Source organism: Pseudomonas sp. GW823-FHT06B06 (assembly GCF_058795195.1).
Map to the genome: position 1 here is coordinate 55,580 of NZ_JBXAHO010000017.1, position 54,813 is coordinate 110,392.

Below are 54,813 nucleotides of genomic sequence, written 5' to 3' on the forward strand. Positions count from 1 at the left end.
GGCCAGTAGCTGCACTACAAATCCCGGACATCTACACTTTACGGATGACGGTTGCGCACTAAACCCGCAAAATGCAACGATTCCGGCAACTATCGACGACATTGCCCGCGGGCGCCGTCGATTAAGCCATCGTTCCAATCAGACTGGGCCTGCTGACTCTATGCGAATGCGCCTTATGTTACTGGGCGGCGGAAATGCCCTTGGGCAGGCGCTGATTCGCCTCGGTGCGGAGGAAGACATCGGTTTCCTCGCCCCCCGCCCACCTCAAGACGGCTGGGATGCCGCGAGCCTGACGCAACTGCTCGACGACACCCGTCCGGACGCGTTGATCAACCTCGCCTACTACTTTGACTGGTTCCAGGCGGAGGCGGTCAGCGAACAGCGCCTGGCCGGGCAGGAGCGGGCGATCGAGCGCCTGGCCGAACTGTGCCAGCATCACAACATCGTCTTGCTGCAACCCTCGAGTTATCGCGTGTTCGACGGCTCCCGGGCGACAGCCTACAGCGAAAAAGACGAGCCGCAGCCGCTGGGCCTGCGTGGCCAGGCGTTGTGGCGAATCGAACAAAGCGTGCGCGCCACCTGCCCGCAACACGTGCTGTTGCGTTTCGGTTGGCTGCTCGATGACAGTCCCGACGGCACCCTCGGGCGCTTCCTCAGCCGCGCCGAGCAGTCACAGGAGCTGTTGATGGCCGACGATCGCCGTGGCAATCCGACACCGGTGGACGACGCGGCCCGCGTGATCATTTCGGTGCTCAAGCAACTGGACTGTGGCGCGCCGCTTTGGGGCACCTACCACTACGCCGGGCATGAGGCGACCACGCCACTAGCCTTGGGGCAGGCGATTCTCACCGAAGCACGCGCCCTGCATCCGCTGGCCGTCGAAGCTCCGACCGCCCAGGCTCACGCCGCGCGACCGGACGCCGCCGAAGAACCGCAGCACGCGGTACTGGCCTGCAAGAAAATTCTGCACACCTTCGGAATCAAGCCGCGCGCCTGGCGTGCGGCCCTTCCGGGTCTTTTGGACAGGTTCTATCGTCATGGCTGATCGCCCCGTTTTGATTACCGGAGGGGCCGGTTTCATCGGCTCCCATCTCACCGATGCCTTGCTCGCCAAGGGCTATTCGGTTCGGATTCTCGATGATCTGTCTTCCGGTAAACGCAGCAACCTGCCGCTGGACAATCCCAAGGTCGAGCTGATTGTCGGCGACGTGGCCGATGCCGCCCTGGTCGCCCGTGCGATGGCCGGTTGCGGTGCCGTGGCGCACCTGGCGGCAGTGGCATCGGTACAGGCGTCGGTGGACGATCCGGTGAAGACCCACCAGAGCAACTTCATCGGCTCGCTAAATGTTTGCGAAGCCATGCGCCAGTCCGGGGTCAAGCGCGTGCTTTTTGCCTCCAGTGCCGCGGTGTATGGCAACAATGGCGAAGGCGAGTCGATCGGTGAAGACACGCCCAAGGCACCGTTGACGCCCTACGCATCGGACAAGCTGGCGAGCGAGCAATACTTCGATTTCTACCGGCGCGAGCATGGGCTGGAACCGGTGATTTTTCGCTTCTTCAACATCTTCGGCCCGCGCCAGGATCCGTCCTCGCCGTATTCCGGGGTGATCAGCATTTTCAGCGAGCGCGCACAGAAAGGCCTGCCGATCACCGTGTTTGGCGACGGTGAGCAAACGCGGGATTTTCTCTACGTCGAAGACCTGGTCGATTTGCTGGTGCAGGCTATCGAGAAACCCCAGGTGGAAGACGGCGCGGTAAACGTCGGCTGGAACCAGGCGACGAGTCTCAAGCAAATGCTTGCAGCCCTCGAGGTGGTCGTTGGCAAGCTGCCCCCGGTGAGCTACGCCCCGGCACGCTCCGGCGATATTCGTCATTCACGGGCCAACAACCAGCGTTTGCTGGAACGCTTCAGAGCGCCCGAGCCGACGCCGTTGAGTGTCGGGTTGGCGCGGTTGCTGGGACAATAGAAAAAGGCGCCGGTTGAGGCGCCTTTTTTGTTGCCGATCGTTCTCACGCTCTGCTTGGGAATGCCTCAATGGACGCTCTGCGTCTGCTCTTGGGACGCGGAGCGTCCCTGGCTGCATCCCACGCTGAGCGGGGGAACGATCATCACCACCACGTGAATGTTTAGAACTTGTAACCCAGGCCGACCATGTAGATAAACGGATCCGCATCCACGTTCACCCGTGCCCGGGTGCCCGGCGCGATGGCGTTGTTTTCCACGGTCGCACGCGTGTCGATGTCGATGTAGCGCATCTGCGCGTTGAACAGGATGTTGTCAGTCAGCATGTAATCGGCACCTACCTGCCAGGCCACGCCCCAGGAGTTTTCGGTCTTGAAGTTGCTGAAACCATTGGCGCGCGCTTCGCTGCTCAGGTGTTCGTCATACATCCAGGTGTAGTTGACGCCTGCACCGACATAGGGCTGGAACGCGGACTTGGGGTCGAGCGGGTAGTACACCAGGCTCAAGGTCGGCGGCAGTTGATTAAAACTGCCGAGTTTGCCGTTGGCTGCGCTCAGGGCAGTGCCCTTGAGTTTTACGTCATGCTCGAACGGCGTGGCCGCCAGCAATTCGATGCCAAGGTGATCGGTGATCATATAGGCGAAGTTAAGGCCCAGTTGTGTGTCGCTGCTCAGCGTCGCCTCGCCGCCCAGGTCGGCACCGCTCAATGGGCCCTGATCGACCTTGACGCTGGAACTGTCGGTATTCGGATCGACGGTGATCGCGCCTGCACGCAAGAGGATGTCGCCTTTTTCGTGAGCGTGGGCGAGCGGGGCCGCGAGCGCGAGGGCAAACAGCGAGGCGCCGAGCAAGGACTTGTTCATGGGGGCTCCAGAGGACGTTAAAAATGTTCGATGTCCAATGGTAAGTCGGCTAACGATTTGGTCTTTTGATGCAGCTCAATGAAAGTGAGATGAGATTGTTTTTTGGGGAACCTGTGAGGGCCTCTTCGCGGGCAAGCCTCGCGCCTATGGCAATTCATACAGGTAAATCTTGTCCGCCTCCATCTGGTAACCGGCATCCGCCAACTCGCTGGTGGACGCTTTTACCTGCAACGCACCTTCGATCCAGTACGGCTGATACAGCTCGTCGAGCTTCACGCCCACTTCGCTTTTGACATGCACGATCTGGTTCGACGGCGGTGGCGGTACGTGAATACAGGCGCCGAAATACGGCACCAGCAGAAACTCCGTGGTGCGACCTTCTTCACTCACTTCCAGCGGCACGATGTAGCCCGGCAAGCGAATGTTCTGCCCGTCGAGGGCCTTGACCACCGGCGCGTTGGGCATGTCCTGCTTCGCGGCCGGTGCCGATTCGGCAGCCAGTGCATCGCTCATCTTCGACAGGTCATGCAGCGGCGTCATGTTCGGCACTTCCGCGGCCGCATCCGGCGGGATCATTTCCGACCAGGTCAGCTCTTTCGGCGCAGCCGCCCACAATGGCAGGGCGACCAGCATCAACAGCGCAAAGACAGCGCGGGGCATTTCAACATCCTCATAAACGAATCGACAGGCCATCGGCCAGGGATTGGCGATAGGCGCGCCAGGCAGGCACGCTGCCCATCAGCAACGCAGCGATCAGGATGCCACCGAGTAGCGTCCATTCATATTCACTTGGCCATGCCAGTGGCAGAAACAGGCCGTAATTGGCTTGCACGTAACCCTGTGCCGCAGCGATGCCGATGTAAAGCAGCGCCACGCCGGCAACCACACCGGCCAGCGCCAAGGCAAACGCTTCCAGTACCAGCAGCGTCGCGACATGCCAAGGTCGCGCACCTACCGAACGCAGGATCGCCATCTCCCGGCGGCGTTCGTTGAGGCTGGTAAGAATCGCCGTGAGCATGCCGATCAACCCGGTCAACACCACGAACAGCGACACCACGAACAAGGCTTTTTCCGCGGTGCTCATCAAGCTCCACAACTCTTGCAGCGCAACGCCCGGCAAGATCGCCAGCATCGGTTCGCCGCGGAATTCGTTGATTTCGCGCTGCAAGGCAAAGGTTGAAATCTTGCTGTTCAGGCCGAGCATGAATGCGGTGATCGCTTGGGGCGTCAGGTCCATGTTGCGCGCCTGATCGGCGCTGATCCGCCCGTTGCCCCGGGCCGGCACACCGTTGTGCCAATCAACGTGAATGGCCTCCATACCGCCGAGGCTGATGTGCAGTGTGCGGTCCACCGGGGTGCCAGTACGCTTGAGAATGCCGACCACGGTGAAGGGCTTGTCGTCATGCTTGACCAGGCTGATCACGGCCACACCGTGGGCCAGCACCAGCTTGTCGCCGAGTTTGTAGTGCAATGCGTCGGCCACTTCGGCACCGAGCACCACTTCGAACGGATCGGTGGCGAAGGCACGGCCATCGGCCAGTTCCAGGTGTTGCTGGCGGCCGTACTGGTAGTGTTCGAAGTACGCCTCGGTGGTGCCCATCACCCGATAACCGCGATGGGAGTCGCCGAGTGACATCGGGATGGCCCACTTCACTTTCGGGTTGTTGGCGAAGTGTTCGAAGCTGTCCCAGCGGATATTGTTGGTGGCGTTGCCGATGCGGAACACTGAGTACAGCAGCAGGTTGACCGAGCCGGAACGTGCGCCGACGATCAGGTCGGTGCCGCTGATGGTGCTGGCGAAACTGGCCTTGGCCTCGGTGCGCACCCGTTCCACAGCCAGCAGCAGGCACACCGACAGGGCAATGGCGAACGCGGTGAGGATCGCGGTGAAACGGCGGTTTGACAGGCTGGCCATGGCTAGACGAAACAGATACATCTCAAACCTCGAAAGACGTGGCGGCGCGATTGAGTTCGGCCAGCGACAGGTGGCGGTCGAACAGCGGCGCCAGGCTCTGGTCATGGCTGACGAACAACAGGCTCGACCCGGCTTCGCGGCATTCGGCGAACAGCAGGCGAATGAAGTTCTCCCGGGCGTCGTAGTCGAGGGCCGAGGTCGGCTCATCGGCGATCACCAGTTCCGGTTGACCGATCAGCGCGCGCGCGGCGGCCACTCGTTGTTGCTGGCCGATGGACAGGGAGTCGGCGCGGCGAGCGAGGATGTTGTCGTCCTTCAAACCCAAATGCGCGAGCAGGGTGGCGGCGGCCTGATCGATGCTGCCGTGGCGCTGTTTTGCCCGCTCGGCGCGCAGTTTGGAGAAGTGGCAGGGCAGTTCGACGTTCTCGCGCACTGACAGAAACGGCAGCAGGTTGAACTGCTGGAAAATGTAGCCGGTGTGATCGACGCGAAAGTGATCGCGGGCGCCGGCAGAGAGTGCCGTCAGCTCCTGGCCGAGCAGGCGAATGCTGCCGCGATCGGGCTTTTGCACACCGCCGAGCAGGCCGAGCAGGGTGGTCTTGCCGCTGCCGCTGGGGCCCTTGAGGAACAGGGTTTCCCCCGGTTCCAGGCGAAACGCCGGGATATCCAGCAATGGCGGATGACCGGGCCAGCTGAAGCCCAGGTCGGACAGTTCGATGAGTGCTTGGGTCATGGCGCCGATTTCATGAATGTTGATTAACCTGTGGGAGCGGGCTTGCTCGCGAAGGGGGGAGTGTCAGTCGACATCTATGTTGCATGACACACTGCCTTCGCGAGCAAGCCCGCTCCCACATTGGTTTTGCAGTGAATTCAGAATTTGAGGGCGGCAGCCTTTGCCGTCACTTCAACCCCTTGCTGCCCGCTCGGGCCGATCAGTTGTACCTGAATTTTCTGGGTCGCCGGGAATGTGTTGAAGATATTCGCCAGGTCCAGGTTTTTCAGCGCAGCGGGTGTAGTGCAGGTGAACTGGTAGCGGGCGTGGATTTCGCTGTGATCGTGGTGATGCTCGTCCTTGGCATCTTTGTCGTGATCGTCGTCGGCGTCCGGCTTGTCACCGAAGAGGGGGCTTTGCAGTTTCTGAGAAGCCACCCCACAACCGGCTGCTGTCGGCAGGTTGAACAGCGTCAAGGGTTTTTCAAGCTGACTGCGGACTGCGGCGACCTTGGCCTTGTCAGCGTCGGTGGCGGCGGCATGCTCGAATCCCACCAGATTCATCGCCGGACTTTCCAGCTCCAGCTCCAGGGTCTGGCCGTCCAGCACCGCGTTCAGGCGCCCGACGCCGTGCTCGTGGGCGCCAAGGCTGCCGTGCTCATGGTCGTGATCATGTTCGTCGGCGGCATGGGCCACAGCCAGCGGCAACATGGCAAACGGCAGGGCGAGAAGCAGGCGGCGCATGGCGAGTCTCCGAAAGACAAGATGAAAAAAATGTTATGTGATCTTATAACGTTTGTGCGCGGATTGTGACTGCCAGCTTGGCGTTGCACAAGCCCCATGGGAGCATGGGCATGAAGAAATGTTCGGGAGCTGACTCATGTTGCGAATTCGCGGAAACATCGGCGACTGGCCGGTGGATTTGACGCTGGAGATGGATGACGCCGATTGGGCGCGGCTGGGGGCGCAACTGCAGGTAGAAAAAACCGAAGTCAGTGCACCAGCGGCGAAACCGCTGAATCAAGACGATGCGCTGTGGCAGGTTGCCAGGGATTTGCTGCGCAAGGCCGGGCAATTGAGCGGGCCGGACTTGCTCGATCAACTGGAAGGGCTGGCCGGCAGTGCGGCGGCGGGCAAGCGCCTGTTGGTGCGCTTGCGTCATAGTGCGGATGTAAAAGTCGAGAGCGGCGGCGATACGCCGATTTATCGCTGGCTGTAGGAGCGAGCATGCTCGCGATGGACGTAATGCTTGGCGCGTTTCTACAGACAGCACGCGTCATCGTTGACGTCCATCGCGAGCATGCTCGCTCCTACAGGACGGGGCTGTTAATACAGTGCAGCAAAGAGCTTGCGGCGGTAGGTCGTCACTAACGGATGATCGTTACCCAGCAGTTCGAACACCTGCAGCAAGGTCTTGTGCGGCAAACCTTCGCTGTAGCTGCGGTTGCGGATGAACAACTTGAGCAGGCCATCCAGCGCCGCGTCGTACTGCTGGCGCGCCAGTTGTTGCACGGCCAACTGGTAGACCGCTTCATCGTCCTGTGGGTTTTTTGCCAGGCGCGCTTTAAGGTCGGCGGCATCCGGCAAATCCTTGGCCTGGCCGAGGAACTTGATCTGCGCCTTGGCGCCGGCCAGGGCGGCCTTGTGCTCATCGCTCTTGACCGCGTCGAGTACGGCTTGCGCCTCGCCCAGCTCACCGCGCTCGGTGAGGCAGCGGGCGTAAAGAATCAGCGCCTTGGCATTGGTGTTGTCTTCGCCCAGCAGCACTTTCAGCAGGGCTTCCGCATCGGCGAAGCGGCTGTCATCGAACAAGGCCTGGGCCTGTTCGAACGGATCGGCGGCCGCCGGTGGCGGCATTTGTACATGGGGCTCGAGCAGCGCCCGCACGGCCGACTCCGGCTGCGCACCGGCAAAACCATCGACCGGCTGGCCATCCTTGAACAGCACCACGGTCGGCAGGCTACGAATACCGAAGCGGGCGACGATGTCCTGTTCGAGGTCGCAGTTGACCTTGGCCAGCAGCAGTTCGCCCTGATAGCTCTCGGCAATGGTCTGCAGCATCGGCATCAGGACCTTGCAGGGGGCACACCATTCGGCCCAGAAATCCACCAGCACCGGTTTGTGAAAGGAGTTCTCGATCACCGACTGGTCGAAATCGGCAGTCGTGGCGTCGAAGATGTACGGCGTTTGCTGACTCATGGGGGATCTCTTGGAAGCGTGAATGTGCTCACTATAAGGGCTGGCGCAAAAGATCGCAGCCTTCGGCAGCTCCTACAGGATCGGGTTTACACACGGTCAATGTAGGAGCTGCCGAAGGCTGCGATCTTTTAACGGTTTGCGTGGTAGAGGCTCACATGCCGAAACTCTTCGGGTTCACACAGGTCCGGCAAGGTCATGGCCTCCAGCATTTCGATGCGCCGGTACAGCGGATGACGAAAATCGCGCACCCGCGAGTCCGCCACCAGCGCTTCGCGGCCACGACTGAGGAACTCATCGAGCAGCGGCAAATTCGCCCGGTCGTACAGCACATCCGCCACCAGGATCAGGTCAAAACGGTCGTCTTCGGCGAAAAAGTCCGTCGAGTAAGTGAGCGCTACGTCATTGAGTTCGGCATTCGCCCGACAGGCGGCAATCGCCAGCGGGTCAAGGTCGCAGGCCACTACTTCCAGCGCCCCCGCCTTGACCGCGGCAATCCCCGCGACCCCGGAGCCGGCACCGAAATCCAACACCCTTTTGCCTTCGACCCAATGCCGGTTCTGCGCCAGATACCGAGCCACGGCCAGACCGCTGGCCCAGCAAAAACTCCAGTACGGCGGCTCATGCAGAATGCGGCGGGTCTCTTCCGGGCTGAAGGCGCGGTCCATGTTGTCGCCATCGATCAGCCACAGCTTCAGATCAGTCTCCGGCAGCCCACAGGCGACCAGTCGCGCATCGCCGAGCAATTCACCCAACGCCTGTTGCAGGTCCAGCGGCGTCTTCATGGCGCTTTGACAAATTGCAGCTGGCCCAGCGCCTGGGTGGTCGGCTGATAGATCCGCTGTGACGGCAGGTGCAGGATCAGTTGGCCGGACTGGCTGGCGCGGCCGCGCAGTTCAACGCGGGCACCGGCCGGGAACGATTCTGGATTGAAGCGCAGATGAAACGGCAATGCCTGGTTGGTGCCGATCAGGTTGGAACTGGCGAGCAATTGTTGCGGACGGTCCTTGTCGTCGATCACCAGCAGGGCCAGCTCGACTTCGGCGCCATCCGGGATGCCTTGCAGGGTGCCGCTCAATTCACGTTGATGGGCCGGCAAAGGACCGACGTTGGCCGACTCTCGGGCTTTTTTCTGCGCTTGTTGTGGCGCCGGGCCAGGCGTTGGCGGCTGGGGGGCATCGCTGCTGCAAGCCACCAACAGGCTGAAAAGGCTGAGCAAAACGAGCGGACGTAACGGCATTGGCAGCTCCGGAAGGGTGAAATCCATGGATCCAGTGATCATCCCGTCTGTATACCGCAAACCCTATGTCTTGTCTTGCCACCCGGATGCGCTACCATGGCCCTCCCTTTTTTTGTTGCCTGCCACCATGCACTGTCCCTTCTGCGGTGCCAACGACACCAAGGTCATCGACTCGCGTCTGGTCGCCGAGGGCGAACAGGTACGCCGCCGGCGCGAATGCCTGGCCTGCGGCGAACGTTTCACGACGTTCGAAACCGCTGAACTGGTGTTGCCGCGCCTGATCAAAACCGACGGCAGTCGCCAGCCGTTCGACGAAGAAAAACTCCGCGCCGGCATGCAGCGTGCGTTGGAGAAGCGCCCGGTGAGTGTCGAGCGCCTCGAATCGTCGCTGGTGCACATCAAACACAAACTGCGCGCCACTGGCGAACGCGAGGTCAAGTCCCTCGTGGTCGGTGAGCTGGTGATGGCCGAGCTGCAAAAGCTCGACGAAGTCGCCTACATCCGCTTCGCCTCGGTGTATCGCCGCTTCCAGGACCTCAATGAGTTCCGCGAAGAAATCGATCGCCTGGCCCGGGAACCGGTGAAAGAATGACCACGCCAGCAGAACTTGCCATCCTCGACGCCCATTACATGGCCCGCGCGCTGGAACTCGCGCGCAAAGGGCATTACACGACACACCCCAACCCGAGGGTCGGCTGCGTGATCGTGCGTGACGGGCAGATCGTCGGCGAAGGCTGGCACGAGCGCGCCGGTGAACCCCACGCCGAAGTCCACGCCTTGCGTGCCGCCGGTGAGCTGGCCCGTGGCGCCACCGCCTACGTGACCCTCGAACCCTGCAGTCACCACGGTCGCACGCCTCCGTGCGCCGATGCGTTGGTGAACGCCGGTGTGGCGCGGGTCGTGGCGGCGATGCAGGACCCGAACCCGGAAGTGGCCGGACGTGGCCTGCAACGCCTGGCCCAGGCCGGCATCGCCACTGAAAGCGGTGTGCTGGAAGGTGAGGCGCGCAAGCTCAATCAGGGCTTCCTCAAGCGCATGGAACATGGCTTGCCGTTCGTGCGGGTCAAGTTGGCCATGAGCCTGGACGGTCGCACGGCGATGGAAGGCGGCGAAAGCCAATGGATCACCGGGCCCGCGGCACGTTCGGCGGTACAACGCCTGCGTGCCCAGGCCAGTGTGGTGCTGACCGGTGCCGACACCGTGCTGGCAGACAACGCCCGCTTGACCGTGCGCGCCAATGAGCTGGGCCTGGATGCCGATCAAACCGCTTTGGTCATGAGCCGTCCGCCGCTACGCGTACTGGTCGACGGGCGTCTGCGCGTACCGTTGGATGCCCCGTTCTTCAAGGCCGGCCCGGCGCTGGTCGCCACCTGTGTAGCGGTGGAAGAGCAATACGCCAATGGTCCGGAATGCTTGATCGTGCCGGGCTACGACGGTCAGGTCGATCTGCGTCAGCTACTGGTCGAACTCGCCCACCGTGGCGTCAACGAGGTGCTGGTGGAGGCCGGTCCACGGCTGGCCGGTGCTTTCGCTCAACTCGGTTTGGTGGATGAGTTCCAGATTTTCATTGCCGGCAAGTTCTTGGGCTCTTCGGCACGACCGCTGCTGGACTGGCCGCTCGCGCAGATGAAGGATGCACCCGAGCTCAAAATCACCGAAATTCGCGCGGTGGGCGATGACTGGCGAGTCACCGCCATTCCTTCACCGGCAGCGAGCGTATAATTTCCGGCCATCGCTATAGCGCTGGCTCTGTTCTCGAGGAGAACCCCATGTTCACCGGCATCATCGAATCCATCGGCAGTATTCGTGCATTGACCCCAAAAGGCGGAGATGTGCGGGTGCATGTAGAAACCGGCAAGCTCGACCTGAGCGACGTCAAACTGGGCGACAGCATCGCGGTCAACGGCGTATGCCTGACCGCCGTTGAACTGCCGGGCAACGGCTTTGCAGCTGACGTCAGTCGCGAAACCCTCGACTGCACCGCCATGAATGACCTCAAGAGCGGCAGCCCGGTCAATCTGGAAAAAGCCCTGACTCCGACTACACGCCTGGGCGGGCACCTGGTCAGTGGCCACGTCGACGGCGTGGGCGAAGTCGTTGCCCGTACCGAGAACGCGCGTGCCGTGGAGTTCCGCATCCGCGCGCCGAAGGACTTGGCCAAGTACATCGCCCATAAAGGCTCGATCACCGTCGACGGCACCAGCCTGACCGTGAACGCGGTCGATGGCGCCGAGTTCCTGCTGACGATCATTCCGCACACCCTGAGCGAAACCATCATGGCGTCGTACCAGCCAGGTCGCCGGGTGAACCTGGAAGTGGACTTGCTGGCCCGTTACCTGGAGCGTCTGCTGCTGGGCGACAAGGCCGCTGAGCCAACTACCGGCAGCAACATTACCGAAAGCTTTCTCGCCGCCAACGGCTACCTCAAATCCTGAAACTCAATTTCTAAAAGAATGGGGGTGCCTTGTGGCGCTCAATAGCATCGAAGAACTGGTTGAAGACATCCGCCAAGGCAAGATGGTCATCCTCATGGATGACGAAGACCGCGAGAACGAAGGCGACCTGATCATGGCCGCCGAGTGCTGTCAGGCCGAACACATCAACTTCATGGCCAAGCACGCCCGTGGCCTGATCTGCATGCCGATGACCCGCGAGCGCTGTGAACTGCTCAAGCTGCCACTGATGGCCCCACGCAACGGCTCCGGTTTCGGCACCAAGTTCACCGTATCGATCGAAGCGGCCACAGGCGTCACCACCGGCATCTCTGCCGCCGACCGTGCGCGCACCGTGCAAGCGGCTGCCGCCCGTGATGCCAAGGCTGAAGACATCGTCAGCCCCGGCCACATTTTCCCGCTGATGGCCCAGGCCGGCGGCACCCTGGCCCGCGCCGGCCACACTGAAGCCGCGTGCGATCTGGCGCGCATGGCCGGTTTCGAGCCGAGCGGGGTGATCTGCGAAGTGATGAACGACGACGGCACCATGTCCCGTCGTGCCGAACTGGAAGCCTTTGCGGCTGAACACAATATCAAGATCGGCACCATCGCCGACCTGATTCACTACCGGATGATCCACGAACGTACCGTTCAGCGGATTGCCGAGCAGCCTCTGGACAGCGAACTGGGCCAATTCAACCTGGTGACCTATCGTGATTCCGTGGAAGGTGACGTGCACATGGCCCTGACCTTGGGCAATGTCTGCGCCGAAGAACCGACCCTGGTGCGCGTGCACAATATGGACCCGCTGCGCGACCTGCTGATGGTCAAGCAGCCGGGCCGCTGGAGCCTGCGCGCCGCCATGTCCGCGGTTGCCGAGGCCGGCAGCGGCGTGGTGCTGTTGCTCGGACACCCGCTCGATGGCGACGTGTTACTGGCGCATATCCGCGAAACCGCAGACCACGCGGCGGTGAAAAAACCGACCACCTACAGCACCGTGGGAGCCGGTTCGCAGATCCTGCGCGACCTCGGCGTACGCAAAATGCGCTTGATGTCGGCACCGATGAAGTTTAATGCGATATCCGGTTTCGATCTGGAAGTTGTAGAATACGTGCCCTCCGAATAATGACCGGTTGTTTCCGGCCTTGAATTCGCGGTTCAAATATCACTGAGGGGCGCGTACGAGACGCGTCCCGGCTCTTTAAGAGATCTATCGAATGACCCTGAAGACCATCGAAGGTACCTTCATCGCCCCTAAAGGCCGCTATGCTTTGGTAGTAGGCCGTTTCAACAGTTTCGTCGTTGAAAGCCTGGTCAGCGGTGCTGTTGATGCCCTGGTTCGCCATGGCGTGAGCGAAAGCGACATCACCATCATCCGCGCCCCTGGCGCCTTCGAAATTCCGCTGGTTGCGCAGAAAGTCGCTCAGAAGGGCGAGTTCGCGGCAATCATCGCCCTGGGCGCGGTCATTCGTGGCGGTACTCCGCACTTCGAATACGTGGCTGGCGAGTGCACCAAGGGCCTGGCCCAGGTGTCCATGGAGTTCGGCGTACCGGTCGCTTTCGGCGTCCTGACCGTCGATTCCATCGAGCAAGCCATTGAACGTTCCGGCACCAAGGCCGGGAACAAAGGTGCCGAAGCTGCCCTGTCCGCTCTGGAAATGGTCAGCCTGCTGGCGCAGTTGGAGGCCAAGTGATTAGCGACGAAAGCGATCGTTTCAACCCGCGCGATCCAAAACCTGCGGATGCTGGCAAGCCATCGAAAAGCGTCAAGCGTCGCGAAGCCCGTCAGCTCGCGACTCAGGCGCTGTACCAATGGCACATGGCCAAGCAATCGCTGAACGAGATCGAAGCGCAGTTCCGGGTCGATAACGATTTCACCGATGTCGATGGTGCGTATTTCCGCGAAATCCTGCACGGGGTTCCGCAGTTCAAGACCGAAATCGACACCGCGCTCAAGCCTTGCCTGGACTTGACCATCGAAGAGCTGGACCCGGTTGAACTGGCGGTTCTGCGTCTGTCCACCTGGGAGTTGCTCAAGCGCGTCGACGTACCGTATCGCGTTGTGATCAACGAAGGCATCGAACTGGCCAAGGTCTTCGGTTCTACCGATGGCCACAAGTTCGTCAACGGTGTGCTCGACAAGCTGGCCCCGCGTCTGCGTGAAGCTGAAGTGAAGGCGTTCAAGCGCTGATTGGCGCTTGGAATGTCGACACGAAGCCATGGGTGAGTTTGAGCTGATCCGCAATTTCTTCGCCGCCGCGCCCTGTGCGCAGGGCGGCGAAGGCGTTGCCCTCGGAATTGGCGATGACTGCGCCTTGCTGGCTGTCCCTCCCGGGGAGCAGTTGGCGATTTCTACCGATACCCTGGTGGCCGGCGTACATTTCGCCGACCCCTGCGATCCATTCCTGCTCGGTCAGCGCTCGCTGGCCGTGGCGGTGAGCGACTTGGCTGCCATGGGCGCCACGCCCGTTGCCTTTACCCTTGCCCTGACTTTGCCGACGGTGACTGCCGATTGGTTGCAGGCCTATGCCCGTGGTTTGAACCTTATGGCTTCGAGCTGCGGCGTGGCGCTGGTGGGCGGCGATACCACCCGCGGGCCGCTGAGCCTGACCATGACGGTGTTCGGGCGCGTGCCGGGCGGTTTGGCCCTGACCCGCAGCGGTGCGCGGCCGGGCGACCTGCTGTGTGTGGGCGGCGACCTTGGCAATGCCGCCGGTGCCTTGCCATTGGTGCTCGGCCAGCGCACGGCCCAAGCGCGCATTGCCGAGCCGCTGCTGGCGCATTACTGGTCGCCGCAACCGCAGCTTGGATTGGGCCAGGCGCTGCGTGGCAAGGCCACTTCGGCCATGGATATCTCCGATGGTCTGCTCGCTGATTGCGGGCATATCGCGCTGGCCTCGAAGGTCGGCATCGAAGTCGAGCGGGATCGCTTGCCGCTGTCGCAAAGCCTGGTCGATTTTCTTGGACTGGCGCACGCACAGGTTGCGGCCCTGAGTGGCGGCGACGACTACGTACTGGCTTTCACCTTACCGTCTGTCGAATTGCCGCTGTTGCTGGCCGACGGCTGGCCGATCCATGTGGTCGGGCGGGTGGTAGCAGGGCAGGGCGTGACGCTGCTGGACGCCGACGGCAAGGACATCACCCCGCAAACCCGGGGCTACCAACATTTTCGGGAGACACCGTGACAGATCACCCCAATCAGGTTCCGGCGGAGTTCGTACCGCCATCGGTCTGGCGCAATCCCTGGCATTTCCTGGCGTTTGGCTTTGGCTCCGGCACCTTGCCAAAGGCTCCGGGCACCTGGGGGTCGCTGGTTGCGCTACCCTTTATCCCGCTATGGCAGATGTTGCCCGACTGGGGTTACTGGTTGATGCTGGGCATTACCATGCTGTTCGGCTTCTGGCTGTGCGGCAAGGTGGCCGATGATTTACGGGTACACGACCACGAAGGTATCGTCTGGGACGAGATGGTCGGAATGTGGATCACCCTGTGGCTGGTGCCGGAAGGTTGGCAGTGGCTGCTGGCAGGATTTTTGATGTTTCGCTTCTTCGACATCCTCAAGCCGTGGCCGATTCACTGGGTTGACCGGCATGTGCACGGAGGCGTTGGCATCATGCTCGATGACGTGTTGGCTGGAGTGTTTGCGTGGTTGGCGATGCAGGGGCTGGTATGGATTTTCGCCTGAGGGATTAATTGGGAGAACTAGGGATGGCTCGACGCTGGTGGGTAGCGATGGTGATGGTGCTGTTCGGTGCGCTGGTCCAGGCGGAGGAGGCAATCACCGCGCCGTCCGTGATTCATCTGGCCAGCGAAGACTGGGAAGACTATACCGCTGCCGACGGCCACGGCCTCGGCTGGGACGTGTTGCGCAAAGTCTTCGAGCCGGCGGGGGTCAAGCTGGACATCCGCAGCGAACCCTATGTGCGCTCGATGGGACTGGCCGAGCGGGGTGAAGTCGATGCATGCGTCGGTTCCTACCATGAAGAATCCAGCGATGTGCTTTATCCGCACTGGAACTTCGATACGGACCATATCTACGCCCTGGGCCTGGCCAGCAGCCCGCAACCGACCCCGCAAACCCTGGGTAATTACCGTCTGGCGTGGGTGCGTGGCTACGATTATCAACATTATCTGCCTAATGTCCGCCGCTACAACGAAGTACTACGTCGTACCGGCATCGTTTCGATGCTGACGCAGAACCGCGCCGACTTCTACATAGACGCACTGACCGAAGTCGATTGGGTGCTCAGTCGGGCGAAGGATCCTTCGCAGTTTCGCCGCACGCATATCGCCGAATTACCGTTGTACCTGTGCTTTGCCAAGACCCCGGCGGCCCGCAGCCTGATGGCGTTGTTCGACCAACGCATGGCGCAGTTGGTTAAAAGCGGCGAGCTCAGACCGATCTTCGAACGCTGGAAGCAACCCTACCCGTTCGATGAGGAATAACCTGTAGGAGCTGCCGCAGGCTGCGATCTTTTGATCTTAAAATACAAAATCAAAAGATCGCAGCCTGCGGCAGCTTCTACAGAGATCAAACTTTTTGATAGTTATGGCCGATAATTCAGCCTAAGCGTCGGTTGGAACCTGCTGTTACAATGCCGGCCTGCGAATCTTCAGACTTTTAGATCAGGAGCACACCGGTGCCTGTCGTTTTTGTCGCCGCTTCCAAGCTGCCAACGCCTTTTGCGCAATTCATCATGCACGGCTTTCTCGATGAGGCCACCGGCCGCGAGCACGTCGTGCTGAGCCTGGGTGAGATCGCCGATGGTGCCCCGGTACTCGGTCGGTTGCACTCCGAGTGCCTGACGGGCGACGCCTTGTTCAGCCAGCGTTGCGACTGCGGCTCGCAACTTGAGGCTGCGCTGCAGGCCATCGCTCGTGAAGGTCGGGGCGTATTGCTGTATTTGCGCCAGGAAGGCCGTGGCATTGGCCTGCTGAACAAGATCCGCGCCTATGAGCTGCAGGACGGCGGTGCCGACACCGTTGAGGCCAACGAGCGCCTGGGCTTTGCCGCCGACCAGCGCGATTACGCCATGTGCCTGCCGATGCTTGAGCACCTGGGGGTGAAATCCCTGCGCCTGATGACCAACAACCCACGCAAGGTCAAAGCCTTGACCGACATGGGCATCGCGGTTGCCGAGCGCGTGCCGCTGCACACGGGTCACAATCCGCACAACAAACTCTACCTGGCAACCAAGGCCAGCAAACTCGACCATATGATGGGCAATGAACATCAGGGCGAGGTAGACCGGGCGTGACCCGCGGCCAGGTACGGCGGCGGCTGTCCGTCAATTGGTGGCAATACCTGGCGTTGGCCTTGTTGCCGCTGTTCGTGATCAACGCAGTGTTCGGCCAGGGTGAAGCCATACTGCCGGTGCTGGCAATGCCGTTGTTCATCGCCGGTGTCGCCTCGATGTTTGTCAGCCTGAAGTTTTTTGGCGGCTATAAACATGCGTTGATCGCCACCCAGAAAGCCCTCGATACCCCTGAAGAGCCTGATGCATGGATCCGTTTGGCGGCCAAGCGGCGCACGGCGTTCCTCGCGGCTGGCTTGCCGGCCTGGATCGGTGCATTGGCGGTGTTTGTCGGTCTCGAAGCGGTGCCGCTGATGCTGCTGGCGCTGTCGACCGCGGTGCTGTTCTACCTCTACCGAATTCCACGTCAGCTCGGTTGATGCGCCCTGTCTGGCTGGCGGTTTTGCTGCTGGCGATCAGCGGCTCGGCCATGGCGGTGGAGCGGGTTGTCAGCCTCGCTCCGTCCCTCACTGAGATGGTCGTCGAACTGGGTTCGGCCGACTTGCTGGTCGGCGTGCTGGATGCCGGTGAGCGTCCCGCCGAACTCAAGGATTTGCCCTCCGTGGGGCGCTACGGTCAGCTGGACATGGAGCGTTTGCTCAGCCTCAAGCCTGATTTGTTGCTGCTCTGGCCTGGCAGTGTCGGCCCGGCCCAGCGTGAACAACTCAAGCGCTTGAACATCCCGACCTACGTCGCTGAACCGCATGATTTCGCGCAACTCACCGCACAGATCGAAGCCATTGCCTCGCAACTCGGGCGGCCTGAGCGTGGGGCGGTATTGGCCAACGATTTGCGTCAGCGCCTGGCGCAGCTGCGTCAACGCTATCGGCGGGAGCATCCGTTGCGTGTGTTCTATCAAGTCTGGGATAAGCCGCTATACACCGTGGGCGGAGGGCAGATCATCAGCGCTGCGCTTGAAGTCTGTGGGGCGCAAAACGTCTTCGGCGACCAGGCACTCCCGGCGCCGCAGATCAGTGTCGAAGCGGTCCTGCAGCGCGATCCCGAGGTGATTCTGGCCGGTGATCAGGCGCAACTTGATGCGTGGAAGGCGTGGCCGCAGGTGGCGGCGGTGCGGCAGGGGCAGTTGCGGCTGGTTACGGACAAGGGCCTGGAGCGGCCGAGCGGGCAGATGGTCGAGGCGACGGCCAAGTTGTGCCGCGAGATTGCACCTGACCGCTGAGACCGAGGTGCGGCCTTCGCGGGCTTGCTCGCGAAGAGGCTAGCCCAGAGACCATCAGAGCTCCGGGGTCCAAGTCACCCCAAACACCCACGCCCGACCTTCCTCGCGATATCCGTACTGGCTGCCTTCATGGCTGTACAGTGCCCGGCTGTAACCCTTGTGCAGCAGGTTGTCGACCTTAAGCTCCAGGCTGATCTCTCGATTGAGTGCCCAACTGCTGCGCAACCCCAGCAACCCATAACCACCCAATGGCTGTTGATTGTTCAGGTCGTCATAGCTGCTGCTAACAGCTTGCCAACTGGCGCCCAGGCCCAGGCGGTCGAACTGTCGATCCAGATCCCAGCTCAATGTGCGACGTGCGCGACGGGCCAGGGTATGCCCCGTATCGCGGTCACGCGGGTCGATAATCGCCACGCCGAGGTTGCTCTGCCAGCCGAACAGTTCCTGTCTTAATGTCGCTTCAAAGCCGTTGATGCGTGCCGACGCCACGTTCTCTGGACGTGAGTTGCTGCCGAAGATGATCGCGTCTTCGAGGTCCGTACGGTACAGCGAGGCCTCCAGGCGACTGCTCTCGGTCAATTGGCTGCGCCATTGCAGTTCATAGCTTTTCGAGGTCTCGGGTTTAAGGTCCGGGTTGCTGAAGTCGGGGTAGTACAGGTCGTTGAAGGTCGGCGCACGGAAACCTTCGCTGTAGGTCAGCAGCAAGTCGTTGTCGGGGTTTAGCGGCAGGGTGAAGGTGCCGCTCCAGCTGTTCTGGCCGCCGAACTGTTGGTTCTGGTCGCGGCGCAGGCCCAGTTCGGTAGAGAATCTGTCAGCCTGATAACGATGCTGGACAAATGCCGCGCGGTTCCAGCGACTGTCCTCGTCGAACGGCGTGCTGCTGTTGACGCGGTCTTCGTACCAGTCGCCGCCGAGGATCAGGCTGTTGCGCTGGTTGAGTGTCAGGTCGTTCTGCCAGTTCACCGAGTCTCGATAGGTATTGAACACGCTGCGCTCATCGCTGAGCTTGTCGAACGTCTTCTCGCGGTTTTCGCTGTGGCCGAACTCGACGCGGGTTTTCCACAGGTCGTTGACCCGTGCGTCGATGTAGCTGCTGACACTGCTCACATCGAATTCGTTGTAGGGCTGCTGCTGGACTGACTCGAACGTGTTCAGGTCGAAGCGACCGAACGGATTGTCGAATTCGCTTTTACCACGGTTATCCAGCAGATTGGCGCCGATCTCGACGTCGTCGCTGAGGGCGTGACTCACGCTCAGGCTCAGGGATTTGTTGCGGTAGGCGTCGTGATCACTGTCGCTGGGATACGACTCATGGGTGCGATCGATCCCGGCGGTTTCATCCAGGCTGGCGCCGAGGTTGAAGCGGGTCTGCTCATCGCCCCCAGACAAGCCGAGGCTACGCTCCCAGGTCTGGTTGCTGCCAAACCCCATATGCAGCCTGGGTTGCAGGCCGGGGTCGCTGCCACGCCGAGTGAAGATCTGGATCACCCCGCCAATCGCATCGCTGCCGTAGATCACCGAACGGGAGCCGCGCAGCACTTCCACGCGCTCGACCTGGTCGATGTTGATGTGTTGCAGGTTGCTGTCGCCGGAGGACGAGTTGCCGATCCGCTGGCCGTCCACCAGCACCAGGCTCTGGGCCGACTGCGTGCCGCGAATGTAAATTCCCGGCAGGCTGCCGCGCCCGCCGGTTTGTGCCACTTGCACCCCCGGTACACGGCGCAGCAGGTCAGTGACGCTGTTGGGTTGCAACCGGTCGATGTCTTCGCGGGTGAAGACCGTGTTGGCGGCGCTGCTGTCGTTGCGCGCCTCGACCTGGCGGTTGGCGCTGATCAGTACGTCGGGCAGCTTCAGGGCCTGGTCGCGTTCGAAGGTGTCGGCCAGCACTGGGCCGGCTGGCAGCAGGGTCAGCGTCAGGGCGAGGGGGGAGAGTTTCATCGACAGTCCGTTGGTGCTTGAGGTGTACACAATTTTGATAGCGCCACAAACCACTGTGGGAGCGGGCTTGCCCGCGAAGGCGTCGGCACATTCAACATTGATGTTGGATGTGTCGGCCTCTTCGCGGGCAAGCCCGCTCCCACAGGGGGGAGTGTGTATAGCGGTTTAGCGGTTTAGCAGTTGCAGACGCTCGCGGATCGAAGCCTCGATCCCGGCTTCATCCAGTCCACACTCAGCCAGCATTTGCGCCGGCTTGGCGTGTTCGACATAAATGTCCGGCAAGCCCAGGTGCAGCATCGACTTGAGGATATTCTCGCGAGCGAGAAATTCGCTGACCGCACCGCCGGCACCACCCATGATGGCGTTTTCTTCGACGGTCACCAGCAGCTCGTGGCTGCCAGCGATTTCGCGAACCAGCTCTTCATCCAGCGGTTTGACGAAGCGCATGTCGACCACGGTCGCGTCCAGCGTCTCGGCGACTTTCAGCGCCTCGGCCAGTTGCACGCCGAACACCAGCAAAGCGACCTTGCTACCCTGGCGGCGAACCACGCCCTTGCCGATTTCGATCGGCTCGAGGTCTTTCTCGATGGTCGCATTCGGGCCGTTGCCGCGCGGGTAACGCACGGCGGCCGGGCCGTTATATAGATGACCGGTCGAGAGCATCTTGCGCAGTTCGTTTTCGTCGCTCGGGGTCATCACCAGCATGCCGGGGATGCAGCGCAGGAACGACAGGTCGAAGCTGCCCGCGTGGGTCGGACCGTCTTCGCCCACCAGGCCGGCTCGATCGATGGCGAACAGCACGTCGAGGTTTTGCACCGCGACGTCATGCACCAACTGGTCGTAGCCGCGTTGCAGGAAGGTCGAATAGATCGCCACCACCGGCTTCGCGCCTTCGCAGGCCATGCCGGCCGCAAAGGTCACGGCGTGTTGCTCGGCAATCGCCACGTCGAAGTAGCGCAGCGGGAAGCGCTCGCTGAAGGCCACCAGGTCCGAGCCTTCCTTCATCGCCGGGGTGATCCCGACCAGGCGCGGGTCGGCAGCCGCCATGTCGCACAGCCACTCACCGAACACACCGGAGTACTTCGGCCCGCTGGCTTTCTTCGGAGGGTTGGCCGGCGCATCGACAGGTTCGAGCTTGGTGATGGCGTGGTAACCGATCGGGTCGACCTCCGCCGGGGCGAAGCCTTTGCCTTTCTTGGTGACGATGTGCAGGAACTGCGGGCCCTTGAGATCACGCATGTTGCGCAGGGTAGCGATCAGGGTTGGCAGGTCGTGGCCATCGATCGGGCCGATGTAGTTCCAGCCCAGCTCTTCGAACAGCGTGCCGGGCACCAGCATGCCTTTTGCGTATTCTTCGGTGCGACGGGCGATTTCCCAGGCGCCGGGCAGGCGCGACAGGACTTTCTTGCTGCCCTCGCGCATGCTCGCGTAGGTACGGCTGGAAAGGATCTTCGCCAGGTAGTTCGACAAACCGCCGACGTTGCGCGAGATCGACATGTCATTGTCGTTGAGGATCACCAGCATGTTGGCGTCCACTTCCGGCGCGTGGTTCAGCGCTTCGAACGCCATGCCGGCCGTCAGTGCGCCGTCGCCGATTACGGCAATCGCCTTGCGATCACTGTTTTGCAGGCGGGCGGCAATCGCCATGCCCAGGGCTGCGCTGATCGACGTGCTGGAGTGGCCGACGCCAAAGGTGTCGTACTCGCTCTCGGATCGACGCGGGAAGGCGGCAACGCCGTCCTTCTGGCGCAGGGTGGCCATGCGCTCGCGACGACCGGTGAGGATCTTGTGCGGATAAGCCTGATGACCCACGTCCCACACCAGCCGGTCGTCCGGGGTGTCGAAAACGTAATGCAACGCGATGGTCAGCTCGATGACGCCCAGACCTGCACCGAAATGCCCACCGGTCTGACCGACCGTGTAGAGCAATTCCAGGCGCAACTCATCGGCCAGGGTTTCCAGCTCGGCTTCGCCTAACCGGCGCAGGCCGTCCGGCGTGTTCGCGCGGTCGAGCAGGGGCGTGGTCGGGCGCTTGCGGGGAATCTCATGAAACGTCGTGGGCATCAGGCGAATCGTTATAGGTATAAAAGATGCGGCAGTTTACCTGATGCATCGGCCCCTGCCCACGCGTTGGTCTTTTTTGGCGGATTCGCCGTCAGTTGCGTCGCTCGACGATGTAGCGGGCCAGTTCACGCAGGGGCTCGGCAGCCGCGTCAAACGGTCGCAGCGCATGCAGCGCCTGATCGCGCAGTTCCAGGGCATAGGCCTTGGCGGCGTCCAGGCCCAGCAGTGCCGGGTAGGTCGGCTTGTCGCGGGCAATGTCGGCGCCTTGGCGTTTGCCCAGGGTTTCGGTATCGCTTTCGACGTCGAGAATGTCGTCCTGAACCTGGAATGCCAGGCCGATGGCCTGTGCATAAGTCTGCAGGGACTTGAGTTCGTCCTTCTCGGCGCGACCACTGGCCAGGGCGCCGAGCTTGACGCTGGCTTCGATCAGCGCGCCGGTCTTGTGCCGGTGCATGTATTCGAGCGCCTGTTGATCGAGCTTCAGGCCTACCGAGCCAAGGTCGATGGCCTGGCCGCCGACCATGCCCGCCGGACCTGCCGCCAATGCCAGTGTGCTGACCATTTCAAGACGGATCTCGGCGTCGACGTTGCTCAGGCGCGGGTCGAGCAGGGCGCTGAACGCCAGGCTCTGCAAGCCATCGCCAGCGAGGATCGCGCAGGCTTCATCGAATTTCTTGTGCGTAGTCGGCTGGCCGCGACGCAGATCGTCATCATCCATGGCCGGCAAATCGTCGTGCACCAGCGAATAGGCATGGATAAGCTCCACCGCGCAGGCCGCGCCGTTGGCTTGCTCCGCCTTGCCGCCCAGCGCTTCGCATGCAGCGTAGGCCAGCAATGGGCGCACCCGTTTGCCGCCGTTCATCACGCTGTAGCGCATGGCGTCGTACAAGCGCACCAGCTCAGGGCCTGGCGCGATGAACAGGGTTTCCATGGCGGCGTTGACGCGGGCCTGGCTGGTCGCTGAATACGCTGCAATCATTCTGGTTGATCCGCGTCGAAGGGTTCCTCGGCCAACTCGCCATCACGCTCGAGCAACACTTGAACCTTTTGCTCGGCCTGGGCCAGCGCCGCCTGGCAATCGCGGGTCAGGCCGATGCCTTGCTCGAAAGCGGCCAGCGAGTCTTCCAGCGATAATTCGCCATTCTCCAGACGCTCTACCAGCGTTTGCAGGTCAGCGAGGGACTGTTCGAAATCCAGTGCAGCTTTTTTGCGGGCCATGGCGGCGATTTCCGGTTGACGTTAAACCGGCGCGACACTAGCAGATAGGGGGTTTATGGGCAAATGAGCGGGGTGTTTCAGCCACCGTTTCCTGAGAGGAACCAGTCCTGTGGCGAGGGGATTTATCCCCGTTGGGCTGCGAAGCGGCCCCTGACGTCTGTTCCGACTGTATGCGTTGTCCGGATTTACGACTGCTTTGTAGCCGAACGGGGATAAATCCCCTCGCCACAAAGTGAGTGGCGATTCGGCTCATTTTGTGAGCCGAATAGAAGCGTTAATCGGCTCACCGTGACTCTCCCCGCAAATCCGGACGCATCCGATTGTTAAAAAACACCCGCACGTCTAACCTTCGCGCCATCGACGACCCGCTATTCATGGGTCTTTCAGACGAAACGCAGTACCCGCATCTGTAACGCGCCGAGGATCAGGCGCAAGGTTTCGTCATGCATGGCAGGAGGCATCACATGCGCTCATTTCTTTTGCTGCTGATCGGCTGGGCCTGTGCGCCCGCCCTGGCCGCGCCCAGTGCCGAGCTGTCGGAGCCGGTGGGCGGCTGGCGCTTCAACGGTTTGCTGGACCGTACGGAAAACCCGCAAGTCGCCTATCCCACGCCACCCATCGACCGTGGTGTGCAGCGCAATCGCACGATGATCCAGGGCCAGCTCAAGGCCATCGGTGCCCAGCGCGGACCCCACACGCTCGCAGTCAACGGTAATCCGTTGAACCTGTACACCGACGATCAGGGCCGGTTTGCCCGGCCCTATGCATTCGGCGCCGGTTCCAACAGCGTCGAAGTGCGCAGCGCCGAAGGCCAGTCGCTCAAACGCGTGCAATTCTATGAAGCCAACAATTTACGCACGCCCGCACGGATTCGCGTGGTGCTGGGGTGGGACGATCCAAAAGCCGAACTTGACCTGCACATCGTCACCCCCGACGGCCAGCACGCGTTCTGGGCACGGCCGGCGATGAGCAATGGTGGTGGCCTCGACCCGGACGGCGTCGACGGCCCCGGCCCGGAAATGTTCACCATGACCGCGTCGCTGCATGGCACCTATCTGGTTTACGTCAACTATTGGGGCAACTTCGGTAGCGGCGGCTATAACTTCGATGAGACCAGCAATCAGAACGAGGTCATTACGTCGCAAATCAACCTGGTGCTCAACGAAAACACCGTCGACGAAAAACGCGAAACCTTCATCGTGCCCCTGCGCGCAATCGGTGACCTGCTGCTGGTCAAGACTTTCAACTATTAAGCATCCCGCTCCACGGATGAATTCGGGTTTTGTGAAATGAGCGATGACACTGTTTCCCCGGCCGCTGTAACACCTGGCCCCAAGCCGTCCCGCTATTGGGCAGGAAAAAATGTCCGGGCCATTGTGATCGGGCTGTGTCTGGTCGTGGGCGTGGCTGCTGGCATGGGCTGGCTGATGCTGAAAAGCAAAGCCCCGGCCCCGCAACTGGCGGCGGAAAAACTCGGCATGAGTCGCCCCGATGGCTTGCTCGAGACCCACTCCTTGAGCCAGTTGCCCAGGGACCTGCTGGCGGTACCGTTCCTAAAGGAAACCCTGACCGAAGATTTCGTCTTCTATTACGAAACCCACGCCGATCGCCTCGGGCTGATCGGCAGCTTGCGGCGGATCATCTACGAGCATGAGCTGAAGTTGCAGGACACGCTGATCGAGCAGCTGTTCGATCAACCGGCGGACGTTGCGTTGTGGCGCGGGGCGGATGGCAGGCTCAAGGATTTCCTGCTGGTGATGGATCGCGGTGGCCTGGCCAAGGTGCTGGAGCCGCTGGCCAAAGTGGCGCTGGATGATTCGCAGTTGAGCAAACTCGCAGACGTGAAAGTCGGCAACGACGACGTGGCGCTTTATCAGCTCAGCTACAACGCCAGCAAGGCGCTGCTGTTTGCCTCCCATGGCGACAAACTGGTGGTGCTGTCGAATCCAACCAAACTCTACGATCCGCAAAGTGGAGCGACGCAGGAGTCGGGCAGTGTCTCGACCCAAGCCATCGCCGCACTGCTCAACGGCGACAAACTGTTCCCCGAAGCGTTTGGCTTGCAACCCCGCGCGCCGGAAGTGAAGCAGCGACTGTCGGTGAATGCCAGCGTGCTCGCCATGGGGTATCAGCGCTTCATCCCGAATTTCGCCGGGTTGCGCTTCGACATGGATGACAAGGGCTGGCACAGCTTCCTGGCCATGGATGAACTGGACGATCAGCCGGACTTTGATTTCAAGCCGATCTGGCAAGCCATGCCGATGGGTGCCAGCGCTTGCGTGGCCGTGCCGCTGGCTGCCGAGCAACAGAAGCCGCTGCTGCTCAAACTCGGTGCTGACGAGACTGCGGCCCAGGCGTTGACCGAGCACATGGCCGGTGCGGCGGGCCTGTGCTGGTACGCCGATTCGCGGCTGTACACACCACTGCTGGTCGCCAGCCTAAAGGATGAAGACAGCGCCAGCCTCGATGGCGAACTGGGCAGGCTGTTCGGCTCGATGGTCGGCGCTTATGAAGGCAAGGTCGATGAGCATGTGTTCCCGGTGATTGAGAAACAGCAAGGTGACAACCGCCAGTGGCAGCGTCAGGTCAGCTCCCGTTTCGGTCCGTATGCGGCCAAGGATGCCGCGAATCCCGATGCGATCACCGGCCAGGCTTTCATGAACGTCAGCCTGGCGCGCCACGGTTCGACGCTGTTGTTTTCCCTCGATGACAAACTGCTGGACAAGGCCCTTGGCACCCTCGACAAACGCTTCCCGCCGATGGCCGACGTGGTGCCCAAGGACCTGCTGATGCCGGTGTACTTCGGCCCGGACGCCATGGCGCAGTTGATGCAGCGCGAAACCCTCGACAGCCTGCCGCAAGACATGGAACCGGTGTTCTACAACGCGGCGCAAACCTACCTGATCCCCAAATTGCGCAAGCTCGGCGGATACGGCAAGTACGCCCTGACCCTGCCCGAGGGCACCGAACCCGATGGCCACTGGCAATGGCTGCCGCTGCAATGGAAAGCCCTGTGAACGTACTGATCCGCAGCCTCGGCGTGCTCGCTTTGCTGTTGAGCGCGGGCGCCCGAGCGATCGAAACACCGGCGCTTGATCCGCAGCAATCCCAGGTGTTCCGCGCCTGGTTCGTGCGCATCGCGCAGGAGCAACTGAGTCGGGGGCCGAGCCCGCGCTGGTATCAGCAGGACTGCGCGGGCCTGGTGCGTTTTGCCGCCAACGAAGCGCTGAAAGTCCATGACGACAAATGGCTGCGCAGCAATGGCCTGTCCAACCGCTACCTGCCGCCGGAACTGGAGTTGAGTGCGGGTCAGCGCGGGCTGGCCCAGCAATGGCAGCAAGGTGGTGGCAAGGTCGGCCCCTACGTCAACGCGATCAAGCTGATCCAGTTCAACAGCCAGCTGGTTGGCCGCGATATCGCACAGGCGCGTCCCGGCGACCTGATGTTTTTCGACCAGGGCGACGACCAGCACCTGATGATCTGGATGGGCCGCTACATCGCCTATCACACCGGCACCACTACTCCCACCGACAACGGCATGCGTTCGGCAAGCCTGCAACAACTCATGACATGGAAGGACACCCGATGGATACCCGATGCAGCCAACCCCAACTTCATCGGCGTCTATCGACTGAATTTTCTCTCCCAATGATGGGTGCCCGCATGCTGCGTTTTCTGCCTCTGCTGTTGGCGTTGGTGCTGCCATTTTCGACGGTCAACGCCCAAGACGCTGTCGAACCCAGCGGCTATACACCGGTGGCCGGTGAAAGTTTTTTCCTGCTGGCCGACAGCAGTTTTGCCAGCGACGAACAGGCGATGGTCCGCCTTGAAGCGCCGGGTCGCGACTACCGTCGCTTGCGCATGGAACCCTATGGCGGTGCCGACATTCGGGTGTACCGCATCGACAAGCCGCTGGACTTTCTCAAGCGCCAGAAGAACCTGCACCGGGTCGTCAGTGACGGCCAGTTCAAGGGCGAAGGCCTGTCGAATACGCTCGCCTACTTGTGGGACACCTGGTACCGCAAATCTCGTCGGGTCATGCAACGGGCGTTTTCCTACGAGTCGCGTAAACAAGTCACCGAAGAAGTGCCGGAATTGAAGATGGGCAACGCCATGGCCGCGCCAACGCCCTACGACGCGCAGCCACAATTCGCCCTGATTCCGGGCCTGCCGGTGGTCAGCCAATTCCGCTACCCGCTGTGGCAAGCCAAACCGATCCAGCCGCCTGAAGGCGTGAACCTCGCCGGGTCTTCCAGTGAGTTCGTCAGTGTGGCGCCGGGCAACGTCTACATCCCGTTGGGCAACTTGAAACCAGGCCTGTATCTGGTGGAAGCGCTGATCGGCAAGTACCGCGCGACCACCATGGTCTTCGTCTCTAACACCGTGGCGGTCAGCAAGATTGCCGGGGATGAACTGCTGGTGTGGGCTGCGCGTAAACACGAAGGCAGTTCGGTGCCCAAGGTCAACGTGCTGTGGACCGATGGCCTGGGTGTGATGAGCAGCGGTGCAACCGATGCCGATGGTTTGCTGCGCCTGAAACACGTCAGTCCCGAGCGCTCATTCGTGATTGGCGAGGATGAAGAGGGCGGCGTTTTCGTCTCGGAGAACTTCTACTACGACAGCGAAATCTACGACACCAAACTCTTTGCTTTCACTGACCGCCCGCTGTACCGACCGGGGGATTGGGTGTCGCTGAAAATCGTCGGGCGCGAGTTCAAGAACGCCCGGGATTCGGTGCAGCCCGTCGCAGCCGACGTTAACGTGACCGTATTGGATGCGACCGGGACGGCGCTGCAATCCCTGGCCTTGAAGCTCGACTCCAAGGCCGGTACCCAAGGCCGTTTCCAGTTGCCCGACAATGCTGTGGCCGGTGGGTACGAGTTGCGTTTCAACTATAAGGATCAGGCCTACAGCAGTGCCTTTCGCGTCGCTGAATACATCAAGCCGCACTTCGAAATTTCCCTGAACCTGGCCAAGCAGGATTACCGCACCGGCGAACCGATCAAGGGCAACCTGGTGCTGCTCTATCCGGACGGCAAGCCGGTGGCCAACGCCAAGTTGAGCCTGAGCCTGCGTGCCCAGCAATTGTCGATGGTCGACAACGAGCTGCAATACCTGGGGCAATTCCCGGTGGAACTGACCAGCACCGAATCGACCACCGACGCCAAGGGTAATGCCGTTGTCGATTTGCCAGCCGCCGAGAAACCGAGTCGCTACATGCTCACCGTGTTCGCCAGCGATGGCGCGGCGTATCGGGTCAAGACCACCAAGGAAATCCTCATTGACCGCGGCGCGGCGAATTTTCGCCTGAGTGCGCCGCGGCGCTTCAGTGCGGTGGGCGACAAGGTTGCGTTCAGCTACGTCAATCAAAGCGAGCAGAGCGCAGCGGTCACGCCTGCCAGCTACGGCTGGGTACGCCTGGAGGATCAAAGCACCGGCGAGGGCAAGCTCGCGGCAACCGACAAGGGCTTCAGCCTGGCCTTCGAGCGTCCCGGTACTTACAACCTCTCGCTCAAGGATGACCATGGTCGCACCCTCGGTGCCACCGGCCATTCTGTCACCGGCGAGGGCGTCAAGGCGGTACCGGGAACCGTGGAAATCGTCCTCGACAAACCCGAGTACAAGGCTGGCGATGAAGCGCTGGCGCTGATCACTTTTCCCGAGCCGATCAGCGATGCGCTGCTGTCCCTGGAGCGCGACAAGGTCGAGGCCACGGCGCTGCTGTCCAAGGGCGGCGACTGGCTGAAGCTGGAAAAACTCAGCGACACTCAATACCGCGCACGCATTGCGGTGCAGGACAGCTTCGCGCCGAACCTGACGTTCTCGGTGCTGTACACCAAGGGCGGCCAGTACAGCTTCCAGAACACCGGTATCAAGGTGATCACGCCGCAGATCGAAGTGGCCATCGCCACTGACAAAGAGACCTACCGACCCGGTGAAACCGTGTCGGTCGACCTGAGCACGCAGTTCGCCGGCAAGCCGATCCCGGCGCATCTGACGGTCAGTGTGGTCGACGAGATGGTCTATGCCTTGCAGCCGGAAATCGCGCCGTCCATCGACCAGTTCTTCTACCATCCGCGCCGCAACAACGTGCGCACCAGCGCCAGTCTGTCGTTCATCAGTTACGACGTCGCGCTGCCTGGCAGCCCTGGCGCGCCGGGCAAGGCCAACCGCAGTGAGCGGGGCGTCAAGGTGCTGGAGCGCCCGCGTCGCGAAGACGTCGACACCGCGGCCTGGCAACCGGAGCTTGTGACCGATGCCAGTGGCAAGACCCGCTTCACTTTCAAGATGCCGGACTCGTTGACCCGCTGGCGCATCACCGCCCGGGCCATCGCCGATGGCGGCCAGGTCGGGCAGAAGAAGCAGTTCGTGCGCTCGGAGAAACCGCTGTACCTGAAGTGGAGCGGGCCGACTCGATTCCGCGCCGGCGACAAACCGGATCTTGGTGTGTTTGCTTTCAGCCAGGCGCAAAACCAGGTCAAGGCCGAGCTGGTGATTCATTACGCGGGCAGCGAACAGCGGGTTCCCGTCACGCTCGACAGCGGCATCAACTACATACCGCTGCCGGCATTCGGGCTGGTCAATGGCGAATGGAGCGCGGAACTAGTGCAGGACGGTAAAACCGTCGATGCCTTGACCGTGCACCTGAGCGCAACCGGCGAAGGCTGGCAAGTCACGCAAAGCCAACGCCTGGACGTGGTCAGCGCAGATACACCGTTGAGCCTGCCTGCGGATGCATCGGATATCCGCTTGCGTCTGGATGACAGCCCGCAAGCACTGTTCCGTGCTGCCCTCGATGATCTGCTGAGCTATCCGTACGGCGGCGTCGAACAGACCGCCAGTCAATTGCTGCCGTTGAGCATCGCCTATCCAGCCTTATCGTCGAACCCGCAGGTCCGCGATCGCTTGCGCCTGATCATGCAGAACAGCCGCCTGCGCCTGGTGCAAATGGCCGGCCCTTCGGCGAGCTTCACCTGGTGGGGCCTGGACGGCGAACCGGATGCGTTTCTTACCGCCTACGCCTATTACGCCGACTGGCACGCCAGCCGGGTAATGGAGCTGAGCCTACCGCCAGAGCACTGGCAGCGAGTGTTGGAGGTGTACGCGAAACAGGCGAAGAACACGCCACTGTTGCAACGGGCGCTGATCCTGTCGTTCGCCAGACAGATGCAATTGCCGGTCGAGACTTTGCTCAGCGGATTGATGGAGGACCTGATGCGCGCCGGTGAGGGCAGTGCCGCAAACGTCATGGACGTGGCTGGCGATAGCCTGGTCATGACTGATCCGGATTCGGCGTTGGGCCTGGCTGCTGCGCGCACATTGACCGCCTCGCTGGCGGGGCAATCGAAGGTCGCTCTGCCAGCCGCATTCAAGCGGCAATTGGCTGACGCACAGCAGCGACTGGCCACCAGCTCCGAGCCATTTGCCGAGGCGCTGAATGCATCGCTGCAGCCGTTCGATCAGGCGCATGCGCAAGCGTTGTTGCTTCGGTTACTGCCACAGCAATCCACGCTGGAACGTGCGCTGGCACTGACCTGGTTACAACGCAACATCGAACAGGCGGCGCCGGCTGTGACCTTGAAACCGGGTGACGGCTGGACGCAGGAGCAGGGCGCAACCGGTGAAATCTATTGGACATGGCAAGGCGCACAGGTCCCCGGCGTCTTGTCGCTGAGCGGTGCGCAGGAGCGTCCACTGAGCGCCGCGTTGAGCTTCCAGAGCAAACAGCCAGCGGTCGATCCGCTGCCTGTGACCATCACCCGTCGCCTGTCGCGACTGGTGCCGGGCGATGAAGCCTTCACCTTCAAGCTGCAGCCTGTCGGCAGTGCTCCCTTGTCCAGCGACAACCTGTATCTGGACGAAGTGATCCTGACCAGCAAAGCCGCCAGACCCTTGCGTTACGGCCTGCTCGAAGTGCCGCTGCCACCGGGCGCGGATGTCGAACGCACGACCTGGGGCATCAAGCTCATGGGCAAGGCCGGGACCGAACCTTCGGCGCTGGAGAAGGCCCGTTTCGAGCCCGGACAAATGGCCTATGCAGTGCCGGTGGATGCCTTGAGCGGCGAACTGCGTTTGCGTCACCTGGTGCGCTTCTCGCAGAAAGGCCAGTTCAGCCTGCCGCCGGCGCGTTTTACCCAGGTGTACGCGCCACAGCATCAGGCTCAGGAGCAGAAACCGGCGCTCGGTCAGGTGACGGTTCACTGATATGTATCGGCCTTGGGTCTGGTTGCTGCTGTGTCTGATTCCCGCGCTGGCCAGTGCGCAGGAAGAGCCCTTGCGCCTGGCTTTCAAGGATCAGTTGCTGACGTTGAGCCGAACGCAGGTGCTGTCGCGCGAACCTTTGCCCGACAGTTTGCAGGCGCCCCTGGGCAGTGTCTGGAAGCTGTTTGTGTACGCCTGGCTGGTGGACACCGGCGCGCGTGAGCCGGCGTACGAGTGTCGCGGGCAGTCGAAGGAAGACGTCTATTGTTGCACCGCCGGTGGCAAGATCGATCGGGATCAGGCGTTGGTGAAATCCTGCGGGCTGTATTTCGAGCCGGCGCGATTGGGTATTGATGTTTCTGGTTGGCGAGCGTATTGGCAGGCTCGTCAGGCGCCGGAGTGGCTGCTGGACTTGCCATCCTTGCAGCCAGCCACCCGGGTTTCGGTGGTGGAATTGTTGCGCATGTTGGCGCTGATGCCGGCGCAGGACCAGGCGCGTCGCGTATTGCTGGATGTGCTATTGAACGCGGCGGATGGCAACGTCGTGGGCGAACTCGGCAGCCGCTTGCGGGTGAAGACTTGGAGCTGGCTCGGGGATCGGGATGCAGCGTCGCGCCAGGGTGGGTTCGCCGGTTGGACGGCGGATGGCACGCCGATCTGGGCGGGAGGGCGCGGAACCAGCCAGCGGGTGCTGCGCGATTACGCCCAGGCGTTGTCCGTGGTGCTGCCGACGTCCTGGCCGGTGGAGGCTGGGAAGTGTGTCGAAGTCGATCTTTTCTCCCGCTATCCACTGCAACGGGTCATGTCAGATGACCGTGTCATGTCGTCCGGCCTGTTGCGGGGCGATTACCGGGTCGAGTTCGTCAACGGTAACCAACTGGATATCCACAGTGACGGCGACCTGTTTTTACTCAACGACAGCCCTTCATCAAAACTGGTCGCCCGCCTCGATCGCGAAGAGTACGTCGCCCGAGTCCTGCAGCGTGAAGCCAGTGCCGAACCCGTTGAGGCCGCCAAGGCCCTGGCCGTGGCCATCCGCACCTACCTGCTGCAAAACGCCACGCGCCGCGGTGATTGCCTGAGCATCGACGACAGCAGTCAGCACCAGCGCGTCGCCCCACGCCCAGCCACGGCGCAGGTACGCAGCATCGCCGCCTGGACCAGCGACCTGGTGCTCACCGGGAGCACCGTGACCTACCACTCCAATCAGCCAGGCCTCGACAGATTGTCCTGGCAACTTGCCGTGGACCAAGCCAACGCCGGCCAGCGCTACGACGCCATCCTGCTCCACGCATACCCGCGCGCCAGCCTCAGCCGCTGGGATAATCCTGTTGCTTCCTGCGAGGCGCTGCCCGCCGCGCAAGACTGGCTGCAAAAGCAACGCCGCGGCTGGCGCCCCCGTCTTGAAAGCGAAGCCGGCTACAACGAAGTCAGCACCTTCGCCGTATGTCGCCTGGCCTTCGGCCGTCCTTTCGTCGACCGTGAACGCCAGCGCATCTACGCGCGCGGCGTGCTCTCGCTGCAGGACCGCCTCGACCTGACCCACGAATACCTGCACCTGGCCTTCGAAGCGCATCCCAACGGCCAGGATGAAACCTACATCGAAGGGCTCGCCCGCCACCTCTTGCTGGAATAGGCCATGACAGATCGTTATCCACAGGTCTTGCTGCTGCTCTGCGCGCTCGCCCTGTTATCCCCGGCAACCGCCGCCGACAGCGTCAAACTCGACACCCCCTCTGGCGGCTGGCGAACCGGCGCCGCCGAAGGGGAAGGCGAAAACTTTCGCCAGGTGGTCAACTACCCGGCATCGTCGGTGAACACCCCGGCGGGACAGGCAAACACCGCGCGCATCAAAGGGCAGATCAAAGCCGCGCCGAAGAACGGCGAACCCGGCCGACTAATCGTCAACGGCGTCAGCATGCCGCTGAAAATCGATCCCGCGGGAGGCTTCGATCGACCGTTCTCATTCCCCAGTGGCAGTAACAGCGTCGAAGTCCGCAGCCCCGACGGCCAGCAACGGCGCCGCGTGCAATTCCTCAACGCCAATGGTGGAGCAACTCCAGCCAAACTGCGCGTGCTGTTGGCCTGGGACAGTGACGGTACCGACCTCGACCTGCACCTGATCACCCCCGACGGCGCCCACATCTGGTACGGCGACCGCGCCGTGGCCAACGGCGCCGCACTCGATGTCGACGTCACCACCGGCTACGGCCCGGAAATCTTCGCCATGCCCGCGCCGATCAAGGGGCAGTATCTGGTGTATGTGAATTACTTTGGCGGTGGGTACCGCAGCGATGAGGAAGGGCAGGATGCGGTTCAGCCGTTGACGACGGCGCAGGTGACGGTGATTACGGAGGAGGGGACGCCGAGTGAGAAGATGGAGACGTTTCTGGTGCCGATGCGGGCGGTGGGGGAGCTGACGTTGGTGAAATCGTTTAGTTATCCGTGAGAGAAAGGGGCGGGATGACATTATTACGGGCATTAAAAAGCCGGCTTGTGGCCGGCTTCTCGGGGACTGGCTTGGTTCATTTTTGGTAAACCGCGCCAGCCTTCAAAACGTACACCCGGATCTTGCGTCCGGCTGTGGGACTTGGCGAGAAAGTCATCTGCCTTGTCGGTGCGATCAGGGCCGCTTGGCGGGTCGATGCGCAAATGTGGGGCGCAGCATACTGATTTTTTTGTGAAATTCCCAGCTTGGTGTGTGAGATGGGGTTCCTGGGTGGGCGAATTGGGTGGTCTGGTGTTTGTTCGCTAGCTCTTGTAGGAGCGAGCATGATCGCGAAAAACCGGAGAACGCTGCGGGGTGCCAGATTTCCCGCGTAATCGTTGACGTCCATCGCGAGCATGCTCGCTCCTACAGAAACGGAAGCGGTGGCCGGCGTTTGTTCAGTGTCGACCACCAGAACACCCAGCCCAGTACCCTGATGTTCTGCTCTTCGATTTGCGCGGGCCTGAAGATTTCATCCGGGTAGTCCGCGCGGTTATGGCTGCGCAAGCGCAGGGAGTTGCCCGGCAGTCGGTGCAGGTATTTGATTCGCAGCATGCCGTCATGTTCGATAGCGTAGATTTCGCCATCGACAATCTGGGTCAGCCCGCGATCGATCGCCAGGGTGGAGCCGTCATCGATTTTCTCGGCCATGCTGTTGCCGATCATCGCGGCGCCGATGGCATCGGTGTGATTAATTTCCAGGAAGTCGAGGTGGCTGCGGGGCAGGCGCAGGCATTGTTCGCGGTCTTCGATGACGTGGGTCTTGTTGGAGCCGGGGGCCGTGATCACTTCCTTGTAGAACGGCAATTCGATGTCGATGGGTTCGACCACGGTGTAGACACCTCGGATCGCCTGGGCGTCGAAGGTGTTGCCGGAGTCGTCGAGCAGGCGCAAGTGCCTGGCGTCTTTCAAGCCTTCGCCGGTTTTCAGCCAGTCGCTGTTGACCGAGAGTTTCCTGGCGACTTCTTCCATGCAGTGGGCGGGCACGCCGCGGCTGTACCAGTTGTGTACATTTTGCGGAGCCGTATCCAGGAATTCGGCGAATCCTGTCGTCGTGATGTTCGCTGCTTCAAGGAGCGCTTTAAACCGAGGGCCGCTAGTGTTCTTTTTCATGACCGGGAGTCTACTGGCGCCGGTCAGGGGTTTGAATAAACGTCCCGTTCAAATTTCGCGGGAAATTTACGACTGGATGTGAGACGCGTTGGGTAAAAAATAAACATGAAAACCTTGGGATGTGGCGAGATCAACAAACTGTTTAAAGCGGCTTTACAGGCGCTCAAAAAAAACCCCGGATCAACCGGGGTTCTTCTTGAAGCTAATGGCTCAAAGCCTGCAGCTGCTCTTAGCCTTTATAGTTGGCAACCGACTGGGTGATCGCAGCACGGGCGGCGTCTGCGCCGTCCCAGCCTTCGATTTTTACCCATTTGCCTTTTTCGAGATCTTTGTAGTTCGCGAAGAAGTGCTCGATCTGCTGGATCAGCAGTGGAGGCAGGTCGGTGTATTCCTTCACGTCGACGTACAGCTGGGACAGCTTGTCGTGTGGAACCGCGATCACTTTGGCATCGCCGCCGCCATCGTCGGTCATGTTCAGGATGCCGACTGGGCGAGCGCGGATCACCGAACCTGGAGCAACCGGGTAAGGGGTTACGACCAGCACGTCGAGGGGGTCACCGTCGTCTGCCAGGGTGTTCGGGATGTAACCGTAGTTGGCCGGGTAGAACATAGGGGTGGCCATGAAACGGTCAACGAACAGGCAATCGCTGTCTTTGTCGATTTCGTATTTGATCGGCGCGTGGTTGGCCGGAATCTCGATCGCGACGTAGATGTCGTTCGGCAGGTCTTTGCCAGCCGGAATCTTGCTGTAGCTCATTGGGCGTTGCCCCCGTTAGTTGACCAGAAACACTTGGCCGGATTGACCAAAAAGTGGCGGCGATTATAGGCATATTCCTACGGCGACGCCACGTACCAGAGGTCGTGTAGACCTTAGTCGTGTGCCTGATAGACCGGGTTCTCGGCCAGAAGTTGCCGCAGCCTCGCCAGCGGGTCCTGGCGATAGAACAGCTTGAGTTGCTCGTAGACCTGTGGATAAGCCTCGTGCAGCAAATCCGGGGCACTGAAGAAGTATTCGCTGGTGACGGCGAAAAACTCGGCCGGGTTTTCCGCGGCATACGGATCAATGGCAGTCTCGGCGTCTGGATTGCGCTCCAGTTGGCGGTCGAGGTCGTCGTAGGCCTCTTGCATGATCCTGGCCCAGTCGCTGACGCGCATATTCGCGTGCAGCGGGGGCAAGCCGTTGGCATCGCCATTGAGCATGTCGAGCTTGTGCGCCAGTTCGTGGATCACCAGGTTGTAGCCCTCCCAGCCACCGCTGGCCATGACCCCGGGCCAGGCCAGGATGATCGGCCCTTGCTGCCAGGCTTCACCGCTGTGCTCGCCGTCCCATTCGTGCACGACCCCACTGGCGTCGCGATGGCGCTGGGGGCTGAGGAAGTCGTCGGGGTAGAGGACGATTTCGTGAAAGCCCTGATACCAGTTCAGGTCGCCCAGATGCAGCAACGGCAGTTGCGCCTGGGCGGCGAGCAGCAGGCGTTGTTCCTGATGCAGCTCGACACCGGGCAGGGCGGTCAGGTGTTTGTCTTGCAGAAACAGTACGCAGGCTTCACGCAGCCACTGGTCTTCGGCGGCGCTGATGCCATCCAGGAAACTCAGGTGATGACGCACCCGCTGCCACATGTCGTCGGCTATCGGGTGCCTGGCCAGGATGCGTCGACGTCGCCAGGCGGCAAGGGACCACATCCTGTCAGCGCGATGCGGTTTTGGAGTTCGAACTGCCAAAACGGCTGCGCACGACACCAATGATCATCGGCACCAGCGACAGCAGGATGATGCCGACCACCAGCAGCGACAGGTTCGATTTGATGAAGGGTACGTTGCCGAAGAAGAAACCCAGGGTGACCAGGCCGCCGACCCAGAGCACCGTGCCCAGCACACTGAAGGCGAAGAAGCGCGGGTAAGGCATTTTCGCGACGCCGGCGACAAAGGGGGCAAAGGTGCGGATGATCGGCAGGAAACGCGCCAGGGTCACGGTTTTGCCGCCGTGTTTGTCATAGAAATCGTGGGTTTGTTGCAAGTAGTCGCGCCGGAAGATCTTCGAGTTCGGGTTGCTGAACAATCGTTCGCCCGCCGTTCGTCCGATGATGTAGTTGGTGCTGTCACCGAGGATCGCCGCGAGCATCAGCAAGCCGCCCAGCAATACCGGGTCCATCCCGCCACCGGCCGCGACGGCGCCAGCGATGAACAGTAGCGAATCGCCCGGCAGGAAAGGCATGACCACCAGGCCGGTTTCACAGAAGATCACCAGGAAGAGAATGGCGTAGATCCATGGCCCGTAGTTGTTGACCAGCAAATCGAGGTAGACATCGAGATGCAGGACGAGATCGAGCGGGTTGAAATCCATGGACGGCACCTGTGGTAACGGCCCGGTTCGGCAGGCCTGCGGATGACTTCGCGTAAGACTACAGACAGGAGGTAGTTTTTCTTACAAGCCGGAAAGAACGGAATTATACGGGCTGGGAAGTGAAAAGCGCGTAGGGTTTGTAGCAGGGGATTTCTGCGAGAACCAGATCGCAGCCTTCGGCCGAACGCTGCGATCTTTTTTCCTTACAACTCGTCGCTGATCGGCAATACGTAGTTCTTGAACTCGGTGTCTTCCTTGAATCCGATGGATTCGTAGGTTTTTTGTGCCACTTCGTTGTTGCTGCTGGTGGACACGCGCATGCGCACCGCGTTGGTTTCCTTGGCCATTTTCTTCGCGGTGCGGATCAGGTTGTCGGCGACCAACTGGCGGCGGGCGTCTTCGGCGACGTAGATGTCGTTTAGGATCCAAACGCGCTTGAGCGAAAGCGAAGAAAAGCTGGGGTACAGCTGACAGAAGCCCAACAGTTTGTTGCTGTCGTCATCGGACAGTGCCAGGTAGATCACCGATTCCTTGCGCCGCAGGCGTTTCTCGAGGAACGCCCGGGACGAGTCCGGGTACGCCAGGGAGCCATAAAACTCGCGATATTTGACGAACAATGGGGTGAGCAGGTCCAGGTGTTCGAGGGTCGCTTGAATAATCCGCATGGTAGTTCTCGTCTTCAAGTGGCTGTCTTCACGTGCTTTGGCGGCAAAGGATACTCACTGGCAGCCGTGCATCGATCCTGCCTGAAAAGGATGAGAAAGTGCAATGCGGAAGCGGTTCAGGCTTGCGGTGAATCCAGTAGGAAATTTCCTTTAATGTCCGCTCCTGCGTCTGACTCCAGCGTTTGCACCTGCGCTTCGTCCTTCAGGTTGACTCCGGATAACTGTCGCCGGCACGCCTCGCGCATCAAATAAAGCAAACGGTGTGCCGCCATGCCGTAAGTCAGGCCTTCGAGGCGTACATTCGAGATGCAGTTGCGATAGGCGTCGGTCAGGCCGACCTTTGGATTGTAGGTGAAATATAATCCCAGGCTGTCTGGAGAGCTCAGGCCAGGGCGTTCGCCGATCAGTATCACGGTCATTTTTGCACCCAACAGTTCGCCAATTTCGTCGGCTACCGCGACCCGGCCCTGTTCTACCAGTATCACCGGTGCCATAGACCATCCGTCGGCTGAACTCTGCTCTGCCAAGCGTGCCAGGAACGGCAGTGTGTGGCGATGCACAGCCAATGCCGACAGCCCATCGGCGACCACGATGGCGAGATCGACCCCCGCAGGATTGGCTGCGGCGTATTCACGCAGTTTTTTTGCCGACTCCACGCTCAATTTTCGCCCCAGATCGGGGCGTTGCAGATAGCTGTTGCGATCAGTTGCAGCGCTATGCAGCAACAGGCTGTCACGACCGCATTCGGCCAATTGCTCGCTGAGGGCGACATGATCGAACGGCAAGTGCACCGCGTCTCGCGCCTGGGCGTGGGCAAACTGAAAGTCTAGTTGTGCGCGGGTCGGCAGGCTGGTGCCGGTGCGGCCCAGGGCAATGCGTGCGGGGGTCAGGCGTCGCAGTTCCAGCCACGGGTTGTGCGGATCAAAAGGTGGTTTTTCCATATCGACACTCATCCCAATTGCGCCAAGGCCTGGCGGAAGGCCGGCGGCAGGCTGTTACCGAAGAGGACCTTGCCGTCCGGTTGCGTGAAAATGCCCATTTTCGCCAGCCATTGCTCGAACTCCGGCGCAGGCTTGAGCCCCAGCGTCTGGCGGGCGTACAGCGCATCGTGGAACGACGTGGTCTGGTAGTTGAGCATGATGTCGTCGGAACCGGGGATGCCCATGATGAAGTTGATCCCGGCGACCCCGAGCAGGGTCAACAGGGTGTCCATATCATCCTGGTCGGCCTCGGCATGGTTGGTGTAACAGATGTCGCAGCCCATCGGCACGCCCAGTAGCTTGCCGCAGAAGTGGTCTTCGAGGCCGGCGCGGATGATCTGCTTGCCGTTGTAGAGGTATTCGGGGCCGATGAACCCGACTACGGTGTTCACCAGGAACGGCTTGAAATGGCGGGCCACGGCGTAAGCCCTGGTTTCGCAAGTTTGTTGGTCGACGCCGTGGTGGGCATTGGCCGACAGGGCGCTGCCCTGGCCGGTTTCGAAATACATCAGGTTCTTGCCGAGCGTACCGCGGTTGAGGCTCAAGCCGGCGTCGTATCCTTCCTGGAGTACATTGAGATTGATGCCGAAGCTGGCGTTGGCCGCCTCGGTGCCAGCGATCGACTGGAATACCAGGTCCAGGGGGACGCCGCGATTGACCGCTTCGATCGAGGTGGTGACATGGGTCAGCACACAAGCCTGGGTCGGGATTTCGTAGCGTTGGATGATCGCATCGAGCATTTCCAGCATGGCGCAGATCGAGGCGATGCTGTCGGTGGCCGGGTTGATGCCGATCATGGCATCACCGTTTCCGTGCAGCAGGCCATCCAGAATACTCGCGGCAATGCCGGCCGGTTCGTCCGTCGGGTGGTTGGGTTGCAGGCGGGTAGACAGGCGACCGCGCAGGCCCAAGGTGCCGCGGAACTGCGTAACGACCCGGATTTTCTGCGCGACCAGCACCAGGTCCTGTACGCGCATGATCTTCGACACGGCAGCCGCCATTTCCGGGGTCAGGCCGGGGGCGAGGGCGCGCAGGACCTGTTCGTCGGCGGCGTCGCTGAGCAGCCAGTCGCGAAAACCGCCGACAGTGAGATGGCTGACCACTGCGAAAGCCTGTTTATCGTGGGTGTCGATGATCAGTCGGGTGACTTCATCGGTCTCATAGGGAATCAGGACTTCCTGCAGGAAGTGGCTCAGCGGGATGTCAGCCAACACCATCTGCGCAGCGACGCGCTCGCCGTCATTGAGGGCGGCGACGCCGGCCAGGTAGTCCCCGGAGCGTGCCGGGGTGGCCTTGGCCATCACTTCCTTGAGGTTTTCAAAGCGGTAGGTCTGGGCGCCGACGGAATGGGCATAAACGGCCATGGGCGGTGTCCTCCAAATAACTCAAATTCACTGCTTATCCTTTGTAGGAGCTGTCGAGTGCAGCTCCTACAGGGGCGTGGTGTGCACCTTGATAGGGCGTTGCCGGGCTGCTAGATACCTTCGAGCATAGCGTCCGCCGGTGCTTCGGAGCGCTGCCGCGCGGTCAATTGGAAATACAGGTAGCCGGCCGCCATGAAGCCAAGGAAGACCAGGCCGATCAAGGTGTTGAACCACGCCATCGCGACCAGGCACACCAGCGCCAGGAACAGCGCGATCCCCGGTACGATCGGATAACCCGGTGCGCGGAAGGTGCGCTCGAGGTTCGGCTCGGTTTTACGCAGTTTGAACAGGCTCAGCATACTGATGATGTACATGACGATGGCACCAAATACCGACATGGTGATCATCGCCGCCGTCAGTGACATGCCTTGCAGGTTGACCAGGCCATCGCTGTAGATCGCTGCAATGCCGATCACGCCACCGGCCAGGATCGCCCGATGTGGGGTCTGGAAACGCGAAAGCTTGGCCAGGCTGCGTGGCAGGTAACCGGCGCGGGCCAGGGCGAAGAATTGCCGCGAGTAACCGAGAATGATCCCGTGGAAACTCGCCACCAGGCCAAACAGGCCGATCCAGACCAGCATGTGCATCCAGGTCGAATTGTTGCCGACTACCGCTTTCATGGCCTGGGGCAGCGGGTCATTGATGTTTGCCAGTTGACGCCAGTCGCCGACGCCACCGGCCATTACCATTGTGCCGATGGCCAGGAACACCAGGGTCAGGATGCCGCTGACGTATGCCCGGGGAATCGTACGTTTCGGGTCCTTGGCTTCCTCGGCGGCCATGGCGGCGCCTTCGATGGCGAGAAAGAACCAGATGGCGAAGGGAATGGCGGCGAAAATGCCGGGAATGGACGCGATAGTGAATTCACTGGAGCCAGACCAGCCATTGAGCACGAAATTGCTGAAACTGAACCCAGGCGCGACCACACCCATGAACACCAGCAGTTCGGCGACGGCCAGCACGGTCACCACCAGTTCGAAGGTGGCGGCGATGCTGACGCCGAGAATATTGAGGGTCATGAACACGAAGTAGGCGCCGACGGCGGCGATTTTCGGGTCCAGTTCCGGGTATTGCACATTCAGATAGGCACCGATGGCCATGGCGATGGCCGGGGGCGCGAAAACAAACTCGATCAGGGTCGCGATGCCGGCGATCAATCCGCCTTTTTCACCGAAGGCTCGCCGACTGTAGGCAAATGGCCCGCCCGCATGGGGAATCGCCGTGGTCAACTCGGTGAAACTGAAGATGAAACAGGTATACATCGTTGCCACCATCAGGGCGGTGACGAGGAACCCCAGGGTCCCGGCGGTGCCCCAGCCGTAACTCCAGCCAAAGTACTCGCCGGAAATCACCAAGCCAACGGCAATGCCCCATAAATGCAGGGTGCCGAGTGTGGGTTTGAGCTGTGTGGTAGTTGTCATAAGTCCTCGCTGGCCTTTTTGATTGGACTTTCGGGTGCTGCGTTTGGGTGGATTGCGGGCAAGCAAAGGCCGTGCCAGAGCGGCCAGACCTAGAGTGGTTGTGTCATTCAGGACGCCATCGCCGGCAAGCCAGCTCCCACAGGGGGATGCGTCGGCTCACACACTACAAAACCCTGTAGGAGCGAGCTTGCTCGCGATGACTAGCGCAAGGGCGACACAGACCTGTCCGCATCGCCCCCGATTTTTTAGAAGAAGCCCAGCGGATTGATGTCGTAGCTCACCAGCAGGTTCTTGGTCTGCTGATAATGGTCGAGCATCATCTTGTGGGTTTCACGGCCGACGCCGGACTTCTTGTAGCCACCGAACGCGGCATGCGCCGGGTACAGGTGGTAGCAGTTGGTCCACACGCGACCCGCCTTGATCGCCCGGCCCATGCGATAGGCGCGGTTGATGTCGCGGGTCCACAGGCCGGCCCCCAGACCGAACTCGGTGTCGTTGGCGATGGCCAGGGCTTCGGCTTCGTCCTTGAAGGTGGTGATGCTCACCACCGGGCCAAAGATTTCTTCCTGGAACACGCGCATCTTGTTGGTGCCCTTGAGCAGCGTCGGCTGGATGTAATAGCCGCTCGCCAGGTTGCCCTCGAGTTTTTCCACCTTGCCGCCGGTCAGCAGCTCGGCGCCTTCGCCCTTGGCGATTTCCAGGTAGGACAGGATCTTGTCGAATTGCTGCTCGGACGCCTGGGCGCCGACCATGGTGTCGGTGTCCAGCGGGTCGCCGCGTTTGATCGACAGGACTTTTTTCATCACCTCTTTCATGAAGTCGTCGTAGATCGATTCCTGCACCAGGGCGCGGGAAGGGCAGGTGCAGACTTCGCCCTGGTTGAAGAACGCCAGCACCAGGCCTTCGGCGGCCTTCTCGATGAAGGACGGTTCGGCCTGCATGATGTCTTCGAAGAAGATATTCGGCGACTTGCCGCCCAGCTCCACGGTGGACGGAATGATGTTCTCGGCCGCGCATTTCATGATGTGCGAGCCGACCGGGGTCGAGCCAGTGAAGGCGATCTTGGCGATGCGCTTGCTGGTGGCCAGCGCTTCGCCGGCTTCTTTGCCGAAGCCCTGCACGATGTTCAGCACGCCGGGTGGCAGCAGGTCGCCGATCAACTCGACCAGCACGGTGATGCCCAGCGGGGTTTGTTCGGCAGGCTTGAGCACCACGCAGTTACCGGCGGCCAGGGCCGGGGCGAGTTTCCAGGCGGCCATCAGGATCGGGAAGTTCCACGGGATGATCTGCCCGACCACGCCCAGGGGTTCATGGATGTGATAGGCCACGGTGTTGCCGTCGATTTCGGCAGCGCTGCCTTCCTGGGCGCGGATGCAGCCGGCGAAGTAGCGGAAATGGTCGGCGGCCAGCGGGATGTCGGCATTGAGGGTTTCGCGCACGGCCTTGCCGTTGTCCCAGGATTCGGTGATTGCCAACAGTTCCAGGTTCTGTTCGATGCGGTCGGCGATTTTCAGCAGCACCAGCGAACGCGCCTGGGCGGACGTGGCGCCCCAGGCATCGGCGGCCGCGTGGGCAGCGTCCAGGGCTTTGTCGATGTCTTCAGCCGTGGAGCGCGGGAATTCGGCAATCGGTTGGCCATTTACTGGCGAGGTATTGGTGAAGTACTGACCTTTGACAGGCGCGACGAACTCGCCGCCGATGTAATTTCCATATTTGCTCTTGAACGAAACGATAGCGCCTTCAGTACCGGGGTGAGCGTAACGCATGATGGTTTCTCCTTGGGTTCTTGTGCTTATAAGGAAGACGCGCATGTGCGCTTGCTTTAAGCGTAGAGCAAAGGCCGGGCCACCGCCTTGCAGGTCAGGTAAATCAAGACCTTGCGCGATTTTTGTCGGACGGGCGGGAGGCGCCTGTGACGCTTTCGGTACAGTCCCTGTGACACTTTGTACCGGTTCTGGTGCGGCCTGTGACTGGACGGTCTTGCCAGCGTTGCAATGCTGGCCAGGCTGGAGGATGCTCGGCATCACCGCAAGCACGGGTCGCCGAGCCCCGGGGAGAATAATAAGAAATGCACGACAACCATTTGAGTCGCCATGCCCAGCAAGTGTTGACCGTGACCCAGGGCAAGGCCCACCTGCATGGCCCTGGCAGCGACCCGTCGATCGCCCGTTCCTGGCTGCGCTGCCTCGAGGACTACCACCTCGACCCGGCCTTGAACATGGCGCCGACGGTGCTGGAACATGGCCGCGTGCTGGAAAGTCGCGAACGCTTGCAGCAAGTGCTACACATCGCCGGCAATGAAATGACCAGTCTGCATCAGCAGCTCTCCGGTGCCGGCCATGCCGTGCTGTTGACCGATGCTCGCGGCGTGATCCTCAATTGCGTGACGGCGCCGGCCGAACGCAAGATTTTCGAACGTGCCGGCCTCTGGCTGGGTGCCGACTGGAGCGAGGCCTGTGAAGGCACCAATGGCATCGGCACCTGCCTGGTGGAGCGCCAGTCGCTGACCATTCATCAGGACGAACATTTTCGCGGGCGGCATACCGGCCTGACCTGCTCGGCGAGCCCGGTATTCGATCCGCACGGCGAGCTGCTAGCCGTACTCGACGTGTCTTCCGCCCGGCACGAGGTATCGCGGCAAAGTCAGTTCCATACCATGGCTTTGGTCAATCTGTCGGCGAAGATGATCGAGAGCTGCTATTTCCTGCGTTGTTTCGATAATCAATGGCTGCTGCGTTTTCATCTGCAGGCCGAGTCCGTCGGCTTGTTCAGCGAAGGGCTGCTGGCGTTCGACGGCGAAGGGCGGATCTGCGCGGTCAATCAGAGTGCACTGAACCTGCTGGGGCATATCCGTGGCGGTTTGTTGGGCAAGCCGGTGGAGGCATTTTTCGACTGCTCGCTGGACGAACTGCTCGGCCGCGCGAGCGTCAATGCCAGCGCGAGCTGGCCGCTGCGTACCCGGGACGGGCGCAATCTGTTCGCCGTGTTACGTGGGCAATCGCGAAAAGTTTCGGTACCGTTGGTGCCAGACCCGGTGGTTGAAGAGCGCCCGAACCTGTCGGGCATCTGCCTGGGTGACCCGGCCTTGCAGGCGGATTTTCGCAAGGCCTTGCGCGTATACGAACGGGACGTGCCATTGCTGATCAACGGCGAAACCGGTTCGGGCAAGGAAGCCTTTGCCAAGGCCGTGCACCAAGCCAGCCAGCGCGCGGAAAAAGCCTTCGTCGCCCTCAACTGTGCGGCCATCCCCGAAAGCCTGATCGAGAGCGAGCTGTTCGGTTACCGCGGCGGCAGCTTCACCGGTGCACGCAAGGAGGGCATGCGCGGCAAGCTGCAGCAGGCCGACGGCGGGACGTTGTTCCTCGATGAAATCGGCGACATGCCCCTGGCCTTGCAGACCCGTTTGTTGCGCGTGCTGGAAGATCGGCAAGTGGTGCCGATCGGTGGCGAGCCGGAATCGGTCAATGTGCGGATCATCAGCGCCACGCACCGCAATCTGCTGGAGAGGGTGCAGGACGGCAGTTTTCGCGAGGATCTGTATTACCGCCTCAATGGCTTGGAAGTCGCGTTGCCAGCGTTGCGCGAGCGCAGTGATAAATCGCAGTTGCTCGACTACTTGCTGGCCGAAGAGGCGCGCGGAGAAACCGTATTGATCGACGGGCCGGCGCGTGAGGTGTTGTTGGGATTTGCCTGGCCGGGCAACGTGCGACAGATGCGCAATGTGTTGCGCACGCTGGCGGCATTGTGTGACGGCGGACGAATCGCGCTTGAGGATCTGCCGGCGATGATTCGTCAGGCACGGCAAGTGGTCATGCCGAAAATTGAACAGCCTTGCGAGCATCCACTGGAGGATGCCGAGCGCCTGGCGCTGTTGAATGCGCTGGAGCATACGCGCTGGCATATGACGAATACGGCTGAACAGCTGGGAGTCAGCCGCAATACCCTGTATCGAAAACTTCGCAAGCACGGCATCGCCCGGTAATCCGCGGCGTGTCCATTCGCGAGCAGGCTCGCTCCCACAGGATGTTGGGTTGAACCCACAATTCGGGGGCTGACCCAGATCTACTGTGGGAGCGAGCCTGCTCGCGAATGGCGTCATTGAGGACGAAACAAAGGTGCGAATTTTTCCCCCCTAAGCTAACCTGCGGCCATGTTTTACGAGGTCGACTATGCACATTCATATTCTGGGTATCTGCGGCACTTTCATGGGTTCGATGGCAGTCCTGGCCAAAGAGCTCGGCCATCACGTGACCGGCTCCGATGCCAACGTCTACCCGCCGATGAGCACTCAACTCGAGGCACAGGGCATCGAGTTGACCCAGGGCTACGACCCGGCGCAACTGGACCCGGCGCCTGATCTGGTGGTCATCGGCAACGCCATGTCGCGAGGCAACCCGGCGGTCGAGTACGTGCTGAACAAAGGACTGCCTTATGTCTCCGGCCCACAATGGCTGGCCGACCACGTGCTGCAAGGTCGCTGGGTACTGGCCGTGGCCGGTACGCATGGCAAGACCACCACCAGCAGCATGCTCGCCTGGGTGCTGGAGCACGCAGGCATGAGCCCGGGCTTCCTGATAGGCGGTGTACCGCAGAACTTCTCGGTGTCGGCACGCCTGGGCGACACGCCGTTTTTCGTGATCGAAGCCGATGAATACGACAGCGCGTTTTTCGACAAGCGCTCCAAGTTCGTTCACTACCGTCCGCGCACGGCAATCCTGAACAACCTGGAGTTCGACCACGCCGATATCTTCCCGGATCTGCCAGCGATCGAACGGCAGTTCCATCATCTGGTGCGGACTATTCCGAGCGAAGGCCTGGTGATTCATCCGACCACCGAGCCGGCCTTGCTGCGTGTCATCGAGATGGGTTGCTGGACCCCGGTGCAAACCACCGGTGCGGGCGGGCAATGGCAGGTCAAGCTGCTCAGCGACGATGGCTCGCAATTCGAAGTGATGTTCGAAGGCGTCGCTCAAGGCGTGGTCGAGTGGGACATGACCGGCCAGCACAACGTGGCCAACGCATTGGCCACGTTGGCCGCGGCGCGCCATGTTGGCGTGGCGCCGGCCCTGGGCATTGCTGCCTTGAGCGCTTTCAAGAGTGTGAAGCGTCGGATGGAAAAAGTTGCCGAGGTCCGTGACATCACCATCTATGACGACTTCGCCCATCATCCGACGGCCATTGCCACCACGCTCGACGGCCTGCGCAAGCGCATTGGCGATGCGCCGTTGATTGCGATCATCGAGCCTCGCTCCAACTCCATGAAGCTTGGCGCGCACCGTGACGGCTTGCCAGAGAGCGTGGTCGATGCCGACCAGGTGATCTGGTATGCACCGGCCAATCTCGGCTGGGATCTGGCAGGCACCGCCGCACTGTGCACGGTACCGTCGATAGTCAGCGACTCGCTGGAAGGCATCATTGAGCGGGTCAAGAGCCAGGCCCAGCCAGGCACCCACGTGGTGATCATGAGCAACGGCGGCTTCGGCGGCCTGCATGGCAAGCTGGCCGAGGCGCTCAAATGAGCAACGGTCCCGATCGCATCACGCTGGCGATGACCGGCGCTTCCGGCGCCCAGTACGGCTTGCGCCTGCTCGATTGCCTGGTGCGCGAAGACCGCGAAGTGCACTTCCTGATTTCCAAGGCCGCGCAACTGGTGATGGCTACCGAAACCGACGTCACGTTGCCGCCCAAGCCACAGGCGATGCAAGCCTTCCTTACCGAGTACACCGGTGCTGCCGCCGGGCAGATTCGGGTCTACGGCAAGGAAGACTGGATGTCGCCGGTGGCCTCGGGCTCCGGCGCGCCGGCGGCGATGGTGGTAGTCCCATGCTCTACCGGGACGCTGTCGGCCATCGCGACGGGAGCCTGCAACAACCTGATCGAGCGTGCCGCTGATGTGACGCTCAAGGAGCGGCGCCAGTTGATCCTGGTGCCGCGTGAAGCGCCATATTCAAGCATTCACCTGGAGCACATGCTCAAGCTGTCGAACATGGGCGTGACGATTTTGCCGGCATCGCCGGGTTTCTATCATCAGCCACAAACCATCGACGACCTGATCGATTTCGTTGTGGCGCGGATCCTCAATCTGCTGAGCATTCCCCAGGACATGCTGCCGCGTTGGGGTGAATATCATCTGAGCAGCGATGAATAAGCTGCTGGTGATTGTGCTGGCGCTACAGCTGGCGGGATGTGCCACGGCGCGTACGCTGGATGCTGCCAAGCCGGGAGCGCCAGTGGTCTACTCCGGGACGCGGCTGGATTGGTATGCGCTCAATGGCGGCTGCTGCGCGATGGACCGTTTTGGTGCCGAGGCACCGAGCTATCCGGGTGTAGATCTGCCGGCCAGCGCGTTGCTCGACACGCTGCTGTTGCCGTTGTCGCTGCTGACTGTGATCGGGGTCAGCTTTCAGGCAACGGGTGGACTGTAAAGACAAAAGATCGCAGCCTGCGGCAGCTCCTACATTGGGAGTGTGTACACCCTGTAGGAGCTGCCGCAGGCTGCGATCTTTTGATTTACTTGCCCAACTTCCTCAACTCGTCCGACTCGACAATCCGCACCCCATCCTGCTCCTCCAGAGCGAGGCGCCACATCGCGCGGGCCAGTTGGCAGGCTTCAATGCCTCGGTATTTGCCGGGAATCAGTTTCGACAAAGGCCCGGCGAACTGCTCGCCCAGGCGTGGTTCAGTGCGTTCGCCCAGCAGCAACGATGGACGGCAGATGGTCAACTGTGGCCAATTCTGCGCGCGCAAGGCATGTTCCATCTCGCCTTTGACCCGGTTGTAGAAAATCGAGGATCTGCGATCGGCACCCAGGGCGCTGATCACGATCAGGTGCCGGGCGCCCATCTCCCGGGCACGTTTGGCGAAGGCCACCACCATGTCCAGGTCCACCGCGCGAAACGCCTCCTCCGAGCCGGCCTGTTTGATGGTAGTGCCCAGGCAGCAGTAGGCGATGTCAACGCGGCCGTTCAATTGCGGCAGAAACTCAGAGGGATCGCCCACCGGATTTTCCAAGTGGGGATGCTCGGCCAGTGGCCGGCGTGAGGGGGCCAATACTCGCGATATCGTTGGCTCGTTGAGCAAGCGATCAAGTAAGTGTTCACCGGTTAATCCGGTGGCTCCGGCAAGCAACACGTGCTGAGGCGTCAAGTACATAGTGTTTCTCCCTTGATACTGTTCAGCTTAGTTGTTCTTTGCATCCTTGTTGTCAATGGAAACACTTTGCAGGGCTTTTCTTGCCTGCTGCTTGCGTAACAGTTGCCAGTGCGAGAGCACGGTTCTAGGCGCCCAGATCTGCGGTTCGGAGGCTTCGAAATTGTCTGTCAGCTCGCGCTCGGCGACGGTGGCCTTGGCCAGTTTGAAGGCTTGTTCCAAGTCATCGGTCTGGTTCAGTGCCCGGGCAAACAGGGCATCGCCGAAGTAGGTGAAGTTGGCTTCTTCGGAACAACCGAAAGACACGCGGTCAGCGCGCGAGGCGGTCATGATCAGGGTGCGTTCGTCTTTCAGGGCGGGGATGAAACCGCCGGAGTAGCAGGACGAAATCACGATGATCTTGTCGCGGTTTTTCAGTGGGGCGAGGACGGCGGCAAGCTCGTCGGCCGGCAGATCGGCCAGTTCCATGCGCGGCTGGTCGAGCACCAGTTCGTGCTCGCTGGTGCCGTGACTGGTCAGGTAGATGAAAATCAGGTCTTCCGGGCCAGTGCGTTCGGCCAGCGTCACGGCGGAGCGCCTCAGGTTCTCGCGGGTGGCCATCGGCCGGTCGCCGAGGTGGTCGCGATGGTTCACCAGGCGGATTTGGCCATAGGCACCGAAACGGCTGGTGAGCATGTTCGCGACATAGTCGGATTCACGCAGGAAAACACTCTGCTTGCCATCGCCGCCAAGGGTCAGGGTGTACAGCTCCACCGCCGGGGTTGAGGCTGGGACGTTGGTAAACGCTTCTTCGAGCAAGCGTCCCTGGGCCAGCAAACCCAGCTCGAGGGTGTCTGGCAGTAATTTGCCTTCGGCGTCGCGCACCCGCTGGCCGTTGATCCAGGTGCCACTGAGCACGGCGCCGTCGGTGAGGACCAGGGTGCCGCGTCCGGAATAAGTGTCGTTGTCGAATTGGCCGGTGTAGAAACTACCGTCGGCCAGGTTCAAGCGACCTTGGCCGCTGAAGCGCCAGTCATTGAAGTGGCCGATGTAGTGGCTGCCGTCGGCGCCGATCAATTCGCCCTTGCCGTTTAGCGAGCCTTCCTTGAATTGACCCAGCCATACGTCGCCATCGGCATTTTCATAACGGCCCTTGCCGTGCAATTGGTTGTTTTTGAACGCGCCGACATAGATGTCACCTTCCGCACTGTTGAAGGTTCCGTTACCTTCCAGCTGACCGTCGACGAAGTGTCCGGTGAATTGATTGCCGCTGCCGTCGCTGCGCTGGCCCTCGCCGTTGGGCTTGCCGTGGGCGAATTGGCCCTGATAGGCACTGCCATCTTCGAGTTCCAGGCGACCGAGCCCTGAAAATTGATCGGCCTTGAATTCGCCGCGGTAGATCATGCCGTTTTCTTTGAGGGTGCCTTCGCCGTCGCGACGGCCAAGCTTGAAACCGCCGTTGTAGCTGCCGGCGTTGGTGGTCAGGGTTCCCTGGCCGTCAAACAGGCCTTGCTTGAACTGGCCGCGATAAGCCTCGCCATTACTGCCATGCCACTCACCCTGGCCATGCCATTGTCCCTGGTCGAACTCGCCGGCGTACCAGCTGCCGTTCGGGTAATCGATACGGCCCTGGCCCTGCAGCAATCCGTTTACCAGGTCTCCGCGATAGCGTCCGCCGTCCGGCAGGCGGGCGTCCGCGGGCAATAGCGATTCGCCGTCGCCGCAAGCGGTGAGCATCAGGGTCAAGGCGAGGAGTGCAAGTGGGCGCATAGCGGGTTCCGGGCAATTAGGCGACCGAGTATGCCGCAGCCATGTGTCCATATACAGCCGGTAGAAAAGCATCTGGTGCGAAACAGCGTGTGCTGCTTCGCACCGGCAGGGCTTACACGAAGCAGAGTGACAGGGATTCGGCGACGTACGCCGGTTTCTCCATGCCTTCGATTTCCAGTGTGGCGATGGCCTTGAGCAGCAATTGGCCGGGTTTTTTCTCGGTGACCTCGGACAGTTCGACCTTGAGGCGCACCTTCGAGTCGACCTTGACCGGCTGAATGAAACGCACGCTATCCAGGCCGTAGTTGACCACCATCTTCAAGCCTTCGGGCATGACGAGGATGTCTTCCATCAATTTTGGAATCAGCGACAGCGAAAGGAAACCATGGGCGATGGTGCTGCCAAACGGCGTTTGCGCGGCTTTGGCCGGGTCGACATGGATGAACTGGAAGTCCCCTGTGGCTTCGGCGAACAGGTTGATGCGTTCCTGATCGATGGTGAGCCATTCGGAACATCCGAGTTCCTTGCCGACATAATCTTTGAGCTCTGCAGCAGGTACAAAGGGCATTGAGACTCTCCTTGGGTTCATCGGTTTTATAGTTTTTAGGTGGGGGGATTTGACCTCCCGGATTACCACTTTAGATCACCATGGCAAAACGCTGCGGTCAACTGACCATGCTTATGGCGAATGCCGATCCATAGCGCAAGCGTGCTTATAATGCGTCGGCCAATGCGGGTGACGGATTTTGCGGGGGATCTTTGATGTTGTTACGTGGCCTGACCTGGCTGGTGCTGTTCCAATTGCTCGGCACCGCGACCAACCATTTGTTTTTACCCTTCCTGCCGGGGCCGATTATCGGTCTGCTGCTGTTACTGATATTTCTCATCGGTCGTGGCCAGGTCGGCGAGCCGTTGAACCTTGCAGCCAGCAGCCTGCTGCGCTACCTGCCGTTACTGCTGGTGCCACCGGCGGTGGGGGTGATGGTGTACGCCGCGGACATCGCCGCCGATTTCTGGGCGATTGTCGGCGCGCTGGTGTTGTCATTGTTGCTGTCGATGGCGTTCGCCGGAGTCCTCATGCAGCGCATGGTCAAGCGCCATGTTCATCCTGAGGACGGCCAATGATCCTTGACTGGCACGGCGCCTGGACGTCAGTGATTCATCATCCGTTGTTTGGTATCGGCATCACGCTCGGTGCCTATCAGCTGGTACTGGCAGCGTTCGAGAAAACCCGCTGGATCTTTTTGCAGCCCGTGCTGGTCTCCATGTTGCTGGTGATCGGTGTGCTGGTGGGCTGCGGCCTGACCTACGCCGAGTACCGCAAGAGCACTGAGATCCTGAGTATTCTGCTCGGCCCCGCGACGGTCGCGCTGGCGGTGCCGCTTTACCTCAATCTGCGGCGGATTCGACAGTTGTTCTGGCCGATATTTACTACGCTGGTGATAGGTGGTGTGGTCGCCACATGCATGGGGGTGCTGTTGGGCTGGTGGTTCGGGGCCGAACACATGATCCTGATGACCATGGCGCCGAAATCGGTAACATCGCCTATCGCCATGCTGGTGGCCGAGCAGATTGGTGGTGTCGCCGCGCTGGCGGCGGTGTTCGTTTTGATCACCGGAGTGATCGGGGCTATCTTCGGTCCGAGTCTGTTGACCCGGCTCGGTGTCCACAGTCCAGAGGCTCGCGGCATGGCACTGGGCATGACCGCCCACGCGGTGGGCACTGCGGTAGCGATGCAGGAAAGTGACGAATGCGGCGCCTTCGCGGCGCTGGCGATGAGTTTGATGGGCGTGGCCACGGCGGTATTCCTGCCGTTGGCGGTGTCGATGGTGGTGTAAGGAATATGTCTATGAGTCTGCCGCTTTTTCCGCTGAACACGGTGTTGTTTCCTGGTTGCATCCTCGACCTGCAGATCTTCGAGGCGCGTTACCTGGACATGATCGGTCGCTGCATGAAACAGGGCGGCGGCTTTGGCGTGGTGTGCATCCTTGAGGGAAGTGAAGTCGGTATCGCGCCGCAGGGCTTTGCCATGGTCGGTTGTGAAGCGCGTATCACCGATTTTCAGCAGCAGGACAACGGCCTGCTGGGTATTCGGGTCGAGGGCGGGCGACGGTTCAAAGTGTTGTCTACCGAAGTCCAGCGCGACCAACTGATTCTGGCCGAGGTCGAATGGCTGGAAGACGAGCCCGAGCAACCCCTGCAGGACGAAGATGCCGACCTGGTGGCCTTGCTCAAGGCCCTGGCCGAACACCCGATGGTCGAAGCGCTGAACATGGGTACCGAAGCGGCGGGCCAGCAATCACTGGCCAACCAGTTGGCGTACCTGTTGCCCTTCGCCGAAGAGGACAAGATCGATCTGTTGCAACTCGATGATCCGCAGCAGCGGCTGGATGCGATTCAGGCGTTGCTGGATGAGTTGCAGGGCGAGTTGTTCGCCTGACGCGGCCAAAAAATCGCAGCCTGCGGCAGCTCCTACATGAATTTGGTATGCATTCTGTAGGAGCTGCCGCAGGCTGCGATCTTTTGCTTTTGGCTAATACGCGTACCGCAACATCGTATGTGGCAAATGCCTCAATATGAAGAACCCGAACAATGCCACCAGTGACGGCAGCACCAGCCACCAGACTTTTGGCGGCATGGCGTTCAGCGAGGTCTGGCGCTGGCTGAGCCACAGGCTCGCGGCGCAGACGCACGATGCCAGCATCGCTCCTGCCAGCACATCTGTCGGCCAGTGTGCGCCGAGGTAAACCCGCGACAGGGAAATTGCCAGCGCCGGCAGGCACGCCACCAACAGCCAGGTCAGGCGCATGCGCGGGGGTTGTCCGCGGCCGGCCAGTACGGCGAGGGTCAGGAACAGCGCGAATGACCCGGAGGCGTGGCCGCTGGGCATGCTGTAGCTGGTCAGCGGGTCGCTCAATACTTCGGGGCGCAGGCGGGCAAAGAAGTGTTTGGTCAGGGTGTTGCCCAGGGCGGTGCAAAGCAGGGTGGTGGTGGCGAAGATCAGCTGGCGCCATTGCCGTGTAACCAGCAGCAGCACCACCAGCAAGGCGCTGAAGATCAGCATGTTGCGGAATTCGCCGATGAGGGTGAAGACCACCGCCACTTCATCGAGCATCGGGCTGCGGTGTTCCTGCACCAGGGTCATCACGCCTTGGTCGAGGGCATTCAGATGCGGATAGCCGATAAACAGGCCCGCCAGAATCAGCAAGCTCATGCCGGCAATGAACACCGTGGCCTTGCGATGGCGGCGCAGGCTGCTGGTGGCGCTAAGCCCGATCATGAGTGTAATGCTGCCGGCGACGATGCCGGCTTCAGGCCAGAAGCCTTCGGGCAGTGGCAGGCGAATCGCCGCGCCCGTGGCCCATCCCGGTAGCAGGTACGCCACCGACCAGCCCGCACCGGCTAGCAGGCTGACCGCAAAGAACCGTGGGAACGGCATGTCGAACATCCCGGCGACCATCGGCAACATGGGGCGCAAGGGGCCGATGAAGCGTCCGACCAGCAGGCTGGCGATGCCATAGCGCTGGAAATACGCCTCGGCCCCGGCGATCCATTCCGGGTGATGACGCAAGCCGGGCAGGCGCCGGATGTTCTGATGGAAGTGTCGGCCGAGGAAATACGAGACCACGTCGCCCAGCACGCCGGCGAGAAACCCCAGCAGCAGCGTTTCACTCAGCGACAGCGCGCCGCTGCCGGCCAGTACCGCCACGGCGAACAGCAATACCGTGCCCGGCACGATCAGGCCGGCAATCGCCAGGCATTCAACAAAGGCCACGATGAATACCGCTGCCGCCAACCATTGCGGGTTGACCGTCAACCAACCGGTCACGCTATCGAGCCATGGGCCCATAAAAACAACTCCATTGAATGTTCAAGTGATTCCAAGGCCACCGTAGACCCCATGTGGGAGCGGGCTTGCTCGCGAAAGCGGAGTATCAGACGACATTTACGTTGACTGGAAGACCGCCTTCGCGAGCAAGCCCGCTCCCACATTAGATGTGCGTTGAATCAGGACAGCACAAAATAGTCGCGACCTTCGACCTGGCCCCGCCGCAGCGGGTTCCGCGTGCAATAGGCGGCATAGGCCGCGTCAACGAAGCGGTACATCAGGTGGTCGTCGCGCCCATGGGGAATGCCCAGGCGCGTGGCCTGGATAACATGGGCGGGCGTCTGGCCGACGTCTTCCACCAGCAGCACCTCATGGTCGAAGCGCTTGGCGTCCCAGACCGGCACTTTCAGGCCCAGGGCCTTGCACAGCAGCGTT

Annotated in this window: 54 protein-coding genes (1 of these 54 running past the window's edge); 28 read left to right on the plus strand and 26 right to left on the minus strand. The window is 61.2% G+C overall.

The genetic code is table 11. The features are described 5' to 3' along the window. The first annotated feature begins 160 nt into the window (after positions 1-160). Both AC1Q8Q_RS17235 and AC1Q8Q_RS17240 read left to right on the plus strand, forming a co-directional pair. Entirely contained in the window at positions 161-1,045 is an 885-nt protein-coding gene (locus AC1Q8Q_RS17235; protein ID WP_033043465.1) for a sugar nucleotide-binding protein, read from the plus strand. Next, positions 1,038-1,967 carry an NAD-dependent epimerase/dehydratase family protein gene (locus AC1Q8Q_RS17240; RefSeq protein ID WP_020800595.1) on the plus strand — a complete coding sequence of 310 codons (930 nt, stop codon included), beginning with the start codon at positions 1,038-1,040 and terminating at the stop codon, positions 1,965-1,967. Before AC1Q8Q_RS17235 ends, AC1Q8Q_RS17240 begins: the two co-directional genes overlap by 8 nt. A 160-nt stretch (positions 1,968-2,127) precedes the next feature. Here AC1Q8Q_RS17240 and AC1Q8Q_RS17245 read toward each other — a convergent pair whose 3' ends face one another. The 5 genes from AC1Q8Q_RS17245 to AC1Q8Q_RS17265 all read right to left on the minus strand — a co-directional run bounded on the left by AC1Q8Q_RS17245 (position 2,128) and on the right by AC1Q8Q_RS17265 (position 6,196). After that, positions 2,128-2,826, minus strand: a complete 699-nt coding sequence (locus AC1Q8Q_RS17245; protein ID WP_020796267.1) for an OmpW/AlkL family protein — start codon at positions 2,824-2,826, stop codon at positions 2,128-2,130. A gap of 144 nt (positions 2,827-2,970) precedes the next feature. After that, positions 2,971-3,486, minus strand: a complete 516-nt coding sequence (locus AC1Q8Q_RS17250) for a DUF3299 domain-containing protein (RefSeq protein ID WP_020796268.1) — start codon at positions 3,484-3,486, stop codon at positions 2,971-2,973. A gap of 10 nt (positions 3,487-3,496) precedes the next feature. After that, positions 3,497-4,762, minus strand: a complete 1,266-nt coding sequence (locus tag AC1Q8Q_RS17255; RefSeq protein ID WP_020796269.1) for an ABC transporter permease — start codon at positions 4,760-4,762, stop codon at positions 3,497-3,499. A 1-nt stretch (position 4,763) separates the two neighbouring features. Beyond that, positions 4,764-5,474 (minus strand): ABC transporter ATP-binding protein, encoded by a 711-nt coding sequence (locus tag AC1Q8Q_RS17260; RefSeq protein ID WP_033043467.1) that lies wholly within the window; start codon positions 5,472-5,474, stop codon positions 4,764-4,766. A 137-nt stretch (positions 5,475-5,611) separates the two neighbouring features. After that, entirely contained in the window at positions 5,612-6,196 is a 585-nt protein-coding gene (locus AC1Q8Q_RS17265; protein WP_033043468.1) for a DUF2796 domain-containing protein, read from the minus strand. Between the two features lie 136 nt (positions 6,197-6,332). Between AC1Q8Q_RS17265 and AC1Q8Q_RS17270 the strand changes: the two genes are divergently transcribed. Beyond that, positions 6,333-6,671 (plus strand): hypothetical protein, encoded by a 339-nt coding sequence (locus AC1Q8Q_RS17270; protein WP_020796272.1) that lies wholly within the window; start codon positions 6,333-6,335, stop codon positions 6,669-6,671. A gap of 107 nt (positions 6,672-6,778) precedes the next feature. Here the strand turns inward: AC1Q8Q_RS17270 and trxA are convergent, their stop codons facing one another. The 3 genes from trxA to AC1Q8Q_RS17285 all read right to left on the minus strand — a co-directional run bounded on the left by trxA (position 6,779) and on the right by AC1Q8Q_RS17285 (position 8,888). After that, the gene (gene trxA, locus AC1Q8Q_RS17275) at positions 6,779-7,651 is read right to left on the minus strand and encodes a thioredoxin (RefSeq protein ID WP_008065763.1); all 873 of its coding nucleotides are present in this window, start codon (positions 7,649-7,651) and stop codon (positions 6,779-6,781) included. A gap of 128 nt (positions 7,652-7,779) precedes the next feature. Beyond that, complete coding sequence (locus tag AC1Q8Q_RS17280) at positions 7,780-8,433, minus strand: class I SAM-dependent methyltransferase (protein ID WP_033044777.1); 654 nt, start codon at positions 8,431-8,433, stop codon at positions 7,780-7,782. Further along, positions 8,430-8,888 (minus strand): YbaY family lipoprotein, encoded by a 459-nt coding sequence (locus AC1Q8Q_RS17285; protein ID WP_168759016.1) that lies wholly within the window; start codon positions 8,886-8,888, stop codon positions 8,430-8,432. Before AC1Q8Q_RS17285 ends, AC1Q8Q_RS17280 begins: the two co-directional genes overlap by 4 nt. 127 nt (positions 8,889-9,015) lie before the next feature. Between AC1Q8Q_RS17285 and nrdR the strand changes: the two genes are divergently transcribed. The 12 genes from nrdR (at position 9,016) to AC1Q8Q_RS17345 (ending at position 17,794) form a co-directional block, all read left to right on the plus strand. After that, positions 9,016-9,480: a transcriptional regulator NrdR gene (gene nrdR, locus AC1Q8Q_RS17290; RefSeq protein ID WP_003228656.1), complete on the plus strand. Its 465-nt coding sequence runs from the start codon at positions 9,016-9,018 to the stop codon at positions 9,478-9,480. Continuing rightward, entirely contained in the window at positions 9,477-10,610 is a 1,134-nt protein-coding gene (gene ribD, locus AC1Q8Q_RS17295) for a bifunctional diaminohydroxyphosphoribosylaminopyrimidine deaminase/5-amino-6-(5-phosphoribosylamino)uracil reductase RibD (protein WP_492615282.1), read from the plus strand. Before nrdR ends, ribD begins: the two co-directional genes overlap by 4 nt. 47 nt (positions 10,611-10,657) lie before the next feature. Continuing rightward, on the plus strand, positions 10,658-11,323 hold the full coding sequence (locus AC1Q8Q_RS17300; protein ID WP_020796277.1) for a riboflavin synthase: 666 nt from the start codon (positions 10,658-10,660) through the stop codon (positions 11,321-11,323). Positions 11,324-11,354: 31 nt separating this feature from the next. After that, positions 11,355-12,446 (plus strand): bifunctional 3,4-dihydroxy-2-butanone-4-phosphate synthase/GTP cyclohydrolase II, encoded by a 1,092-nt coding sequence (gene ribBA, locus AC1Q8Q_RS17305; RefSeq protein WP_020796278.1) that lies wholly within the window; start codon positions 11,355-11,357, stop codon positions 12,444-12,446. Positions 12,447-12,537: 91 nt separating this feature from the next. Continuing rightward, positions 12,538-13,014, plus strand: a complete 477-nt coding sequence (gene ribH, locus AC1Q8Q_RS17310) for a 6,7-dimethyl-8-ribityllumazine synthase (RefSeq protein WP_003228649.1) — start codon at positions 12,538-12,540, stop codon at positions 13,012-13,014. After that, positions 13,011-13,511, plus strand: coding sequence for a transcription antitermination factor NusB (nusB, locus tag AC1Q8Q_RS17315; RefSeq protein ID WP_008000432.1), 501 nt, complete (start codon positions 13,011-13,013; stop codon positions 13,509-13,511). The genes ribH and nusB overlap by 4 nt, the downstream gene beginning before the upstream one ends. A gap of 28 nt (positions 13,512-13,539) precedes the next feature. Then, entirely contained in the window at positions 13,540-14,505 is a 966-nt protein-coding gene (gene thiL / locus AC1Q8Q_RS17320) for a thiamine-phosphate kinase (RefSeq protein WP_020796279.1), read from the plus strand. Continuing rightward, positions 14,502-15,005: a phosphatidylglycerophosphatase A family protein gene (locus AC1Q8Q_RS17325; RefSeq protein ID WP_020796280.1), complete on the plus strand. Its 504-nt coding sequence runs from the start codon at positions 14,502-14,504 to the stop codon at positions 15,003-15,005. Before thiL ends, AC1Q8Q_RS17325 begins: the two co-directional genes overlap by 4 nt. Before the next feature lie 23 nt (positions 15,006-15,028). Beyond that, on the plus strand, positions 15,029-15,766 hold the full coding sequence (locus tag AC1Q8Q_RS17330) for a substrate-binding periplasmic protein (protein WP_033044775.1): 738 nt from the start codon (positions 15,029-15,031) through the stop codon (positions 15,764-15,766). A gap of 194 nt (positions 15,767-15,960) precedes the next feature. Beyond that, entirely contained in the window at positions 15,961-16,578 is a 618-nt protein-coding gene (ribA, locus tag AC1Q8Q_RS17335) for a GTP cyclohydrolase II (protein WP_008059515.1), read from the plus strand. Further along, the gene (locus tag AC1Q8Q_RS17340) at positions 16,575-16,994 is read left to right on the plus strand and encodes a hypothetical protein (protein ID WP_020796282.1); all 420 of its coding nucleotides are present in this window, start codon (positions 16,575-16,577) and stop codon (positions 16,992-16,994) included. Before ribA ends, AC1Q8Q_RS17340 begins: the two co-directional genes overlap by 4 nt. Next, the gene (locus AC1Q8Q_RS17345) at positions 16,994-17,794 is read left to right on the plus strand and encodes a cobalamin-binding protein (protein WP_168759014.1); all 801 of its coding nucleotides are present in this window, start codon (positions 16,994-16,996) and stop codon (positions 17,792-17,794) included. Before AC1Q8Q_RS17340 ends, AC1Q8Q_RS17345 begins: the two co-directional genes overlap by 1 nt. 54 nt (positions 17,795-17,848) lie before the next feature. Here AC1Q8Q_RS17345 and AC1Q8Q_RS17350 read toward each other — a convergent pair whose 3' ends face one another. The 4 genes from AC1Q8Q_RS17350 to AC1Q8Q_RS17365 form a co-directional block, all read right to left on the minus strand. After that, positions 17,849-19,732, minus strand: a complete 1,884-nt coding sequence (locus tag AC1Q8Q_RS17350) for a TonB-dependent receptor domain-containing protein (protein ID WP_168759013.1) — start codon at positions 19,730-19,732, stop codon at positions 17,849-17,851. A gap of 165 nt (positions 19,733-19,897) precedes the next feature. Next, positions 19,898-21,796 (minus strand): 1-deoxy-D-xylulose-5-phosphate synthase, encoded by a 1,899-nt coding sequence (dxs, locus tag AC1Q8Q_RS17355; protein WP_168759012.1) that lies wholly within the window; start codon positions 21,794-21,796, stop codon positions 19,898-19,900. A gap of 91 nt (positions 21,797-21,887) precedes the next feature. Next, positions 21,888-22,775, minus strand: a complete 888-nt coding sequence (ispA, locus tag AC1Q8Q_RS17360) for a (2E,6E)-farnesyl diphosphate synthase (protein ID WP_020796286.1) — start codon at positions 22,773-22,775, stop codon at positions 21,888-21,890. Beyond that, positions 22,772-23,014, minus strand: a complete 243-nt coding sequence (locus AC1Q8Q_RS17365; RefSeq protein ID WP_007970180.1) for an exodeoxyribonuclease VII small subunit — start codon at positions 23,012-23,014, stop codon at positions 22,772-22,774. Before AC1Q8Q_RS17365 ends, ispA begins: the two co-directional genes overlap by 4 nt. Before the next feature lie 464 nt (positions 23,015-23,478). On the opposite strand from AC1Q8Q_RS17365, the gene AC1Q8Q_RS17370 reads away from it, so the two are divergent. The 6 genes from AC1Q8Q_RS17370 to AC1Q8Q_RS17395 are packed head-to-tail and all read left to right on the plus strand — an operon-like array spanning position 23,479 to position 33,665. Next, positions 23,479-24,267 carry a YfaP family protein gene (locus tag AC1Q8Q_RS17370; RefSeq protein WP_020796287.1) on the plus strand — a complete coding sequence of 263 codons (789 nt, stop codon included), beginning with the start codon at positions 23,479-23,481 and terminating at the stop codon, positions 24,265-24,267. A 36-nt stretch (positions 24,268-24,303) separates the two neighbouring features. Beyond that, positions 24,304-26,031: a DUF2138 domain-containing protein gene (locus AC1Q8Q_RS17375; RefSeq protein ID WP_020796288.1), complete on the plus strand. Its 1,728-nt coding sequence runs from the start codon at positions 24,304-24,306 to the stop codon at positions 26,029-26,031. Further along, entirely contained in the window at positions 26,016-26,666 is a 651-nt protein-coding gene (locus AC1Q8Q_RS17380) for a DUF1175 domain-containing protein (protein ID WP_033045475.1), read from the plus strand. Before AC1Q8Q_RS17375 ends, AC1Q8Q_RS17380 begins: the two co-directional genes overlap by 16 nt. Continuing rightward, positions 26,663-31,219 carry an alpha-2-macroglobulin family protein gene (locus AC1Q8Q_RS17385; RefSeq protein WP_492615283.1) on the plus strand — a complete coding sequence of 1,519 codons (4,557 nt, stop codon included), beginning with the start codon at positions 26,663-26,665 and terminating at the stop codon, positions 31,217-31,219. The genes AC1Q8Q_RS17380 and AC1Q8Q_RS17385 overlap by 4 nt, the downstream gene beginning before the upstream one ends. A 1-nt stretch (position 31,220) precedes the next feature. After that, entirely contained in the window at positions 31,221-32,852 is a 1,632-nt protein-coding gene (locus AC1Q8Q_RS17390; protein ID WP_168759009.1) for a DUF2300 domain-containing protein, read from the plus strand. A 3-nt stretch (positions 32,853-32,855) separates the two neighbouring features. Further along, positions 32,856-33,665 carry a YfaP family protein gene (locus AC1Q8Q_RS17395; RefSeq protein WP_492615284.1) on the plus strand — a complete coding sequence of 270 codons (810 nt, stop codon included), beginning with the start codon at positions 32,856-32,858 and terminating at the stop codon, positions 33,663-33,665. Positions 33,666-34,070: 405 nt separating this feature from the next. Here AC1Q8Q_RS17395 and AC1Q8Q_RS17400 read toward each other — a convergent pair whose 3' ends face one another. The 9 genes from AC1Q8Q_RS17400 to exaC all read right to left on the minus strand — a co-directional run bounded on the left by AC1Q8Q_RS17400 (position 34,071) and on the right by exaC (position 43,417). Then, positions 34,071-34,817, minus strand: a complete 747-nt coding sequence (locus tag AC1Q8Q_RS17400) for a S24 family peptidase (RefSeq protein WP_033045470.1) — start codon at positions 34,815-34,817, stop codon at positions 34,071-34,073. A 229-nt stretch (positions 34,818-35,046) separates the two neighbouring features. Then, positions 35,047-35,574, minus strand: a complete 528-nt coding sequence (ppa, locus tag AC1Q8Q_RS17405) for an inorganic diphosphatase (RefSeq protein WP_020796295.1) — start codon at positions 35,572-35,574, stop codon at positions 35,047-35,049. Positions 35,575-35,687: 113 nt separating this feature from the next. Further along, on the minus strand, positions 35,688-36,500 hold the full coding sequence (locus AC1Q8Q_RS17410) for a M90 family metallopeptidase (RefSeq protein ID WP_020796296.1): 813 nt from the start codon (positions 36,498-36,500) through the stop codon (positions 35,688-35,690). Positions 36,501-36,504: 4 nt separating this feature from the next. After that, positions 36,505-37,161 (minus strand): DedA family protein, encoded by a 657-nt coding sequence (locus AC1Q8Q_RS17415; protein WP_020796297.1) that lies wholly within the window; start codon positions 37,159-37,161, stop codon positions 36,505-36,507. 203 nt (positions 37,162-37,364) lie between these two features. After that, complete coding sequence (locus AC1Q8Q_RS17420; RefSeq protein WP_020796298.1) at positions 37,365-37,826, minus strand: GNAT family N-acetyltransferase; 462 nt, start codon at positions 37,824-37,826, stop codon at positions 37,365-37,367. 116 nt (positions 37,827-37,942) lie between these two features. Then, positions 37,943-38,779 carry an ethanolamine ammonia-lyase subunit EutC gene (eutC, locus tag AC1Q8Q_RS17425; RefSeq protein WP_404821755.1) on the minus strand — a complete coding sequence of 279 codons (837 nt, stop codon included), beginning with the start codon at positions 38,777-38,779 and terminating at the stop codon, positions 37,943-37,945. Beyond that, complete coding sequence (locus AC1Q8Q_RS17430; protein ID WP_020796300.1) at positions 38,776-40,170, minus strand: ethanolamine ammonia-lyase subunit EutB; 1,395 nt, start codon at positions 40,168-40,170, stop codon at positions 38,776-38,778. The genes eutC and AC1Q8Q_RS17430 overlap by 4 nt, the downstream gene beginning before the upstream one ends. Before the next feature lie 110 nt (positions 40,171-40,280). Continuing rightward, positions 40,281-41,651, minus strand: coding sequence for an ethanolamine permease (gene eat, locus AC1Q8Q_RS17435; protein ID WP_020796301.1), 1,371 nt, complete (start codon positions 41,649-41,651; stop codon positions 40,281-40,283). Positions 41,652-41,896: 245 nt separating this feature from the next. Continuing rightward, positions 41,897-43,417 (minus strand): acetaldehyde dehydrogenase ExaC, encoded by a 1,521-nt coding sequence (gene exaC, locus AC1Q8Q_RS17440; RefSeq protein WP_083349792.1) that lies wholly within the window; start codon positions 43,415-43,417, stop codon positions 41,897-41,899. A gap of 302 nt (positions 43,418-43,719) precedes the next feature. Between exaC and AC1Q8Q_RS17445 the strand changes: the two genes are divergently transcribed. The 4 genes from AC1Q8Q_RS17445 to AC1Q8Q_RS17460 all read left to right on the plus strand — a co-directional run bounded on the left by AC1Q8Q_RS17445 (position 43,720) and on the right by AC1Q8Q_RS17460 (position 48,076). Next, positions 43,720-45,633 (plus strand): sigma-54-dependent Fis family transcriptional regulator, encoded by a 1,914-nt coding sequence (locus tag AC1Q8Q_RS17445; protein ID WP_492615285.1) that lies wholly within the window; start codon positions 43,720-43,722, stop codon positions 45,631-45,633. 187 nt (positions 45,634-45,820) lie between these two features. Beyond that, complete coding sequence (mpl, locus tag AC1Q8Q_RS17450; protein ID WP_033045451.1) at positions 45,821-47,170, plus strand: UDP-N-acetylmuramate:L-alanyl-gamma-D-glutamyl-meso-diaminopimelate ligase; 1,350 nt, start codon at positions 45,821-45,823, stop codon at positions 47,168-47,170. Then, positions 47,167-47,799, plus strand: a complete 633-nt coding sequence (gene ubiX, locus AC1Q8Q_RS17455; RefSeq protein WP_020798771.1) for a flavin prenyltransferase UbiX — start codon at positions 47,167-47,169, stop codon at positions 47,797-47,799. The genes mpl and ubiX overlap by 4 nt, the downstream gene beginning before the upstream one ends. Then, positions 47,792-48,076 carry a YceK/YidQ family lipoprotein gene (locus AC1Q8Q_RS17460; RefSeq protein ID WP_020798770.1) on the plus strand — a complete coding sequence of 95 codons (285 nt, stop codon included), beginning with the start codon at positions 47,792-47,794 and terminating at the stop codon, positions 48,074-48,076. Before ubiX ends, AC1Q8Q_RS17460 begins: the two co-directional genes overlap by 8 nt. A gap of 85 nt (positions 48,077-48,161) precedes the next feature. Here AC1Q8Q_RS17460 and AC1Q8Q_RS17465 read toward each other — a convergent pair whose 3' ends face one another. The 3 genes from AC1Q8Q_RS17465 to AC1Q8Q_RS17475 all read right to left on the minus strand — a co-directional run bounded on the left by AC1Q8Q_RS17465 (position 48,162) and on the right by AC1Q8Q_RS17475 (position 51,117). After that, positions 48,162-48,803 carry an oxidoreductase gene (locus tag AC1Q8Q_RS17465; RefSeq protein ID WP_033045415.1) on the minus strand — a complete coding sequence of 214 codons (642 nt, stop codon included), beginning with the start codon at positions 48,801-48,803 and terminating at the stop codon, positions 48,162-48,164. Between the two features lie 27 nt (positions 48,804-48,830). Beyond that, positions 48,831-50,549 carry a C13 family peptidase gene (locus tag AC1Q8Q_RS17470; protein ID WP_033045413.1) on the minus strand — a complete coding sequence of 573 codons (1,719 nt, stop codon included), beginning with the start codon at positions 50,547-50,549 and terminating at the stop codon, positions 48,831-48,833. 112 nt (positions 50,550-50,661) lie between these two features. Then, positions 50,662-51,117, minus strand: a complete 456-nt coding sequence (locus tag AC1Q8Q_RS17475; RefSeq protein WP_020798767.1) for a MaoC family dehydratase — start codon at positions 51,115-51,117, stop codon at positions 50,662-50,664. A 194-nt stretch (positions 51,118-51,311) separates the two neighbouring features. Between AC1Q8Q_RS17475 and AC1Q8Q_RS17480 the strand changes: the two genes are divergently transcribed. From AC1Q8Q_RS17480 to AC1Q8Q_RS17490, 3 genes are read left to right on the plus strand one after another with little or no spacing between them, the layout of a single operon-like run. Next, the gene (locus AC1Q8Q_RS17480; protein ID WP_033045411.1) at positions 51,312-51,674 is read left to right on the plus strand and encodes a CidA/LrgA family protein; all 363 of its coding nucleotides are present in this window, start codon (positions 51,312-51,314) and stop codon (positions 51,672-51,674) included. Then, positions 51,671-52,387: an LrgB family protein gene (locus tag AC1Q8Q_RS17485; RefSeq protein ID WP_008065952.1), complete on the plus strand. Its 717-nt coding sequence runs from the start codon at positions 51,671-51,673 to the stop codon at positions 52,385-52,387. Before AC1Q8Q_RS17480 ends, AC1Q8Q_RS17485 begins: the two co-directional genes overlap by 4 nt. An 11-nt stretch (positions 52,388-52,398) precedes the next feature. After that, a complete protein-coding gene (locus AC1Q8Q_RS17490; RefSeq protein WP_020798765.1) occupies positions 52,399-52,989 on the plus strand; it encodes an LON peptidase substrate-binding domain-containing protein in 591 nt (196 codons plus the stop codon). Positions 52,990-53,082: 93 nt separating this feature from the next. Here the strand turns inward: AC1Q8Q_RS17490 and AC1Q8Q_RS17495 are convergent, their stop codons facing one another. Continuing rightward, positions 53,083-54,399, minus strand: a complete 1,317-nt coding sequence (locus AC1Q8Q_RS17495) for a bifunctional DedA family/phosphatase PAP2 family protein (protein ID WP_168758993.1) — start codon at positions 54,397-54,399, stop codon at positions 53,083-53,085. Between the two features lie 158 nt (positions 54,400-54,557). Then, positions 54,558-54,813, minus strand: partial view of a DNA-3-methyladenine glycosylase gene (locus AC1Q8Q_RS17500; protein ID WP_492615286.1) — the final stretch only. 443 nt of this gene lie beyond the right edge of the window; 256 of the gene's 699 nt are visible here — the last part of the coding sequence; its start codon lies off the right edge, out of view; it ends in the stop codon at positions 54,558-54,560.

Excerpts from the sequence above, each read along its gene's own strand:
- AC1Q8Q_RS17380 (WP_033045475.1), top strand. The coding sequence starts at position 26,016 with ATGGAAAGCCCTGTGAACGTACTGATCCGCAGCCTCGGCGTGCTCGCT.
- ribH (WP_003228649.1), top strand. The coding sequence starts at position 12,538 with ATGACCCTGAAGACCATCGAAGGTACCTTCATCGCCCCTAAAGGCCGC.
- trxA (WP_008065763.1), bottom strand. The coding sequence starts at position 7,651 with ATGAGTCAGCAAACGCCGTACATCTTCGACGCCACGACTGCCGATTTC.
- AC1Q8Q_RS17260 (WP_033043467.1), bottom strand. The coding sequence starts at position 5,474 with ATGACCCAAGCACTCATCGAACTGTCCGACCTGGGCTTCAGCTGGCCC.
- AC1Q8Q_RS17400 (WP_033045470.1), bottom strand. The coding sequence starts at position 34,817 with ATGAAAAAGAACACTAGCGGCCCTCGGTTTAAAGCGCTCCTTGAAGCA.
- AC1Q8Q_RS17250 (WP_020796268.1), bottom strand. The coding sequence starts at position 3,486 with ATGCCCCGCGCTGTCTTTGCGCTGTTGATGCTGGTCGCCCTGCCATTG.
- AC1Q8Q_RS17300 (WP_020796277.1), top strand. The coding sequence starts at position 10,658 with ATGTTCACCGGCATCATCGAATCCATCGGCAGTATTCGTGCATTGACC.
- AC1Q8Q_RS17375 (WP_020796288.1), top strand. The coding sequence starts at position 24,304 with ATGAGCGATGACACTGTTTCCCCGGCCGCTGTAACACCTGGCCCCAAG.
- dxs (WP_168759012.1), bottom strand. The coding sequence starts at position 21,796 with ATGCCCACGACGTTTCATGAGATTCCCCGCAAGCGCCCGACCACGCCC.
- eutC (WP_404821755.1), bottom strand. The coding sequence starts at position 38,779 with ATGAGTGTCGATATGGAAAAACCACCTTTTGATCCGCACAACCCGTGG.
- AC1Q8Q_RS17475 (WP_020798767.1), bottom strand. The coding sequence starts at position 51,117 with ATGCCCTTTGTACCTGCTGCAGAGCTCAAAGATTATGTCGGCAAGGAA.
- AC1Q8Q_RS17420 (WP_020796298.1), bottom strand. The coding sequence starts at position 37,826 with ATGCGGATTATTCAAGCGACCCTCGAACACCTGGACCTGCTCACCCCA.
- AC1Q8Q_RS17395 (WP_492615284.1), top strand. The coding sequence starts at position 32,856 with ATGACAGATCGTTATCCACAGGTCTTGCTGCTGCTCTGCGCGCTCGCC.
- AC1Q8Q_RS17365 (WP_007970180.1), bottom strand. The coding sequence starts at position 23,014 with ATGGCCCGCAAAAAAGCTGCACTGGATTTCGAACAGTCCCTCGCTGAC.
- AC1Q8Q_RS17460 (WP_020798770.1), top strand. The coding sequence starts at position 47,792 with ATGAATAAGCTGCTGGTGATTGTGCTGGCGCTACAGCTGGCGGGATGT.
- eat (WP_020796301.1), bottom strand. The coding sequence starts at position 41,651 with ATGACAACTACCACACAGCTCAAACCCACACTCGGCACCCTGCATTTA.
- AC1Q8Q_RS17485 (WP_008065952.1), top strand. The coding sequence starts at position 51,671 with ATGATCCTTGACTGGCACGGCGCCTGGACGTCAGTGATTCATCATCCG.
- AC1Q8Q_RS17495 (WP_168758993.1), bottom strand. The coding sequence starts at position 54,399 with ATGGGCCCATGGCTCGATAGCGTGACCGGTTGGTTGACGGTCAACCCG.
- AC1Q8Q_RS17240 (WP_020800595.1), top strand. The coding sequence starts at position 1,038 with ATGGCTGATCGCCCCGTTTTGATTACCGGAGGGGCCGGTTTCATCGGC.
- nrdR (WP_003228656.1), top strand. The coding sequence starts at position 9,016 with ATGCACTGTCCCTTCTGCGGTGCCAACGACACCAAGGTCATCGACTCG.
- AC1Q8Q_RS17265 (WP_033043468.1), bottom strand. The coding sequence starts at position 6,196 with ATGCGCCGCCTGCTTCTCGCCCTGCCGTTTGCCATGTTGCCGCTGGCT.
- AC1Q8Q_RS17385 (WP_492615283.1), top strand. The coding sequence starts at position 26,663 with ATGATGGGTGCCCGCATGCTGCGTTTTCTGCCTCTGCTGTTGGCGTTG.
- ppa (WP_020796295.1), bottom strand. The coding sequence starts at position 35,574 with ATGAGCTACAGCAAGATTCCGGCTGGCAAAGACCTGCCGAACGACATC.
- AC1Q8Q_RS17235 (WP_033043465.1), top strand. The coding sequence starts at position 161 with ATGCGAATGCGCCTTATGTTACTGGGCGGCGGAAATGCCCTTGGGCAG.
- AC1Q8Q_RS17270 (WP_020796272.1), top strand. The coding sequence starts at position 6,333 with ATGTTGCGAATTCGCGGAAACATCGGCGACTGGCCGGTGGATTTGACG.
- AC1Q8Q_RS17490 (WP_020798765.1), top strand. The coding sequence starts at position 52,399 with ATGAGTCTGCCGCTTTTTCCGCTGAACACGGTGTTGTTTCCTGGTTGC.
- AC1Q8Q_RS17415 (WP_020796297.1), bottom strand. The coding sequence starts at position 37,161 with ATGGATTTCAACCCGCTCGATCTCGTCCTGCATCTCGATGTCTACCTC.
- AC1Q8Q_RS17410 (WP_020796296.1), bottom strand. The coding sequence starts at position 36,500 with ATGTGGTCCCTTGCCGCCTGGCGACGTCGACGCATCCTGGCCAGGCAC.
- AC1Q8Q_RS17245 (WP_020796267.1), bottom strand. The coding sequence starts at position 2,826 with ATGAACAAGTCCTTGCTCGGCGCCTCGCTGTTTGCCCTCGCGCTCGCG.
- AC1Q8Q_RS17430 (WP_020796300.1), bottom strand. The coding sequence starts at position 40,170 with ATGGCCGTTTATGCCCATTCCGTCGGCGCCCAGACCTACCGCTTTGAA.
- AC1Q8Q_RS17280 (WP_033044777.1), bottom strand. The coding sequence starts at position 8,433 with ATGAAGACGCCGCTGGACCTGCAACAGGCGTTGGGTGAATTGCTCGGC.
- ubiX (WP_020798771.1), top strand. The coding sequence starts at position 47,167 with ATGAGCAACGGTCCCGATCGCATCACGCTGGCGATGACCGGCGCTTCC.
- AC1Q8Q_RS17350 (WP_168759013.1), bottom strand. The coding sequence starts at position 19,732 with ATGAAACTCTCCCCCCTCGCCCTGACGCTGACCCTGCTGCCAGCCGGC.
- AC1Q8Q_RS17330 (WP_033044775.1), top strand. The coding sequence starts at position 15,029 with ATGGCTCGACGCTGGTGGGTAGCGATGGTGATGGTGCTGTTCGGTGCG.
- AC1Q8Q_RS17390 (WP_168759009.1), top strand. The coding sequence starts at position 31,221 with ATGTATCGGCCTTGGGTCTGGTTGCTGCTGTGTCTGATTCCCGCGCTG.
- thiL (WP_020796279.1), top strand. The coding sequence starts at position 13,540 with ATGGGTGAGTTTGAGCTGATCCGCAATTTCTTCGCCGCCGCGCCCTGT.
- AC1Q8Q_RS17345 (WP_168759014.1), top strand. The coding sequence starts at position 16,994 with ATGCGCCCTGTCTGGCTGGCGGTTTTGCTGCTGGCGATCAGCGGCTCG.
- AC1Q8Q_RS17465 (WP_033045415.1), bottom strand. The coding sequence starts at position 48,803 with ATGTACTTGACGCCTCAGCACGTGTTGCTTGCCGGAGCCACCGGATTA.
- ribD (WP_492615282.1), top strand. The coding sequence starts at position 9,477 with ATGACCACGCCAGCAGAACTTGCCATCCTCGACGCCCATTACATGGCC.
- exaC (WP_083349792.1), bottom strand. The coding sequence starts at position 43,417 with ATGCGTTACGCTCACCCCGGTACTGAAGGCGCTATCGTTTCGTTCAAG.
- AC1Q8Q_RS17445 (WP_492615285.1), top strand. The coding sequence starts at position 43,720 with ATGCACGACAACCATTTGAGTCGCCATGCCCAGCAAGTGTTGACCGTG.
- AC1Q8Q_RS17470 (WP_033045413.1), bottom strand. The coding sequence starts at position 50,549 with ATGCGCCCACTTGCACTCCTCGCCTTGACCCTGATGCTCACCGCTTGC.
- AC1Q8Q_RS17285 (WP_168759016.1), bottom strand. The coding sequence starts at position 8,888 with ATGCCGTTACGTCCGCTCGTTTTGCTCAGCCTTTTCAGCCTGTTGGTG.
- ispA (WP_020796286.1), bottom strand. The coding sequence starts at position 22,775 with ATGATTGCAGCGTATTCAGCGACCAGCCAGGCCCGCGTCAACGCCGCC.
- AC1Q8Q_RS17480 (WP_033045411.1), top strand. The coding sequence starts at position 51,312 with ATGTTGTTACGTGGCCTGACCTGGCTGGTGCTGTTCCAATTGCTCGGC.
- AC1Q8Q_RS17370 (WP_020796287.1), top strand. The coding sequence starts at position 23,479 with ATGCGCTCATTTCTTTTGCTGCTGATCGGCTGGGCCTGTGCGCCCGCC.
- mpl (WP_033045451.1), top strand. The coding sequence starts at position 45,821 with ATGCACATTCATATTCTGGGTATCTGCGGCACTTTCATGGGTTCGATG.
- AC1Q8Q_RS17255 (WP_020796269.1), bottom strand. The coding sequence starts at position 4,762 with ATGTATCTGTTTCGTCTAGCCATGGCCAGCCTGTCAAACCGCCGTTTC.